Annotated in this window: 44 protein-coding genes; 2 read left to right on the top strand and 42 right to left on the bottom strand. The window is 48.3% G+C overall.

Translation table 11 applies throughout. The annotated features are described in order from the left end of the window. Nucleotides 1–67 precede the first annotated feature (67 nt). The 4 genes from WH45_RS21330 to uvrB all read right to left on the bottom strand — a co-directional run bounded on the left by WH45_RS21330 (nt 68) and on the right by uvrB (nt 8,487). Nucleotides 68–1,999: a copper amine oxidase N-terminal domain-containing protein gene (locus WH45_RS21330; RefSeq protein WP_046216443.1), complete on the bottom strand. Its 1,932-nt coding sequence runs from the start codon at nt 1,997–1,999 to the stop codon at nt 68–70. Nucleotides 2,000–2,053: 54 nt separating this feature from the next. Beyond that, the gene (locus WH45_RS21325; protein ID WP_235338445.1) at nt 2,054–3,211 is read right to left on the bottom strand and encodes a S1C family serine protease; all 1,158 of its coding nucleotides are present in this window, start codon (nt 3,209–3,211) and stop codon (nt 2,054–2,056) included. Between the two features lie 191 nt (nt 3,212–3,402). After that, nucleotides 3,403–6,264, bottom strand: coding sequence for an excinuclease ABC subunit UvrA (uvrA, locus tag WH45_RS21320; protein ID WP_046216442.1), 2,862 nt, complete (start codon nt 6,262–6,264; stop codon nt 3,403–3,405). Nucleotides 6,265–6,486: 222 nt separating this feature from the next. Next, complete coding sequence (uvrB, locus tag WH45_RS21315; protein WP_046216441.1) at nt 6,487–8,487, bottom strand: excinuclease ABC subunit UvrB; 2,001 nt, start codon at nt 8,485–8,487, stop codon at nt 6,487–6,489. Nucleotides 8,488–8,858: 371 nt separating this feature from the next. Here uvrB and WH45_RS21310 point away from each other — a divergent pair, with 371 nt between their 5' ends. After that, on the top strand, nt 8,859–9,644 hold the full coding sequence (locus WH45_RS21310; RefSeq protein ID WP_046216440.1) for a flagellar motor protein: 786 nt from the start codon (nt 8,859–8,861) through the stop codon (nt 9,642–9,644). Between the two features lie 2 nt (nt 9,645–9,646). After that, nucleotides 9,647–10,453: a flagellar motor protein MotB gene (locus WH45_RS21305; RefSeq protein ID WP_046216439.1), complete on the top strand. Its 807-nt coding sequence runs from the start codon at nt 9,647–9,649 to the stop codon at nt 10,451–10,453. 175 nt (nt 10,454–10,628) lie between these two features. Here WH45_RS21305 and WH45_RS21300 read toward each other — a convergent pair whose 3' ends face one another. The 38 genes from WH45_RS21300 to WH45_RS23280 form a co-directional block, all read right to left on the bottom strand. After that, nucleotides 10,629–12,071: a PDZ domain-containing protein gene (locus tag WH45_RS21300; RefSeq protein WP_052723901.1), complete on the bottom strand. Its 1,443-nt coding sequence runs from the start codon at nt 12,069–12,071 to the stop codon at nt 10,629–10,631. A gap of 166 nt (nt 12,072–12,237) precedes the next feature. After that, the gene (locus WH45_RS21295; protein ID WP_046216438.1) at nt 12,238–13,698 is read right to left on the bottom strand and encodes a S41 family peptidase; all 1,461 of its coding nucleotides are present in this window, start codon (nt 13,696–13,698) and stop codon (nt 12,238–12,240) included. 40 nt (nt 13,699–13,738) lie between these two features. Continuing rightward, a complete protein-coding gene (locus tag WH45_RS21290) occupies nt 13,739–15,034 on the bottom strand; it encodes a murein hydrolase activator EnvC family protein (protein ID WP_046216437.1) in 1,296 nt (431 codons plus the stop codon). A gap of 137 nt (nt 15,035–15,171) precedes the next feature. Beyond that, nucleotides 15,172–16,092, bottom strand: a complete 921-nt coding sequence (gene ftsX / locus WH45_RS21285) for a permease-like cell division protein FtsX (protein WP_046216436.1) — start codon at nt 16,090–16,092, stop codon at nt 15,172–15,174. After that, the gene (ftsE, locus tag WH45_RS21280; protein ID WP_017815490.1) at nt 16,082–16,768 is read right to left on the bottom strand and encodes a cell division ATP-binding protein FtsE; all 687 of its coding nucleotides are present in this window, start codon (nt 16,766–16,768) and stop codon (nt 16,082–16,084) included. The genes ftsX and ftsE overlap by 11 nt, the downstream gene beginning before the upstream one ends. Before the next feature lie 244 nt (nt 16,769–17,012). Further along, the gene (locus tag WH45_RS21275) at nt 17,013–18,557 is read right to left on the bottom strand and encodes an MDR family MFS transporter (RefSeq protein ID WP_046216435.1); all 1,545 of its coding nucleotides are present in this window, start codon (nt 18,555–18,557) and stop codon (nt 17,013–17,015) included. Nucleotides 18,558–18,829: 272 nt separating this feature from the next. After that, complete coding sequence (locus WH45_RS21270) at nt 18,830–20,320, bottom strand: UxaA family hydrolase (RefSeq protein WP_046216434.1); 1,491 nt, start codon at nt 20,318–20,320, stop codon at nt 18,830–18,832. Nucleotides 20,321–20,356: 36 nt separating this feature from the next. Beyond that, nucleotides 20,357–21,829, bottom strand: a complete 1,473-nt coding sequence (locus tag WH45_RS21265) for a tagaturonate reductase (protein WP_046216433.1) — start codon at nt 21,827–21,829, stop codon at nt 20,357–20,359. A gap of 307 nt (nt 21,830–22,136) precedes the next feature. After that, nucleotides 22,137–23,138 (bottom strand): LacI family DNA-binding transcriptional regulator, encoded by a 1,002-nt coding sequence (locus WH45_RS21260; RefSeq protein ID WP_046216432.1) that lies wholly within the window; start codon nt 23,136–23,138, stop codon nt 22,137–22,139. A gap of 161 nt (nt 23,139–23,299) precedes the next feature. Then, nucleotides 23,300–24,715: an MFS transporter gene (locus WH45_RS21255; RefSeq protein WP_046216431.1), complete on the bottom strand. Its 1,416-nt coding sequence runs from the start codon at nt 24,713–24,715 to the stop codon at nt 23,300–23,302. Between the two features lie 201 nt (nt 24,716–24,916). After that, on the bottom strand, nt 24,917–26,344 hold the full coding sequence (gene uxaC, locus WH45_RS21250; RefSeq protein ID WP_046216430.1) for a glucuronate isomerase: 1,428 nt from the start codon (nt 26,342–26,344) through the stop codon (nt 24,917–24,919). Nucleotides 26,345–27,104: 760 nt separating this feature from the next. Continuing rightward, complete coding sequence (argH, locus tag WH45_RS21245) at nt 27,105–28,517, bottom strand: argininosuccinate lyase (protein WP_046216472.1); 1,413 nt, start codon at nt 28,515–28,517, stop codon at nt 27,105–27,107. Between the two features lie 8 nt (nt 28,518–28,525). Continuing rightward, nucleotides 28,526–29,782, bottom strand: a complete 1,257-nt coding sequence (locus WH45_RS21240; RefSeq protein ID WP_046216429.1) for an argininosuccinate synthase — start codon at nt 29,780–29,782, stop codon at nt 28,526–28,528. A gap of 146 nt (nt 29,783–29,928) precedes the next feature. Next, nucleotides 29,929–30,882 (bottom strand): ornithine carbamoyltransferase, encoded by a 954-nt coding sequence (gene argF, locus WH45_RS21235; RefSeq protein WP_046216471.1) that lies wholly within the window; start codon nt 30,880–30,882, stop codon nt 29,929–29,931. A 37-nt stretch (nt 30,883–30,919) separates the two neighbouring features. Continuing rightward, a complete protein-coding gene (locus tag WH45_RS21230; protein ID WP_046216428.1) occupies nt 30,920–32,161 on the bottom strand; it encodes an acetylornithine transaminase in 1,242 nt (413 codons plus the stop codon). 59 nt (nt 32,162–32,220) lie between these two features. Further along, the gene (gene argB, locus WH45_RS21225) at nt 32,221–33,024 is read right to left on the bottom strand and encodes an acetylglutamate kinase (protein WP_082097031.1); all 804 of its coding nucleotides are present in this window, start codon (nt 33,022–33,024) and stop codon (nt 32,221–32,223) included. 21 nt (nt 33,025–33,045) lie between these two features. Further along, nucleotides 33,046–34,272 carry a bifunctional glutamate N-acetyltransferase/amino-acid acetyltransferase ArgJ gene (gene argJ, locus WH45_RS21220; protein WP_046216426.1) on the bottom strand — a complete coding sequence of 409 codons (1,227 nt, stop codon included), beginning with the start codon at nt 34,270–34,272 and terminating at the stop codon, nt 33,046–33,048. 108 nt (nt 34,273–34,380) lie between these two features. Beyond that, nucleotides 34,381–35,433: an N-acetyl-gamma-glutamyl-phosphate reductase gene (gene argC, locus WH45_RS21215; protein ID WP_046216425.1), complete on the bottom strand. Its 1,053-nt coding sequence runs from the start codon at nt 35,431–35,433 to the stop codon at nt 34,381–34,383. Nucleotides 35,434–36,271: 838 nt separating this feature from the next. After that, entirely contained in the window at nt 36,272–37,171 is a 900-nt protein-coding gene (locus WH45_RS21210; protein WP_046216424.1) for a YitT family protein, read from the bottom strand. A 420-nt stretch (nt 37,172–37,591) separates the two neighbouring features. Next, nucleotides 37,592–38,708 (bottom strand): peptide chain release factor 2 gene (gene prfB / locus WH45_RS21205; protein WP_152663622.1). Its coding sequence is split into 2 segments (ribosomal slippage): nt 37,592–38,635 and nt 38,637–38,708, totalling 1,116 coding nucleotides; the frame shifts between segments, so codons are not numbered across the junction. 108 nt (nt 38,709–38,816) lie between these two features. Continuing rightward, the gene (gene secA / locus WH45_RS21200) at nt 38,817–41,270 is read right to left on the bottom strand and encodes a preprotein translocase subunit SecA (RefSeq protein WP_046216423.1); all 2,454 of its coding nucleotides are present in this window, start codon (nt 41,268–41,270) and stop codon (nt 38,817–38,819) included. Nucleotides 41,271–41,948: 678 nt separating this feature from the next. Further along, complete coding sequence (gene hpf / locus WH45_RS21195) at nt 41,949–42,521, bottom strand: ribosome hibernation-promoting factor, HPF/YfiA family (protein WP_046216422.1); 573 nt, start codon at nt 42,519–42,521, stop codon at nt 41,949–41,951. 454 nt (nt 42,522–42,975) lie between these two features. Beyond that, nucleotides 42,976–43,173, bottom strand: coding sequence for a cold shock domain-containing protein (locus tag WH45_RS21190; RefSeq protein ID WP_046216421.1), 198 nt, complete (start codon nt 43,171–43,173; stop codon nt 42,976–42,978). Nucleotides 43,174–43,386: 213 nt separating this feature from the next. Next, entirely contained in the window at nt 43,387–44,106 is a 720-nt protein-coding gene (locus WH45_RS21185) for a GNAT family N-acetyltransferase (protein ID WP_046216420.1), read from the bottom strand. Between the two features lie 44 nt (nt 44,107–44,150). Next, nucleotides 44,151–45,284: a dTDP-4-amino-4,6-dideoxygalactose transaminase gene (gene rffA, locus WH45_RS21180; RefSeq protein ID WP_046216419.1), complete on the bottom strand. Its 1,134-nt coding sequence runs from the start codon at nt 45,282–45,284 to the stop codon at nt 44,151–44,153. A gap of 70 nt (nt 45,285–45,354) precedes the next feature. After that, the gene (locus tag WH45_RS21175) at nt 45,355–46,929 is read right to left on the bottom strand and encodes a glycosyltransferase (RefSeq protein WP_046216418.1); all 1,575 of its coding nucleotides are present in this window, start codon (nt 46,927–46,929) and stop codon (nt 45,355–45,357) included. A 57-nt stretch (nt 46,930–46,986) separates the two neighbouring features. Then, nucleotides 46,987–48,132, bottom strand: a complete 1,146-nt coding sequence (locus WH45_RS21170; RefSeq protein WP_046216417.1) for a DegT/DnrJ/EryC1/StrS family aminotransferase — start codon at nt 48,130–48,132, stop codon at nt 46,987–46,989. Nucleotides 48,133–48,145: 13 nt separating this feature from the next. Continuing rightward, nucleotides 48,146–48,772 (bottom strand): acetyltransferase, encoded by a 627-nt coding sequence (locus WH45_RS21165; RefSeq protein WP_046216416.1) that lies wholly within the window; start codon nt 48,770–48,772, stop codon nt 48,146–48,148. A 16-nt stretch (nt 48,773–48,788) separates the two neighbouring features. After that, nucleotides 48,789–49,928, bottom strand: a complete 1,140-nt coding sequence (neuC, locus tag WH45_RS21160; protein ID WP_046216415.1) for a UDP-N-acetylglucosamine 2-epimerase — start codon at nt 49,926–49,928, stop codon at nt 48,789–48,791. Next, a complete protein-coding gene (gene neuB / locus WH45_RS21155) occupies nt 49,925–50,959 on the bottom strand; it encodes an N-acetylneuraminate synthase (protein ID WP_046216414.1) in 1,035 nt (344 codons plus the stop codon). The genes neuC and neuB overlap by 4 nt, the downstream gene beginning before the upstream one ends. Before the next feature lie 52 nt (nt 50,960–51,011). Further along, nucleotides 51,012–51,716: an acylneuraminate cytidylyltransferase family protein gene (locus WH45_RS21150; protein WP_046216413.1), complete on the bottom strand. Its 705-nt coding sequence runs from the start codon at nt 51,714–51,716 to the stop codon at nt 51,012–51,014. Beyond that, a complete protein-coding gene (locus tag WH45_RS21145; protein ID WP_046216412.1) occupies nt 51,713–52,735 on the bottom strand; it encodes a UDP-N-acetylglucosamine 4,6-dehydratase family protein in 1,023 nt (340 codons plus the stop codon). Before WH45_RS21145 ends, WH45_RS21150 begins: the two co-directional genes overlap by 4 nt. A 65-nt stretch (nt 52,736–52,800) precedes the next feature. Further along, complete coding sequence (locus WH45_RS21140) at nt 52,801–54,609, bottom strand: motility associated factor glycosyltransferase family protein (RefSeq protein WP_235338444.1); 1,809 nt, start codon at nt 54,607–54,609, stop codon at nt 52,801–52,803. Between the two features lie 148 nt (nt 54,610–54,757). Further along, complete coding sequence (locus tag WH45_RS21135; RefSeq protein WP_046216410.1) at nt 54,758–55,102, bottom strand: hypothetical protein; 345 nt, start codon at nt 55,100–55,102, stop codon at nt 54,758–54,760. Beyond that, the gene (fliS, locus tag WH45_RS21130) at nt 55,102–55,485 is read right to left on the bottom strand and encodes a flagellar export chaperone FliS (protein WP_046216409.1); all 384 of its coding nucleotides are present in this window, start codon (nt 55,483–55,485) and stop codon (nt 55,102–55,104) included. Before fliS ends, WH45_RS21135 begins: the two co-directional genes overlap by 1 nt. 21 nt (nt 55,486–55,506) lie before the next feature. Then, the gene (fliD, locus tag WH45_RS21125) at nt 55,507–56,982 is read right to left on the bottom strand and encodes a flagellar filament capping protein FliD (RefSeq protein WP_046216408.1); all 1,476 of its coding nucleotides are present in this window, start codon (nt 56,980–56,982) and stop codon (nt 55,507–55,509) included. 12 nt (nt 56,983–56,994) lie between these two features. Further along, nucleotides 56,995–57,372: a flagellar protein FlaG gene (locus WH45_RS21120; protein WP_046216407.1), complete on the bottom strand. Its 378-nt coding sequence runs from the start codon at nt 57,370–57,372 to the stop codon at nt 56,995–56,997. 179 nt (nt 57,373–57,551) lie between these two features. Then, on the bottom strand, nt 57,552–57,671 hold a 120-nt coding region (locus WH45_RS23280), incomplete at its 5' end, for a flagellin (protein WP_268748583.1).

The raw sequence follows: 57,671 nt of genomic DNA, 5'->3' as shown, positions 1-57,671 counted from the left end.
GCGGCAGTTCAGGTATTAGCTGAATCAGGTACGATGAACATTAATATTAGTGTTCAGTCGATTCGGCTTATTTGGTCAGCCATTGAAAAGAACTGAGTACTTTGGCGATTTCTGATTGGTGGAAAGGGGTATTGTTCGCTGTATTCAGTTCGCTGGACAGGATGTAGGTACGTTTGCCTTTGTTAAAGATGGTGTAGCTGGCCTGGTATGGTGTGGAAGCATCCGGGTAGGCTGCTGTAAAGGTATACGCAGGTTCTCCGGCAAATGTGGTTGCGGTGCCTTCGGACAGCTGGCCGCCTGCATTCACTCCTGTGCCCTGGAAGGTTGCTTTCCACTTCTCTACTGCCTTATCCAGGGAGCTGGCGTTGGCGATAGTGATGCGGAAAGTGCCGCCGCTGTGCTGGAAGGCTATGGGTGAAGACTCATAGTCGTTGCCGACGCTTATCCAGTAACGCGGTACCTGCAGACTGTAGCCGTATGTTTTGGATGCGCGGGTGACTGTTTTGCTGCGGTCTTCGGAATAGTAATCGACCGGCAGCTTGCCGAAATTGTCTTGCAACGTGTCAAAGTCCAGGGAAACGGTCGGCAGAATGGCTTCCAGATCGGAAGTCAATGTCGGCGAATCGGACATTCCGCCATATTCCATATAATAACGGTAATCGTCACGCTGGAACAAAATCTGGTATTCGGTATACCAAATATCTCCGTCATACGTATACTGTACCTGATTGACTACTGCCGTCTGCTCGCCGATCTGGCGCTCGGTCGTGCTCACATGGCGATAATGATCCGGTGTAAAGTTGTCGCTGAACCAGGTCTGGATCTGCTTGGCCCAATCCTGGACAGTCGCACCTGCCGGAGCACTGTAGGCATAGATTCCGGTATAACTACCGTCCGCTGTTCCCGCTTCCAGTGTATCACTGCTAACCGACCAATTGGATGGCAGGGATGCCGAGATGCCGTACTCTTCATTGGCCAGCATATTATCGCTTACTACCGGCTCTTCACCGGACTCGGTCGATGTGATGTCCTCTACCGTTTTATTGCCATTGTCGAATGACATACGGAATGAATCCAGCAGATCGGCTGCTCCATCGAAGTCCTTGTAGCTGTAAGCTTCGGAATCGGCATACATTACGTAATATAGATTGCCATTGCCGGAATACAGTCTGTTCTCGGAAAGATAACCTTCTTCGGAACGGCTGATTACTCTGGCATAATCTCCGGCTGGACTGCTCATGACCTGCTGATCCAGCACCGTTTCTCCCAATTCCTCGTTATAACCAACCAGGTAATCCAGCAGATCTTCAGCATCGGAATGACCATAGACCGAAGAATTGACCGTATCCGATTCTACCGATACCTGCAGCAGATACGTACTTTCCCGATTCATAAAGTTGGCTGTGCTGCTGCTCGAACCTCCCATATAAACCAGATCTTCCGGATAGTTGATCGTCCATTGATACTGGCTGCTGCCTACCAGATTTTTATCTGCATGTTCGTTTGCGCTGCCACTCTCGCCCGTCTGTGCCGCCGATGCCGGCAGCGTAATGATAATCTGGCCGGATACGACTTTCATTTTACCGCCAATGCCCTGAACGAGTGAACGCAGAGGAACCATCAGCGTATTGGATTTCATCACCGGAGCGGCATCCAGCGTTACTTTTTTGCCATTAATGGTCGCGGCTTTACTGCCGATTTTCATGGAAATAATATGCTTGCCCGAGGTAAGCTGGACGGTATTGTTTTCATGAAGCTGTACATCGGCATGGAATGCACGGGAAAACAACCCAAGCTGCACCATAGTGGTACCGCCATCTTCATAAGGTTTGATGATCGTCTCTTTTTCACCATTGATGGTTGCGGCTGTGCTGTCCTTTTTGATTTTGAGTTCCAGCAGTTCAGCAGCAGCCGCTGTATGTACTCCGGCATATGCCGTAGTGATGGTAATAATGGAGGCCAGCAGGCCGGTGGCGGCAATACGCACCCATTTGTTCATTCCGTTTCCTCATTTCTATAGTCAAAGTAGATGGCCTATCCGGCGGATCGCATATTACTGTTCAGGAGACGTTTCTTCGTCTGCCTGGCTGCTGTCGAGCAGATCTTCAGGTTGCGCCTGGACCAGCTTCAGCGTACGGCTTACAATATCTCCTCCGGATTGCATCATTAATTTGACAGTTTGACCGGGAGTATAGGCTTTGAGCAGCTCATTGAGTTCGACGGTCGTATGCACTCTTTTGCCGTTGATGCTGTAGAGTACATCGCCTTCTTTGATGCCTGCTTTTTTGGCAGAGGCGGAGGTGACTTCGGTGACTTTCATCGCATCATTGGTCGGCATGCCGATCAGTGCATCTTCGCTCTCCTGCAGCTGTACACCAATCGAAGCGCGTCTGACTTCGCCATAGGTATACAACTGGTCAATAATATATTCCACTGTATCGGCCGGAATGGTAAAGCCCAAATTGTCTACACCGAGCGCTTCATATTTCATCGTATTGATGCCGATGACCTTGCCATCCATATTAACCAGCGGACCGCCGCTGTTGCCGGGGTTAATCGCTGCATCGGTCTGGAGCAGGCTGTACGAAGCATCCACCGCGCGGTTCACCCCGCTGATAATGCCGGATGTCGCCGAATTGCGAAGCGAGAGAGACAGCGGTGTACCGATCGCGATCACCTGCTCACCCACTTCGGGCTTCTGGTTGCCGGAGACGAATGAAGCAGCTTTTAGTCCGGTGGCATTAATCTTGATCAGTGCCAGATCGCTCACCGTATCGCTGTAGACTTCCTTCACCAGATACGTCTTGCTCTGTCCGTTCGCTTCGGACGTAATGACTTTGGCGCCTTCCTGCATGCTGTCGATAACATGGGCATTAGTCACAATCCAGCCATTGGATGCAATGATGACGCCCGAGCCAAAGGCGATTCCTTCCTTGTCCTGACCGTAGCCGTCGTCATCGCTACTGGTCTCTTCGGCCATGGCTTCCGGTGTCGGTACACCTACGATGCCAACGACGGACGGTGATACTTTGGCAATGATTTTGCTGTATCCGGGATGGGTTGAAGAAGCGCCCAGCTGGGGCGCCTGGTATGTATAATGTGAAGACAGCTCCGCTGCGGACGCCATGGCCGCATAGGGGGTAGACACGGTGAGAACCGAAGCCAGTAGTACAAATGCAGGTATTTTCGTGGAAATTATTTTCAAATTCATCCAGCCTTTCTATAGTTGCTTACGTGTCCACCATCAAACTGGTAATTCCAGTAAAATGAGTCTAATTTCAGATTACCATAATCTCTTGTTCAGGCACAATTACCTATAAGCCTATCTTTATGTATAAATAAGCAGGCTGTTGAATAGAAAAAATGCTTGTTTTCTTTCAACAGCCTGCCATAGGTGAAGGGTTAGACCTGGCTGCTTTCCAGTTCACGGCTGCGTGCCGTATCCCGTTCCAGTACAGGTTTGAGGTAGTGTCCGGTATAGGACTCCTTGACCTTGGTAATGTCTTCCGGAGTACCGGAAGCGAGGATCGTACCGCCACCGCTGCCGCCTTCCGGTCCGAGATCGATCAGATAATCGGCCGTTTTGATCACGTCCAGATTGTGTTCGATAACCAGTACGGATTCACCGGAATCGACCAGGCGATGCAGCACCACCAGCAGACGGTCAATATCATCCACATGCAGACCGGTTGTCGGCTCATCCAGAATATAGATCGTCTTGCCGGTACTGCGGCGATGCAGCTCGGAAGCCAGCTTCACACGCTGTGCTTCACCGCCGGACAGTGTAGTGGCCGGCTGGCCCAGCTTCACATAACCGAGACCTACGTCCAGCAGGGTCTGCATTTTGCGCTGAATACGCGGAATGTTCTGGAAAAAGTCTACCGCATCTTCCACCGTCATATTCAGTACATCCGCGATATTGCGATTTTTGTATTTCACTTCCAGCGTCTCGCGGTTATAGCGTTGGCCTTTGCATACTTCACACGGAACGTATACATCAGGCAGGAAGTGCATCTCAATCTTGATAATACCGTCGCCGCGGCAGGCTTCACAGCGACCGCCCTTGATGTTGAAGCTAAAGCGGCCTTTCTTGTAACCGCGTACCTTGGCTTCATTCGTCTGAGCGAACAGATCGCGGATATCATCGAATACACCGGTATAGGTCGCCGGGTTGGAGCGAGGCGTACGACCGATCGGGGACTGGTCAATATCGATGACTTTCTCGACATGCTCCAGACCGCGTATTTCCCGGTACTGTCCCGGAATCACACGCGCACGATTCAGGTCACGCGCCAGCGTTTTGTACAGAATCTCGTTGACCAGCGTGGATTTACCGGAACCGGATACGCCGGTTACTGCGGTGAATACACCGATCGGTATTTTGACGTTAATGTTCTTGAGGTTGTTCTCCTTGGCTCCGCGAATCTCCAGCCAGCGGTTATCCGGCTTGCGGCGCTCCAGCGGTACAGGAACGAATTTGCGGCCGCTCAGGTACTGTCCGGTCAGTGAGTTGGGATCATTCATAATCTCTTCCGGTGTGCCCTGGGCGATTACCTGACCGCCATGAATCCCTGCACCCGGTCCGATATCGATAATATGGTCGGCTGCCATCATCGTATCCTCATCATGCTCGACAACGATCAGCGTGTTGCCCAGATTACGCATATGCTCCAGCGTCTTGATCAGTCGGTCATTATCCCGCTGATGCAGACCGATACTCGGCTCATCCAGAATATAGAGAACCCCGGTCAGGCTGGAACCGATCTGGGTGGCCAGACGAATCCGCTGTGCTTCACCGCCGGACAGAGTACCGGCTGCACGTGACATGGTCAGATACTCCAGACCGACATTGACGAGGAAGCCCAGTCGGCTGCAGATCTCCTTGAGGATCAGACGCGCGATGCTTTGTTCCTTTTCACTCAGATGAATATGCTCGAAAAATTCCTTGGCATCACCGATCGGCATGTCGGTAACGTCAGCGATATTCTGCTTGTCCACCGTTACTGCGAGGATTTCCTTTTTGAGACGTTTGCCTTTACATACCGGACAAGGCTTGGCACTCATAAAGCCTTCGATATATTCGCGCATGCTCTCGGAGGACGTATCTTTGTAACGGCGCTCCAGGTTGGGAATGATGCCTTCGAACACAACCTGTGCTTCCTTCACACGGCCAAAGTCGCTTTCGTAGCGGAAGCGAATCTTGTGTCCATCAGAGCCATTCAGAATCAGATTCACCTGCTGCTCGGTCAATTCGGATACCGGTACATCCGTCGGAATCTTATAATGTTCGCAGACCGATTTCAGGAACTGTGGATAATAGTTGGATAATCCGCCGCTCCATGCCTGGAAAGCTCCTTCTTCAATCGTTTTGCTGCGATCAGGCAGCAGCAGATCCTGGTCAACGACCATGCGGATACCGAGCCCGTCACATTCTGTACACGCACCGAACGGACTATTGAACGAGAACATACGTGGGGACAGTTCTTCAATACTGAACCCGCAGATCGGGCAGGCAAAGTTAGAACTGAAACGCAGTTCCTCCTGGTCGAGAATGTCCACCAGCAGCTGGCCGCCGGACATTTTGAGCGCCATTTCGATCGAATCGGCCAGACGTACAGCGACATCTTCCTTGACGACAATCCGGTCAACAACGACTTCAATCGTATGCTTTTTATTTTTCTCCAGCTGGATATCTTCGGACAGATCACGCAGCTCTCCGTTTACACGTACACGCACAAAGCCCTGTTTGGAGATTTCCGAAAAAATACTTTTATGTTCACCCTTGCGACCGGATACGACCGGTGCCAGGATCTGCAGACGGGTACGCTCCGGATATTCCATAATCCGGTCCACCATCTGCTCTACCGTCTGGGAAGTAATCTCGACGCCATGGTTCGGACAATGTGGATGTCCTACACGCGCGAACAGCAGACGCAGATAGTCATAGATCTCAGTGACTGTACCTACCGTGGAACGCGGGTTGCGGCTGGTCGTCTTCTGGTCAATCGAGATCGCCGGAGACAATCCTTCGATCGAGTCCACATCCGGTTTATCCATCTGTCCGAGGAACTGACGTGCATAGGCGGACAGGGATTCCACATAACGGCGCTGCCCTTCTGCATAAATGGTATCAAAAGCCAGCGATGACTTGCCCGATCCGCTCAGTCCGGTCAATACGACAAAACGGTCACGCGGGATGCTGATATCAATATTTTTCAGGTTATGCGCTCGTGCGCCCTTGATTTCAATATATTTATTCGACAAATAATCCAACCCCCAAATCCGGTGCTTCCGGAATAATCACCACGCGGCCCATCATTTCATAGTGTAGCTGTGAAATGTCAGGGCTGTGCGTATAAACGGCCAAACTATGATAAAGGTTGCCGGGGATTCCGGTTCTGTATCCGGAGTCACCCAACAACCTTGGATTGTGCATAATGTTCATTCGGTATAATAACATTGGTCCATCGTCAGCGAGAACAGGGATTAACTGATCTCTGCCCGCAGTTCCAGTACCGCATCGCGCAGCTCGGCCGCACGTTCGAACTGAAGCTCCTTGGCGGCAGACTTCATCTCGGTCTCCAGACGCTGGATCAGTGCCATACGATCGCGCTTGGACATTTTGGCTTTGCCCACTTCTGCCATATAGTCCGCTTTGCCTTCGGCCACTTTGGTTGCCTCGATGACATCGCGTATTTTTTTGCGGATCGTCTGTGGGGTAATACCATGTTCTTCATTATAGGCAATCTGGATGGTACGGCGGCGTTCGGTCTCCCGCATCGCACTGGCCATCGAATCGGTCACTTTGTCACCATACATAATAACCCGGCCTTCGGAGTTACGCGCTGCCCGGCCTATCGTCTGGATCAGCGAACGTTCGGAACGCAGGAAGCCTTCCTTGTCGGCATCCAGAATGGTAACAAGTGAGACTTCCGGCAGATCCAGTCCTTCCCGCAGCAGGTTGATCCCGACAAGTACATGGAATGTCCCTAGCCTCAGATCTCTCAAAATCGCCATCCGCTCCAGCGTCTTGATATCGGAGTGCATGTACCTGACCTTAATGCCTACTTCCTTGAGATAATCGGTCAGATCCTCGGACATTTTCTTGGTCAGTGTAGTCACCAGCACCCGTTCATCCCGTTCGATACGCAGATGAATCTCGTTGATCAGATCATCGATCTGTCCTTTGGTCGGACGAACTTCGATAATCGGATCAAGCAGTCCGGTAGGACGAATAATCTGCTGGGCCATCGTGTCGCAGTGTTCCATCTCATACGGTCCTGGAGTAGCGGATACGAAAATGATCTGATTGATCTTGTCTTCGAACTCTTCAAATTTCAATGGACGGTTGTCCAGTGCGGATGGCAGGCGGAATCCATGATCCACCAGCACATTTTTGCGCGCCTGGTCACCATTGTACATCGCCCGGATCTGCGGCAGGGTCACATGGGACTCATCGACCACAATCAGCATATCATCCGGGAAATAATCGAGCAGTGTAAATGGTGTATCTCCGCGTTCACGGAAAGTAAGCGGTCCGGAATAGTTCTCGATCCCGGAGCAGAAGCCGACTTCCTTCATCATCTCGATATCGTAGCGTGTACGCTGTTCCAGACGCTGTGCTTCCAGCAGCTTGCCCTGTTCCTTGAGCACGGCGAGGCGGTCTTCCAGCTCACGTTCGATATTTTTGATGGCGACTTTCATCGTCTCTTCCTTGGTGACAAAGTGAGAGGCGGGGAAGATCGCGATATGTTCGCGTTCACCGACCAACTCGCCGGTCAATACATCGATCTCGGTAATCCGCTCGATCTCATCACCGAATAGTTCAACCCGTACGGCATGTTCACTTTTGGAAGCCGGGAAAATCTCTATGACATCCCCGCGTACACGGAATGTACCACGAACGAAGTTGATATCATTGCGCTGATACTGAATATCTACCAGACGGGATAAAATCTCGTTGCGTGACTTTTCCATGCCTACCCGCAGAGACAGCAGCATGCCACCATATTCCTGCGGTGAACCGAGACCGTAGATACAGGATACGCTGGCTACGATGATGACATCACGACGTTCAAACAGCGAACTGGTCGCCGAGTGACGCAGCTTGTCGATCTCTTCATTAATACTGGAGTCTTTCTCAATATACGTGTCGGAAGACGGAATATACGCTTCCGGCTGATAGTAATCATAATAGCTGACAAAATAATCGACCGAGTTATTCGGGAAAAACTCCTTGAACTCGCTCGCCAGCTGGGCTGCCAACGTCTTGTTATGTGCAATAACCAGTGTAGGACGCTGCAGTTTGGAAATGGTCTGTGCAATGGTAAATGTCTTACCTGTACCGGTCGCGCCCAGCAGTGTCTGGAACTTCTTGCCCTGCTGTACTCCCTGTACGAGCTCTTCAATCGCGGCAGGCTGGTCACCCTGCGGCGTGAATTCCGACTCAATCTCGAATTTTTTGGAGCTGACAACAATATCGTTCATTGCCCTGCATCACCCTATCGTCTAAAATATATATTACGCTTGCCCGATAATAACAAAAGAGACCGTTCATCAGAGTGCCGGACACATAATACTATACCCAGCGTTGGCTGTAATGGCACATCCTGAATAGACGAATCTCATTATTGGTTAATACTTATATAACATAAATTAACAACATAAAAGTCCTGAATAGGAATGTTTGTTCCCTTCTATTATACTCTCCAGCTTTCACTTATGCAATTGAAACACGTCTGTAAACGACAACTTTTTCAGACGTTTTTTTCATATTGAAACATTGTCTGTTCTTTTCCGGAGAGCCGGCAAGCATAAATATACAATTACTTCCCAGACGCAGAACAGGAGATGGATAAATGGATTTAACAACGATTATCGGTATTATTGCAGGGATCGCTGCATTGATTGGGGGGTTTTTATGGGAAGGCGGCGACGCTGGAGGATTGCTTCAGGGAGCTGCAGCTTTGATCGTATTTGGGGGAACGGCTGCTGCCGTCGCCATCAGTTTTCCGGCATCACGTCTGAAAAAGTTGCCGCAGGCCATACGGACGGTACTCGTTCCTGTTCGTTCGGATAATGAGCAGCTCATCGAAGATGTCGTCAATATGTCCATGCATGCTCGGCGTGCCGGTGTACTCGCACTGGAGCCGCAGGCCGTATCGCATGAAAATGCCTTTCTGCGGGAAGGTTTGCAGCAGGTTGTCGATGGCACCGACCGGGATGTAATCCGGCAGATTCTGGAGCTGGAAATGGCCAAGGTCGAGCAGGAATATGAACAGCATGCCAAAATCTTTGATTCTGCCGGCGGTTATGCGCCAACGATGGGGATTATCGGTACGGTTATGGGCCTGATCCAGGTTCTTGGCAGTCTCAGTGAACCAACCGGCCTGGGCAGCTCGATTGCGGTTGCCTTTACAGCTACTCTGTACGGGGTTGCCAGTGCCAACCTGATCTTCCTGCCGCTCGCTTCCAAAATCCGGGCACGCAGTGAACTGGAGACGCAGACGATGGAGATGCTGCTCGAAGGCATTCTTTCCATCCAGAACGGCGAGAATCCTCAATTGGTGCGCCGCAAGCTGGAGACGTTCCTGACGGATACGGATGGTTATTCCGATAATGAACCACGAATGAGGGAGGAATAACGATGCGACGTTATTCTCGCCGCAACAAAAATACCGGTCATGACCACAAGGACCGCTGGTTAATCACCTATGCCGATCTGATCACGCTGCTGCTAATCTTTTTTATCGTGATGTATTCGGTCAGCCAGATTGACTCAAGCAAATACAAAGTGCTGACCGAGTCGCTGCAGCTCACTTTCCAGAGTGCCAACTCGGTGCTGGATGGTGGCAAGGGAGTGACCGGGACAGCCGGCCAGAATGTGAATAATGGCGGTTCCGATTCCGAGCAGAACCAGGCGGGAGAGCAGGGCGGCGAACAAGGCCAGGAACAGCTGACCAGCCGCGAAGAAGCCTTTCGCAAGCAGGAGCAGGAACTGGCGAATCTGATGCAGGTCATTGAAAATTATGTACAGACCAACAATTTGCAAAATCAGGTGTCGGTTGTGGACAAGCCGCAGGGCATCTCCATTACCCTGAGCGACCAGTTCCTGTTCGATGAAGGCCAGGCTGATCTCAAAGCCCGTTCACTCGGTACACTTGCCCGGCTTGCCAGCCTGTTCCAGTCGATCAATACGACGATCAGCATTGAAGGCCATACGGATAATCTGCCGATCGTCTACGCTTCCCGGTATCAGGATAACTGGGAATTGTCAGGCGCACGAGCGCTGTCGGTACTTCGCTATTTTATCGATACGAAGAAGCTGAATCAGGCCAACTTCCAGTATGCCGGTTACGGGGCGACCCGACCTGCCGCCGATAATTCCACCGCAGCCGGACGACAGAAAAACCGTCGCGTTGAAATTATCGTGCTGCGCCAGCTGCAGGAGTAGCCAGCCGGCCTGATCGGATAATGTAAACTGTATATCCATATCAAAAAGCACACGAACAGCGGGATCTCCCGGCTTGTCCGTGTGCTTTTTTTGCTGTTCATATTAATTTTTCTATTCGTATGAGCAACGATATTATCCTGCCCTGCAAGAATGGATGCTGCTGGACGGCTTTCCCTTATTTCTTGCTGCCTGCCCGGCGGCTTCGCTTGGGCAGGATGCCATTGGCTTCAGAAGCTGAAGCAGAGTCTGCTGCTGCTGAAGTATCCGTGTCTGTTTCTGCCGGAGCTGTTTCTTTGACTGAACCGGATGGCAATCCGGTCGCTTCGATCTGCATATTCCGGGAGGATTCACCCGTACCGCCTGACAAGCGGCGCGTCCGCGGACGACCCAGCAGGTGAAATGCCGACAGCTGCTGGATATCCGGTGAGACCGGCGCCTGATCATCCGGAGCAAAAATCATGCCCAGCTGATGATGATCCCCGGCATAGATCGCCCGCTGCAGGAATTTGCTTTCCCCGTGAATATTGAGTATTTCCAGTTTGCAAAAGGCCGGGTTCATCCGCAGCGCTTCATGCAGGGACTGTGGATGATGTACCGGTACTCCATTAACCTTGTATACCGTCTCGGCCGCCCGTATACCCAGTTCATCTGCCGGACTGCCCGGAATCACATCCAGTACCCGCAGGCCGCGTAGCGTCTCGGTATAGAGTGGGATGCTCTCCAGCTCTTCCCGTCTGCTGAGGTAGACGATCACCTCACGCCAGATAACAGCGATCCAGATCGCCGGGACAGCCAGCGGTGCCCACCAGAGCGCGACAGCAGCCAGTACCAGCAGCACTAGACTACTCAGCAGCAGCCGTCTGGAGACGATACGTGCTTTGTCCACCGGCAGGCGGCTCTGTGTCAGAATGCTGCATCCGATCATTACCGGCAGGGCGGTAATCGCTGCTCCGCCGCTCCAGAATTCGCCGCTATGCAGAGGACTCCACGGCAGCATGAATCCTCCTGCCGCCGGCATGAGCAGCCAGAGCGGTACCGGCCAGAAAGCCTCCATCGCATAAGCGCCTACCGGCTTGCCTCGCTTGCCTTCAATGACTACCGGGGAAGACAATCCCGGTCCCTGCATACGAAACAGTATCGCTTCTGCCACCTGCAGCAGCACGCCAATCACCAGCAATCCCGGCAGATCGGCATGACGGATCGCTTGTACCGCTTCACCTAACCATCCAGCCGGCTGCCATGACGGAGCGAGCAGCAGGGCTACATGAAGAATAACGAGCACAGCGAGTGCATCCATCAGATGTGCCAGCCGCAGACGAATCAGCGACAGCAGCACAATGATAATGCCCAGGCACCAGATCAATTCTTTTTCAATATGTATACCAATTCCCAGCATTATGGCTGACAGGATAACTCCAATGATCAGACCGGTAATCACAGTCCGGATGACCCTGCCAGCATATACATGCACCCGTATATTAAACAGCTTGCGTTCCAGTAGTCCCTGCCGCCTGTAATGCAGCAGCAGTCCGATCAGAAATATATAGTAAAACGGCTGCGAAAGCAGCTGTCCTATGGCTCCACCAGTGATACGGAGTGCTTCTCCCAACACTGCCATCACGCTTCACACTCCTTTGCTTTCCATACGCGCTAACCCGCTGTCCAACATTCTTTATTGTACATAAAAAAAGAAGGCTGTGACAGCCTTCTTTTTACAATCCATCGTTCATCCTCAGATGTCCTTCCGGTCGTTTATGCTGCTATAGCATTATACTCCAGAAGCTTCACTTTGTTGCGCTCAGCTTTTGCTTGACGCCAGCAATGGCTTTATTCAGTTGTACATCATATTGGGGGTCCTGGATATGCTTGATCAGTTCGGCTTCCAGTGCAGCGGCGGTCTTGGCATCAATCGTGCCGGTTCCGGTCAGCTTGTGATCCTGCTGGAATGATCGAACAGCCGCTTCCGTCTCACGGTCAAAGTAGCCGTCTTTGCGATCCACGGTATAATCCAGTCCGGCGAGCATAATCTGTGCACTTTTCACATCATTGTTGTTCATGTCATATTTCAGGGTTTTGTCCTTGTTGATCGGTGTAACGGTATAATAATCCGGTGGCGCCACTTCCACGTCGGGCTTGATTCCTTTTTTGTGAATCCAGTCGCCGTTCGGTGTCAGCCACTTGGCAATCGTGATCTTGATCAGGCTGCCATCGTTGAACAGATTATCCATGCTGGTCTGTACGGTTCCTTTGCCATAAGTGGTCTCTCCGTAGAGGGTCGCGCCGGCAGATTGCTTCAGTGCACCGGCCAGAATCTCCGACGCGCTGGCGCTGCCGCCATTGGTTACTACGGCAATCGGATAATTCACACCCTGACCGTTCGAATCGGTGACCTGACGCTGACCATTTTTGTCCTCGACCTGTACAAGCGTTTTGCCTTTGGGTACAAATTGCTCGGCCATCTCTTCGACAACAGACAGTACGCCGCCCGGATTATTACGGACGTCGATCACAAGTCCCTTCATTCCCTTGGCATCCAGCTTTTGCAGCTCTTCTTCAAACCGCTGTGCCGTATTCAGCGAGAACTGGGTAATCTCAATTACGCCGATCTTGTCATCGGTCATACGCGCGTATACGGTCTCCATTGCGATATCATCACGTACGATATCAAATGTCATCGTCTCGCTGCTGCCTGCACGTTTGACTTCCAGCTTGGCGGTTGAACCCTTTTCCCCGCGGATTTTGGCGACTGCTGCATTGAGATCCTTGCCCGACAGACTCTCGCCATTGACCGAGACAATCACATCTTTGGCACGCAGTCCGGCTTGTTCTGCAGGTGAACCCTTGATCGGGGATACGATCACTACATTGCCGTTATCCTCGGATACCTCGGCACCGATACCGGTAAAGGAACCGGCGATCGATTCGGAGAATTGTCCGGCTGTATCGGTATCCATATAACTGGAATACGGATCACCGAGCGCTTCCAGCATGCCGTTAATCGCTCCATCGACCAATTTATTCTCATCTACGTTCTGGTAGTAATTATTTTCAATCAGACTGGCGACAGTACTCAGCTTGCTTTGTTCCTGGTCGGTGAGTCCACCGCCGCTCAGCGCACCGATTACGCCCTGCCCCATTGAAGCTCTTTGCACAAAAGACGGTAGATTGACTACAGCCAGCGTCAGTACGCTGCTGAGCACCATCATGGCAATAACGAGCAGTGCCACCGTGCGTTTTCTCATCATGTATTACCGCCTCTCTCCATTAAAAAGCTGTTCCGCCGGCTTACAGATAGCCCAGCGGATCAACGGCTGTTCCATTTACACGTACTTCAAAGTGACAGTGTGGTCCGGTAGAGTTACCTGTGGAACCCACTTCGGCAATCTTCTGGCCTTTGCTGACACTCTGACCTTGGGATACCATGACGCCACCATTACGGATATGACCGTACAGCGTCTGGATTCCATTACCATGATCGATAATAACCGCATTACCATAGCCGCTCATCGCTCCGGCTATAACAACCGTACCACCGTCCGAGGCTACGATAGGTGTACCCTGAGGTGCTGCAAAGTCTACACCAGCATGCAGTTTGTAGATTCCGGTAACCGGATTGGTACGATAACCGAACGGAGAAGACAGACGGGCACCGATGACCGGCACGCCCAGTATACCATTGCCGCTGGCCTGGTAACCGCCACCACCACCGCTGCTGCTGCCACCGCCGGAAGAAGATCCGCCACTGGATGCTGCGGCTGCGGCACGAGCTGCTGCTTCGGCTGCCGCACGGGCTGCTTCAGCTGCTGCACGCTCCTGTGCTTCGGCAGCTGTTTTCTCACGATACAGGGCTGCCCGCTTGTCGGCCAGATCCCAAAGTGCCTGCTCCTGCTCTGCCGTTGCTTCCTCGGCATTTACGATTTGCAGATCGTATTTGGCAATCAAACGCTGTTTTTCGTTTTCTTTGGCATCCAGTTCACCTTTGCGTGATGCTTTTTCGGCATATAGACTCTTCGCATAGGCATACTGTGCTTTTAATTTATTTTGAGTCACAATGACAAATTGTTTGTCCTTCTCATGTTGGGCCAGAATATCCTGATCCTGATCCACAATCATGCGCAGCGAATCTGCACGATCCACAAAATCGGAGAAGCTGGTGGAAGACATCAGTACATCCAGATAGGATACCATACCATCGGTGTACATCATTCTTACTCGCGTATCAATCATGCCTTCACGTGCCTTGATACGTTCTTTGGCTTCGGCCAGATCTTTTTTGGACTGGCGAAGACCTGATTCGGTCTTCGTGATGTTATTGGACACGCGCGCAATCTGGCTGTTCACTTCATTGATTGCATGCAGGACGGCGCTCAGGTCTTTTTGTGCGCTCTTCTTGAGTGCAGCCGATTTTTGCTTTTGCGCCTGGGCTTTTTTCTGCTGCTGCTCTGCCTTCTGGGCCTTTTGCTCAACAGCGTTCAGCTCTTTTTGGATTTCACTTGAAGATTTGGCGGCATGTCCGTGTCCAGGTTGTACCACTGCAGCGGCCAGCAACATGATGGCCATGACTGATGCGACTTTTTTCAATTGTTTTCCCATCCTTTTAACATTTATAGGTTGTTGAAATAGTCGGTTCCGGCATTCAGCAATTACGTCAACTCTATTATCGGCAGCCTGCTTGGATACCTTGATAGTTTTCATAAAAATCATGGTAAATTATAGCATTACACTTTCAGGAAGCGGCGAATCGATACCGTACTTCCCCATACTCCGATCACAATGCCCAGTACAAGCAGCAATCCGCCGAGCCACGGCCAGATCTGCTGCAGTGGAATAAGTGTCACCATGGAGGCCAGACTGAGTGAAGTCATCGAAGCGACCACCAGCTGATGATAACCGACAAATAAAATAATAATCGTCACGACCGAGCCAATTCCGCCCAGCAGTGCACCTTCTATAAAGAAAGGCCAGCGGATAAACTGATTGGTCGCACCGACAAGCTTCATAATGCTGATCTCCCGGCGGCGTGCCAGGATCGTCACGCGAATCGTATTGGCAATCAGGAACATCGCCATCAGTGCCAGCGCGGCCACCAGAATCAGTCCGATGTTGCGGATCAGTGCTGTCACCTTGAACAGGGTCTGCACCGTCTCACCGCCGTAGCGCACTTTGAGAATCGGCTTCTCCACATGTTCCGTATTGAGCGCTTCGATCTTTTGGGCGACAAATGGAACGGTTGTCGCTTCAATCACCTGCACCCTGAAAGCATCGGGCAGCGGGTTGTTCTCTTTGGCATAGCCTTCGAGGAAGCTCTCGCCACCCTCACCGAGGTTCTCGCGCAGCTCATCCAGCCCTTTATCCTTGGGAATATACCGGATATTGCTGACTTCCGGCATTTCGCTGATCTGCTGCTGCAGCTCTTCACGCAGATCCTGATTTACGTTCAGTTCCAGAAATACATTCACTTCGACCTGGCTGTCCGCCTGGTCGGCGAGATTATTAACATTAAATACGAGCAAAATAAATACGCCTAGAATAAACAGAGACACAATAATCGAGGTAATGGATGCAATCGACATCCACCCGTTGCGGAATACGCTTCTAAAACCTTCCCGCATGTGCCGCAAGAAGGTGCTAAAATTCATAACCGTACTCCCCTCTGATCTGGTCTCTGACAATCATACCGTTCTCAATGGCCAGTACGCGTCGGCGCATGGAATTGACGATATCCCTGTTATGTGTAGCCATAATGATCGTGGTCCCCCGGAAATTAATTTCGTCCAGCAGCTGCATGATGCCGTAGGATGTCTCCGGATCAAGGTTCCCTGTCGGCTCATCCGCAATAATCACGGAAGGATTATTGACGATGGCTCTGGCAATGGCGATCCGCTGCTGCTCTCCACCGGACAAATGGTCCGGATAACGATTGGCTTTGCTTTGCAGACCGACCAGATCGAGTACTTCCATCACCCGCTTCTTGATCTGCCGTCTCGGCGCTTCGATAACTTCCATGGCAAAAGCGACATTTTCGTAGGCGGTCAACTTCGGCAGCAGACGGAAATCCTGGAAAATGACGCCGATATTCCGGCGCAGCAGCGGAATCTTGCGCTGCTTGAGCTTGCTCAGATTAAATCCATTGACAGAAATCTGTCCTTTGGTCGGTTGCTCTTCCCGGTACATTAATTTCATAAAGGTCGATTTGCCCGCTCCGGAAGGTCCGACCACGTATACAAACTCATTACGGTCAATTTTTACGGAAACGCCTTGCAGGGCATGCGCACCGTTAGGGTACGTTTTCCATACGTCTTGCATCTCTATCAATTCATCACTTCCTAAGCACAGGTTCAATTATGACAGCAATATTCCATTCCGGCAGAACCGGGAAACATGATAATCATAAGGTTTTGACAAATTTTATGAACAATTCAACAATCTCTATTGTAACAAATTCGTTACCTCTTGAGTACTATAATAACCCGAAAATATGGACATAATCAAAAAAAGCCCGATTTCATTTTGGAAATGAAACCGAGCTTTTCGCCGTCACTCCATGCTGCGGCTGCAATCAGCGTCCTGCAGTGTTCTGTTCCCCCCGGGAAGATACCGCGCGGGCATTTCCCATAAATGATACAGCGATCAGTGCGCAGACTGCCGGAATGATCGCCCAGCCGAATGTGCCGGCGACCGATCCGGTCAGCGCCTGGCGGATCACTTCCAGCACTGCTGCCGGAATATGGGATTGCATCTCTTCAGACAGCAGGGCTCTCGGATCTATGGCAGACAGATCCATACCGCCAGGCTGCGCTTGTCCGCTGCCCAGCTGACCCTCCATTTCCCCGGTGAGCAAGCTCCGCTGAACAAGGCCGAATATCGTCACACCGACAGACATTCCAAGCGAACGTACAAAGGAAAGCGTCGAATTGGCTGCTCCCCGCTGGCGGAAATCAAATTCCTGAATCCCGCTGATCCCCAGCACGGAAAAGGAAAATCCGATCCCAAAGCCGGTAATTGCCAGATCGGTGACCAGCAGCCAGGTTGGCGTATCGGACGTCAGTCTGCTCAGCAGGAACATGCCTACGGTGAACACAACCGCCGAGAAGATCATAATCCGCCGAAACGTCATTTTGTTCACCAGTATTCCGCCCATCATCGCCGCAATCACCGATCCGATCGTCATTGGCATCAGGGTCAGTCCCGAATTGACCGCGGTTCCGCCGGTTACTCCCTGTACATAAATAGGGATATACAGCGTCACGGTAATAAAGGCCGCTCCATAAAAGAAGGAGGCTGCGACGCTGCCGGCAAACAGCTGCTTGCGGAACATCGGGAACGAGATAATCGGCTCTGCCGCCCGCCGCTCTGCAAATATAAATGCCACTGCCAGAACGGCAAAGCAGCACAGCAGACCGATAATGATGCCCGAGTCCCATGCATAGGTGCCGCCGCCCAGTTCCAGCGCGAACATCAGTGACACTACGGCACCGACGAGCAGCCCTGCGCCGGCCCAGTCGATTTTCTGACGGGAACGTTCCAGCGATTCCCGGTAAAAGATGAGGATCAGCAGCAGCGATATAATGCCCAGCGGCACATTGATATAGAATACCCAACGCCAGCTGAAATACTCGGTAATATAAGCACCAAGCAGCGGCCCGACCAAGCCGGACATACCGAATACCGCACCGAGCAGACCGGTCATCCTGCCCCGCTTTTCCGGAGGAAACGTATCAAATACGATTGTAAAGGCAATCGGCACCAGTGCGCCGCCGCCAATCCCCTGAATCGCCCGATAAATACTCAGTTCCACAATCGAATGCGCTGTACCGCACAGGATCGAACCGATCATAAACATAATCAGACCGAAAATAAAAAAACGCCTGCGGCCGTACATATCGGACAATTTCCCGAATATCGGTGTCCCCGCCAGTGAAGCGACCAGATATGCTGATGTCACCCAGACAAACTGGTCAAACCCGCCCAGATCACCGACGATTGTCGCGATGGCTGTCGCTACAATCGTATTATCGATCGAAGCCATAAATATACCGAGCAGCAGAGCGGCCACTATCCAGCCGGTACCAGCCTTTTTGCTATTAGCGGCTATTTCAGCCATTTCTGCTCACTCCCTGTTTTGAATTGCATAGGTTTTGTCAGGATACCAGACATTATTAACACATTCTCACTAGAATGACTCATCGGTCATTACTTTCCCCAGTATATCATATTATGTAGAGCTATACATACCTGAATCACATTTTCAGAATACCAAAAGCTCCCGATTCATCTACCGAATCAGGAGCTTTATAATTATTATTTCAATCTTTGGTATTCTGCCTTGTTATACTATTTTATCCGAGAGTACAGACTGGAAGCTGGAGCATGTTCCTACAGCGTTACACCATTTTTGAAAATAGCGATCTCGCGGAAGTTGTTCTTCTCATTGTTCACCCAGCGACCGCTGGCGACTTCAATAATATAATCGATAAAATCGGTCAGCGCATCTTCCATCGTCGTCTCTTCCACCAGCACGCCTGCATTGTAGTCGATCCAGTGCGGTTTGTTGGCATGGAGCGGCGAATTGGTGGATACCTTCATCGTAGGTACAAAGGAACCGAACGGTGTGCCCCGACCTGTCGTGAAAATAACCAGCTGGCAGCCGGCTGCACCCAGCGCCGAGGAAGCGACCAGATCATTGCCCGGTGCACTCAGCAGGTTCAATCCTTTGGTATGCAGACGCTCTCCATACTGCAGCACATCCTGTACGGTGGATACACCGGACTTTTGCGTACAGCCGAGCGACTTGTCTTCCAGGGTTGTAATACCGCCTGCCTTGTTGCCTGGTGAAGGGTTCTCGTAGACCGGCTGCTTGTAATCGAGAAAATACTGCTTGAAATCATTGATCAGATGGACGATTTTGCCAAACACTTCCTCGTTCGCAGCCCGTTCCATCAGAATCTTTTCGGCGCCGAACATCTCGGGCACTTCGGTCAGCACCGTCGTACCACCCTGGGCGGCCATATAATCGGATAGCTTGCCGAGCAGCGGATTGGCGGTAATGCCGGATAATCCGTCCGAGCCGCCGCATTTGAGACCGATCCGCAGTTCGGACAGCGGAATCTCTTCCCGCTGATCCAGACGGGCGCTCTGGTAAATGTCTCGCAGCAGCTCTACACCGGCTTCCACTTCATCCGAGACGGACTGGGAGACCAGGAACTTGATCCGGGAATCATCGTAATCACCGATTGCCTGTTTGAAATCTTCCATTATATTGTTCTCACAGCCCAATCCCAGTACCAGCACCCCGCCTGCATTCGGATGCCGAACCGCATCCGCCAGAATCGTCTGGGTATGCAGATGATCATCGCCCAGCTGGGAACAGCCATAGCTGTGCTTGAGCACCAGTGCATTTTCAAAAGGAGCCAGGTCGTTGATTTCCGCCTGGAACTGCTTGAGGATCATCTCGGCAATACCGTTGACGCAGCCTACCGTCGGGACGATCCACAGTTCGTTGCGGATACCCACTTCCCCATTGGCACGGCGATAACCCTGAAATGTCCGGTTCTCCAGCGTGTACGGCAGCGGGAAAGTGCGCGGTTCATAGCGGTAATCCTCTACGCCCGTCAGATTGGTTCGTGTATTATGGGTATGCACATGACTGCCCGCCGGGATGGGCTGAAGTGCATGGCCGATCGGGTAGCCGTACTTGATCACATGATGGTCCGGTTCGATTGGCTCGATCGCAATCTTGTGTCCTCTGGCTACATCTTCCTGCAGTACAATCTGACGGCTGCCTGCCTGAATACTCTCTCCCTGCCGATAATCGCGCAGGGCAACGACTACGTTATCCTGTTCATGAATCTGTATCATCTCCAGCACGGTCACTGCCTCCTGTTCATTATGAATATCAATCATCTAGTGGGACAGCAGTGTCCCGGCCGCAGTCAGCTCATGCAGCGCCTGACGCATACCGGAAGTGCGGATATTCAGCAGATATTGCGCTGTCCGCTCGGTCAATCCGGCAATTTCGTTCAGATTCATTCCCCAGAATTGTTCCTGACTCAATACATCATCCACCAGCTGCTCCATTCCCAGAGCGGTATCTTCATACCGTGTCCATACCTGTTCAAAATAACCCAGCACCTCTGCATCATCTGCCAGCGCAATCCGTTCCCCATCCCGCTCACCACGATAAAAGGCGATCAGGGCAGCCAGCGAGAACGTGAGCCGCTGCGGCAGCTGTCCTTGCTCTGCTGCATAGGCGCTCAGCGTCGGCAGATCACGTGTTTTGAATTTGGATATCGAGTTGAGCGCGATGCTCATTACATAATGTTCCACATACGGATTGCGGAACCGTTCCATTACAGCGGCAGCAAAAGATTGCAGTTCTTCCTCCGGCAGATCCAGCGTCGGTATAATCTCCTCCTGGATCAGCTCCCGGATAAAGGTACCGACCACTTCATCATTGACCGCCTGGCCGACCGTCTCCAGTCCATACAGATAGGCTACCGGTGTAAGCGCCGTATGGGCGCCGTTCAGAATCCGCACTTTGCGTGTCCGGTATGGGCTGAGATCGTCGACAATCTTGACCTGCAAGCCTGCCTCTTCTGCCGGGAATTCCCGGGCTATCCAGTCCGGTCCTTCGATGACCCACAAGTGAAATGGTTCACCTACTACCACAAACTGATCTTCATAACCAAGCTCGGCTGTAATCTCCGGCATGCGCTGCTGCGGATAACCTGGCACGATCCGATCGACCAGACTACAGCAGAACGTATTGGCCTGGTCCAGCCAATCGATGAATTCGCGCTCCAGTCCCCACAGCTTGCTGTACTGCAGTACGATATCCTGGAGTACCGCACCATTGCGGTCGATCAGCTCGCACGGGATAATGATGAACCCTTTGGATACATCGCCCTGGAAATGAAGATACCGGCGATATAGCAAGGCGGTCAGTTTGCCCGGATAACTGCTCTGCGGCCGGTCATCCAACCGATCGTCCGGATTGAAAGTAATCCCCGCTTCGGTCGTATTGGAAATAATAAAGCGCAGTTCCGGCTGCTCTACCAGCTGTTCATAGGCTTCGTAGCGGGCATACGGATCGATGCCCCGAGTTACACATTCCATCACATGATGCTCCCGCAGCGGCTGTCCGTTTTGCATACCTTCCAGATAGACAGTATACAGTCCATCCTGTTCATTCAGTCGCTCCGCCATACCGGTCGGCAGCGGCTGTACCACAACTACGCCGGTATCAAATCCAGCCTTGTGGTTCATCTCGTCAATCTGCCAGTCGGCAAAGGCACGCAAAAAGTTCCCTTCTCCAAACTGCAGTACACGTTCCGTATATTCCGTCGCCTGATAATGCGTCCGGTTCAATCGATCCATAGATATCGCCTCCTGTGAATTCAACAATCCAGTACGTTATAGGTCTATTCTAAATTCATGCACACGTTAACAAAATGAGTTAAATCACATTAATTCGTTAAATTATATGCAGCCCTATACAAAAACAGAACGATAAATGGGCTGGCTTCATACTATCCGTTAATGGCTGCCATGGATCGGATGCTGCAGACTCTCTGACTGGCTGCGGTGAGTCCGATGCTGCAGGCCATCTGACTGGCTGCAGCATCTTCACTGTATTGTCTGTCACTATGACGGTTTTCCCCCATATAGCCAGCAGTACCCGCATTCAGCCGCGGCGGACAGCGGACTGCCGCTCGACCAGTTCGGTCTCCAGGAAAATCAGTTCCTCCCGGTTGGCATCCTCTTCGATCCGTTCCATAATCTTCTCGGCTCCGTGCGCGCTGATCTCCTCAACAGGCCGCTTCACGGTCGTCAGCGCCGGATTGGTATACCGGGAAAAGTTAATATCATCAAATCCAATCACCGATACATCCTCCGGCACTTTCCGGCCGAGTGCATAGGCCGCATTGATCGCCCCGATCGCCATATCGTCATTGGAGCAAAAGACAGCGGTTGGCGGTGTCTCCAGCTGCAGCAGCTGACGCATCGCCTGATGCCCGCTCTCGGTCGTATAATCCCCGGCGACCCGGTAGCTGTCCGGTACGGTAATACCGTGCTGCTCCATCGCCTGCAGGAAACCGGCCCGGCGCTGCTCGGTCGACTTGAATCCTTTGAGTCCTTCGATAATCGCAATCCGCTCATGCTTATGGGCAGCCAGATAGCATCCCGCATCATACGAACCTTCCCGGTCATTGGAGACAATATTGACGAAGCCGCCGCCAGGGATCAGCCGATTCAATACGACCAGCGGAATATTTTGCTCCAGTACATGCTGGATAAAGGCATTATCATCATCGCTCTGGCTCATCAGGATAATCCCGTCAAACCGTTTGCGATGAATGGAACCGAAATCCTCGTATTCATCAATCCCGCGGACGAACAGATTATAGCCCACATCAATTACCGAGTTCACTCCGCGAATCGTATCTGCGAAAAAGCTGCTGCTCGTCCCCATTGAAATGCTCGTAAAGAACAGTCCGATCGTATGCGAACGCTGAAGCACGAGACTTTTGGCGTTGTAGTTGGGAATATAGTTTACTTCCCGCGCAATCTCCATAATTTTACGCTTGGTCACTTCCTTGATCAGCGGGCTGTTATTGAGTGCACGTGATACTGTTGTATGAGAGACATTGGCGAGTCTGGCAATGTCCTTGATCGTAGCCGCCATATGCATAACCTTCCTTTTCCGTAACTTGAGTATCCGCCCTGTACATGCGCTCCTGAAGCGCTGCAGTTCCGACAGATCAGACGTATCGTCTGCTTTCCCCTAAGAATACCATAACTATGCATATTGACCATAACCAGAACTTTCCGGACATGCTGTGCCTTTTATCGCTGCATCCCGTATTCGGTATTACTGCTGTTGCGTATGCGCAGCTCGGCGACGATCTCCTCATGCTTGCTGTCTGTCAGCTTGTACATAAATCCAATAATAACCATGGCAATCGCCAGCGCAATTGCCGGATACAGACAGAGCAGACCTTTGATCCCGAGCAGTGTGCCTGTACTCTGGGCAACGTTTGGAATATAACCGACCAGTCCAAGACCAATCCCGGATAATGTACCTGCCAGTGACTGGGCCAGTTTGCGTGAGAAGTTAAACAGCGAATACGTAATACCGTCTTTGCGCTCGCCGGACTCCCATTCTCCATAATCGATAATGTCCGATACAAAGGCCCATGTAATTCCGTTAGGAATACTGATCCCGATAAACGCGATACTTGCCAGAATTGTGAAAAGTACCACATTTGATGGCGCCAAAAAGTTGATCGTATCTGCGACGACACTGACACCGAGTCCGATCAGCGCCGTATTGCGCTTGCCGAATTTTTTGACCAGCTTGGGCAGGAACAATACCCCGATAAAGGAAGAACCAATAATAATAAAGTTCATATACGCCATCAGTTCCACATTACCAAGATTGTACTGGGCAAAATACACCAGCATCGCCGACTTGATATTGTAGGCGGAAATGGTGAACACCGTCATCAGCACAAGTACCAGCAGCGGTTTGTTGCTGATAAAGGTCTTGATGATCAGCCACGGCGTTAATTTCTCCTTGGGCGGCGCCTGATTCACTACCCGCTCCCGAGTTCCTTTGTAACAGAAGAAGAAAGCGATTACGCCAATCAGCGACATAATGCCCATTACGACCGGATACCCCACCTTCGGATTGGCAAAATGAACAATAATCGGCATTACGATAACGCTTGTCACAAACAACGCACCGAGCGAACCTGCCTGCCGGAACGAAGACAGCGATGCCCTCTCGACCGTATCCTGTGTAATCGCTGCTCCGAGCGAACCGTACGGAATATTAACAAAGGAATACCCGATGCCCCAGATCATATACGAAGCATACGCATAGATCAGCTTGCCGGAGGTCGACAGATTCGGCGAGATAAAGGTCAGTATCGTCAGAATGGCCAGCGCGATGCTGCCCATAATGAGATAAGGTCTGAATTTGCCGCGCGGTCCGATATTTTTGCGGTAATCAATGCTGGAACCGACAATCGGATCGCAAAAGGCCGCAAACAGCTTGCTCGCCGCAAAGATTCCGCCGGCTGCAATCGCCGGTATTCCTGCTACATCGGTAAAGAATTTCAACAGATACAACTGGCCCAGGTCGAACATGAATCCGTTTCCAAAGTCACCCATGCCGTACGATATTTTTTCTTTCAAACTGATCTTGGCAGTAACTGCCGGCTCCTCAATCGATACAGGCTTTAATGCTGTAGCTCCCATCTGTAACACTTCCTTCGATCTTTATAATGGTTTTATTAGTGAAATAATTCACAATGTAAGTATAAATGAACCGCTTGAACAATAAACTGGTTCTGAACCGGATGACAAGCTGCCTTTATAGATAACAGACAGCATGCGTCCTGTTCCTGTATTATTCAAGCGGTCATGTGATACCTTTAATACCTTTGGTCAACTATCTTCTCAGACGCGGCTTGATACAACAGCCGGGAAATTAAAATACTGCTGCGCATTGTTGTAGCAGATGCCCTGAACGAGGCTTTGCAGCAGCTGTGGATCATTCGGCGCTTCGCCGCTCTCTACCCAGGTGCCCAGCAGATCGCAGAGCAACCGGCGGAAATATTCATGCCGGGTATACGACAGGAAGCTGCGGGAATCGGTCAGCATGCCGACGAACCGGGACAGCACGCCCAGATTGCCGAGGATTCGCATCTGTTCGCGAATGCCGTCACGGTGATCGTTGTACCACCACGAAGTACCGAACTGGATTTTACCGGGAATGCCGCCGCCCTGGAAGCTGCCCGCAGCGCTTGCCAGTACATGATAATCGTTCGGATTCAGAGAATACAGAATGGTCTTCGGCAGGCCGCCTGCATTCTCCATTGCATCCATCAGGGAGACGAGCGGCTGGGCGATCACACCGTCATTGATGGAGTCGTAGCCGGTATCTGGTCCCAGCTTGCCAAATGCGACAGAGTTGTTGTTGCGCAGCGCGTGGATATGCAGCTGCATCGCCCAGCCGAGTTCGGCATACAGGCTGCTCAGGAAGACGAGTGTACAGGTTTTGTGTTTGGCTTCATCTTCCGGGCTGACCTGACCCTGCTCCAGCAGTCTGGCAAAAATCTCGGCCGCTTCCTCGCGGGTCGTATCCGCATACATCACTTTGTCGATTGCATGGTCGGAGACGCGTCCGCCTGCTTCATGGAAGAAGCGTACCCGTTTCTCCAGTGCAGCAAGGAACTCATCATAGGTACGCACCTCGGAACCATTCACTTCGCTTAATTGCTGCAGCCATGGCTTGAAGGTCGCACGGTTCACTTCCAGCGCCTTGTCCGGGCGGAAGCTTGGCAGTACCGCTGTCTCGAAGCCGCTGATTTCGCGAATCCGGGCATGATATTCCAGGGAATCGACAGGATCATCGGTTGTACAGACGACGGTTACTTTGGATTTGGTGATCAGATCACGAGCGCCGAATCCCGGGCCCTGCAGCTGCTTGTTCACTTTTTCCCAGATCATCGGAGCAGACTGCTCATTCAGCAACTCATGCACGTCAAAGAAACGCTGCAGTTCCAGATGGGTCCAGTGATAGAGCGGATTGCCGATCAGCTGCGGAACGGTGCGCGCCCAGGCGAGGAATTTGTCATAGTCTTCGGCATCGCCGGTAATGTAGCGTTCCTCGACTCCATTCGCCCGCATCACCCGCCATTTGTAATGATCCCCGTACAGCCAGGCTTCGGTAATATTTTTGAATGTTTTATTTTCGTAGATCTCCTGCGGACTCAGATGACAGTGATAATCGATAATCGGCATATCTTTGGCGGTATCATGATACAGGCGGATCGCTGTCTCACTGTTTAACAGAAAATTATCATCCAGAAACTTCTTGGTCATCTTCTTCATTCCCTTCATAAATAATGCTGCTATGTTACTGAATTATCGTCATGCGACCAAATTGTTAACGTTAACATTTCTAGTCTCATTGTAGCGCTTTCTGTAGAATACGCAATACCATTTATAGATTTTTCTTGTTACAGTTTTTTGAAAAGGAACAGGCTGTTACTGTAACAGATATCACAGATAAAATGTGTAGGTATCGCTCTCGCTTTCCGGCTATTTCAGATTATGCCCGAATTTCATGCTTACATGACTCTTTCTTTTCATTACATTTAGGCGGTTATTAACGGATACTGCTCTTTTGATATGTAAAATAATAAAAATGATGCGTTAATGGCACTGTACGTTTCTCTCCAGACCTTTCTCTAATTACTCCAAAACGTATCTTTCTCACTAGTTGACGTACTTTTTGCATCAAATAAAGTCTGTAACAAGCCCGAATCTGATTTTATAGCAGCCATTTGCCATACAAATTTCTTGAAATTCGAAATGTTAATATGACTTTTGATATAGGCAGCCCTGCTATTCCTTACCACCCTCCTTCAAAAATTCAGACCAAAAGCAGCATTCCCAATGAGAATGCTGCCTGGTTGCAGTGAGTATGCTGCTTGTACACGGTCATGCATTGCATCTGATATCAGACTACTGCATACGGAAATGCTGCTGCATAAAATGCAGGCTTTTTAATCGTTACAACCCGCTTGTTTAACGTCCCATGTTCACTGCGACGTCTATTCGAACATTAACTGTTTTCTCCTTAGTGCGGCTGTGCATAGCCTTCCAGCCACTGTACCGTATGACCCAGCTTCTGTTCGGCGCGTTCAATCGCTGCCGCCACCTGTACCGTCGCTGTACCACCGTATACATTACGGGCATTGACGACCGTCTCCGGCTGCAGCACCTGATAAATGCTGTCATCGAACAGCGGGGAGAATTCCTGGAACTCCTCCAGCGTCAGATCGAGCAGATATTTACCTTCCTGGATACAGTATAGCACCGTTTTGCCAATCACTTCATGAGCCTGACGGAATGGCAGACCTTTGCCAACGAGGAAGTCCGCAATATCCGTTGCATTGGAAAAGTCCTTGTTGACCGCTTCACGCATCCGGCCGGTATTGACCTTCATCGTGGCGATCATCGGTGCGAACAACTGCAGGGCTCCTTCCAGTGTGGCTACCGTATCGAACATGCCTTCTTTGTCTTCCTGCATATCCTTGTTATAGGCAAGCGGCAGCGATTTGAGCACGGTCAGCAGACCGATCAGATTACCGTACACACGGCCCGTTTTGCCACGTACCAGCTCGGCGACATCGGGATTTTTCTTCTGCGGCATAATGCTGCTGCCGGTACAGAATGCATCATCCAGCTCGACAAAGTTGAACTCGGTACTGCTCCAAAGCACCAGCTCCTCGCTCAGACGGGACAGATGCGTCATGATCAACGATGCACCGGACAGGAATTCCACGATAAAGTCGCGATCACTGACCGCATCCAGACTGTTCTCATAGACCGCATCGAATCCGAGCTGCTCCGCTACAAAATGGCGATCGATCGGAAATGTTGTGCCTGCCAGAGCACCTGCTCCGAGCGGCAGGACGTTGATGCGCTTGTAGCTGTCCTTGAGACGGTCAATATCCCGCTCGAACATGGACACATAAGCCATCAGATGATGCGGGAATAGAATCGGCTGGGCACGCTGCAGATGCGTATAGCCCGGCACGATCGTCTCCATATTGCTTTTCGCCTGCGTGATCAGTGATTCCTGCAGCGCATGCAGCAGGCCGACCAGCTCCACGACCCGTTTGCGCAGGTACAGATGCATATCGGTCGCCACCTGATCGTTACGGCTGCGGCCGGTGTGCAGCTTGCCGCCGACAGCACCCACTTCCTCGATCAGATGCTTTTCAATATTCATATGGATATCTTCATCCGAGACGGAGAAGTTTACTTCGCCCGCCTGAATTTTAGCCAGTACCTTGTTCAAACCTGCCTTGATCGTCTCTACATCTTCCGTAGGCACGATGCCGCATTTGCCCAGCATGGTCACATGAGCGAGGCTGCCCTGGATATCTTCTTCTGCGAGTGCTTTATCGAAATGGATGGAAGCTGTATATTCTTCCACCAGATGGTTGGTTTGCTTGGTAAAACGTCCGCCCCATAGTTTGCTCATACTGCCGGTCACACTCCCTGCTTCGCTTGAGTTGCTGCCTGCTGCTGTACCCCTGCGCCCACTCTGAGACGAAGTGCATTCAGCTGGATAAAGCCTGCTGCATCGCCCTGGTCGTATGCGTTGGTCGGATCAGCTTCCATAGTCGCGATATCCGGGTTGTACAGGCTGACCGGGCTGCTGAGACCTGCCGCGATAATATTGCCTTTGTACAGTTTTACTTTTACTGTACCGGTCACATTTTTTTGGCTTTCCGTAACGAGGGCCTGAAGTGCCAGGCGCTCCGGTGCAAACCAGAAGCCGTTGTACACCAGATTCGCATAACGGGTGATCAGGGAATCGCGCAGGCTCATGACTTCGCGGTCCATCGTCAGGGACTCCATTTTGCGGTGAGCAGTGAACAGGATCGTTCCGCCCGGTGTCTCGTATACGCCGCGGCTCTTCATGCCGACAAAGCGATTTTCCACCATATCGACGCGGCCGATGCCGTGCTTGCCGCCCAGCTCATTGAGCTTTTCCATAACTTCCAGCGGAGTCATGGACTGGCCGTTCAGTGCGATACAGTTGCCTTTTTCAAATTGCAGTTCCAGCATTTCCGGCTGATCCGGTGCATCTTCCGGCGATACGCTCAGTATGAACATATCCTTGTTGCTCGCTGCACTGGCGTCAAAGTCCGGATCTTCCAGCACGCCGCTCTCATAGCTGATATGCAGCAGGTTGCGGTCGGTGGAGTACGGCTTTGCTGCCGAAGCCGTCACCGGGATACCATGCGCTTCGGCATAGGCGATCATCTCGGCACGTCCCGGGAAGTCCGCACGGAACTGCTCCAGACGCCATGGTGCGATAACCTGAATCTCCGGTGCCAGTGCAGCCGCGTTCAGTTCAAAGCGCACCTGGTCGTTCCCTTTGCCTGTAGCGCCGTGAGCGATAGCGATCGCTCCCTCGGCACGGGCGATCTCCACCATACGCTTGGCGATCAGCGGACGGGCGATACTCGTTCCGAGCAGGTATTGTCCTTCATACAATGCGCCTGCCTGGAACATCGGATAAATGAAATCTTCGGCAAATTCGGCACGCAGATCATCAATGTATACTTTGGATGCACCGGTAGCCAGTGCTTTTTCTTCCAGTCCGTCGAGTTCGTCTGCCTGTCCGATATCTGCTGTAAAAGCGATAATTTCGGCATCATAGGTTTCTTTGAGCCATTTCAGAATGATGGATGTATCCAGACCGCCGGAATAGGCGAGTACAATTTTATCTTTAGCCATGAGTAGGTTCCTCCAGTTACTGATTTACTTGGTTGGGTGCAGCTGACGATTATTGTGTATGGGTCATGCTCGCTATGATCATGTTGGCGTAAGTATGATTGGAAATGGATGCTGTTTATCGCATTCATCGCTGAATAACGGGATTTCTAACCGATCAGTGCGGTCATGATTGCTTTCTGGGCATGCAGGCGGTTCTCGGCTTCATCGAAAATGACGCTGTTCGGTCCGTCGATAACACCGGCGCTGACTTCCTCGCCGCGGTGGGCGGGCAGGCAGTGCAGGAAGATATAATCCGGCTTGGCATGACTCACCAGTGCTTCATTGACCTGATAGTCGGCAAAAGCCTGCTCGCGGATCTTCTGCTCTTCCTCGAAGCCCATGCTGGCCCATACGTCGGTGTAGATGGCATCAGCATTTCGTACAGCTTCGATCGGATCACGTACGATCTTGATCGTAGCGCCGCTCTCGGCAGCGAGCAGTTCGCACTGCTTGATGACGGCCGGGTCCGGCTCGTAGCCTTCCGGACTGGCGACATAGACGTCCAGACCGACCCGTGCCCCGCCAATCATCAGAGAGTGCGCCATATTGTTGCCATCGCCGATATAGGCTAATTTGAGGCCTTTGAGCTGGCCTTTTTGTTCCACGATGGTCTGGAAGTCAGCCAGCACCTGACATGGATGTCCCAGATCGCTCAAGCCATTAATGACCGGGATATCGGCATATTTCGCCAGCTCGGTGACATTCTCATGGCCAAATGTACGGATCATGATTCCATCGAGATAGCGGGACATGACACGCGCCGTATCGGCAATCGTCTCGCCGCGGCCCATCTGGATATCGTTTTTGCTGAGGAACAGTGCATGTCCGCCCAGCTGATACGTTCCTACTTCAAAGGAAACCCGTGTACGGGTCGATGACTTTTCAAAAATCAATCCGACGGTCTTGCCTTCCAGCGGACGATAGATTTCCCCTGCTTTCTGCTTGCGCTTCAGCTCAATCGCCAAATCGATCAGAAAGTTAATCTCGTCCGCCGTATAGTCACTCAGTTCGATAAAATCTTTGCCTTTAAAATGACTGAGTTCCAGCTTGTTCTGCACCATATCTTCCATGTCCCCATTCCCCCTTGATTGCTGCGGTTTAGCTTCCGCTTGGTCCTGATGCGCTAACGACAGGCGCATATTCCTGAATCACTTCATTCAATATCTGAATCGCCTGGTCGATCTCCTGCTCTGTAATGAGCAGATTTGGCAGCAGACGAATCACATTCGGTCCTGCATTGACGAACAGCAGTCCTTTTTCCTGTCCCGCCATGATCAGTTCATTGACCGGCGATACACATTCGATTCCGATCATCAGACCTTTACCGCGGATCTCTTTGACAAAGGAATGACCGGCCAGCTTGTCATGCAGCTGCTGCATCAGATAGTCTCCCATTTTGGCTGCATGCTCCACTACATTCTGCTCCTGCATCGTCTCCAGCGTGGCTATTACCGCAGCCGTCGCCAGCGGTGTCCCGCCAAAGGTGGAACCGTGACTGCCAGCGGTAAAAGCGTCCTTGAGATATGCCTTGCCGACCATCGCACCTACCGGGAAGCCGCTCGCCAGCCCTTTGGCCAGGGTGAAGATATCCGGCTCAATCCCGTAATGTTCAAAGGACATCAGCTTGCCTGTACGCCCCATCCCCGTCTGAATCTCATCGATGATGAGCAGCAGTCCATGCTGCTTGCACAGCTCGGCAACAGCCTGCACATATTCCGTGTTAGCCGGATATACGCCGCCTTCCGCCTGGATCATCTCCAGCATGACAGCCGCCGTATGCGGTCCAATCGCCGACTGAAGTGCCTCCAGATCGTTCAGCGGCACCGTTACGAAGCCTGCGGGCAGCGGATGAAATCCTTCTTTGACCTTGTCCTGTCCGGTCGCTGTCAGTGTCGCCAGCGTCCGTCCATGGAATGACTGGGTAAAGGTAATGATTTCGTAGCGTTCTTCCCCTTTGACCTTTTGCTGATATTTGCGTGCCAGCTTGATCGCCGCTTCATTGGCCTCGGCACCGCTGTTGCAGAAAAATACAGCAGCGCCGGAAGTCATCGATGTCAGCAGCTGCGCTGCTTTTTCCTGATTCGGAATCTGGAACAGATTGGACGTATGCCACAGTTCATCCAGCTGCTGCTTTAGCTTGTCGGCCACCGCTGTTGGAGCATGGCCCAGATTGGTCACTGCCAGACCACACATGAAGTCCAGATACTTTTTACCGTTCACATCCCACAGATAGCTCCCTTTTCCTTTTGCAAAAGCGAGCGGGTATCGCGCGTACGTCGGAAATAATGCACTTTCTTCGCTTGACTGTGATTGCTGCTGATTACTCGTCGGATTAGCCATACGGGGCACACTCCTCTAATGTGTAGTCAAATGTATGTGAATCACTTATGGACGATCGATCATTTACGAATAATGCGGGTACCTACCGGATCGCCTTTCAGTACACGGCTCAAGATCTGCGGCTCACTGCCATCGACAATGATGACTTCCTGTACCTCTCCCTGAATGCAGGCAATGGCTGCCTTGACCTTGGGAATCATGCCGCCGTAGATTTCACCGGTGGATATCATCTCGTCAATCTCTTGTATGGTGACCTGGGGCAGTACTTTTTTGTCGCCGTCCACCGTGCGCATAATTCCCGGCACATCGGTGACGACGATCATTCGTGGTACACCCAGATGCGAAGCAACAGCACCGGCTGCGGTATCGGCGTTAATGTTATATCGCTGACCTGTTGCATCCGCGCCGACTGGGGCAATGACCGGGATATAACCCAGATCGACAATCGCCCGGATAATGGAGGCTTCCACATAAGTCACATCACCGACCAGACCCACCTCTGCCGAGTTACTCACCGGACGCGCCTGGATCAGTCCGCCATCCACACCGGAGATGCCGATGGCTCTGGCCTGGCTGCCCTGAATACGGCGTACGATCTGCTTGTTGATGCTGCCGGACAATACCATTTCCACTACATCCAGCACCTGCTCTGTCGTCTTGCGCAGGCCGCCGACAAATTCCGTCTCAATTCCCAACCGGGTCAGATTATCTGAAATGGCCGGGCCGCCGCCATGTACAATGACCGGCGTCGTACCCGACTCCTGAATATGCTTCAAATCTTCAAAAAAAGATGCCGGCAGTGCTGCCAGTGTACTTCCACCGCACTTCATGACAAAGGTACGGTCTGCTGCAGTTCCAGTCATGATCATATCCTCCTGTTTCCATTAAGTACGGTAGGCAGCGTTAATACGAACATAGTCATACGTCAGATCACAGCCCCATGCCAGAGCCTGACCTTCTCCATAATGCAGATCCACCACGATCTGTACCGTATCGCCCTGAAGATACTGCAGCGCCTTTTCTTCGTCAAATGGCACCGGTCTGGAATCGGTCAATACCACAATGTCTCCGAGCCGGATATCCACCGTATTCACATTTAGCGGTTCACCGGCACGTCCGACAGCTGCGATGACCCGTCCCCAGTTGGCATCGGCTCCGAACATGGCGGACTTCACGAGGCTGGAGCCTATGACGGTTTTGGCAATGGCACGGGCAGACAGATCATTCAATGCTCCATTAACAATAACTTCAACCAGCTTGGTGGCTCCTTCGCCATCTTTGGCAATCGACTTGGCCAGATATTCACATACCTGACGGAAACCCGCTGCAAATGCCTCCCAATCCGGATGTTCCGGCGTCAGCTCCTCGTGTCCGGCGAGGCCGCTGGCCATCGCTACCAGCATGTCATTGGTGCTCGTATCGCCATCCACGGTAATCATGTTAAAGGTCTGATCGGTCGTCGTCCGCAGCAGCTGCTGAAGATTCTCCGCCGAAATGACCGCATCTGTCGTCATAAATGCCAGCATCGTCGCCATATTCGGGTGGATCATGCCTGACCCTTTGGCGGCTCCGGCAATATGTACCTGTCGGCCGTTCACCTGTACTGCCACACCAATTTCCTTTTTCACCAGATCCGTTGTCAGAATCGCCTGGCAAAATTGTTCCGCATGTTCCGGCTCTCCGCCGATAGCTGCCGGCAGCCGGGTAATGCCGGAAGTGACACAGTCCATCTTGAGCAGTTCCCCAATGACTCCGGTGGAAGCTACTGCCACATCCTCTTCAGCGATTCCCAGCTGTCTCGCCGTCTCCGCACGCATGGTATAGGCATCCTGCTCGCCCTGCTGCCCGGTACAGGCATTGGCGTTACCGCTGTTTACGACAACAGCCCGTAGAGTTCCGTTCGACAGACTCTGCCGGGTCACCTGAAGCGGTGCCGCCTGAAAAAGATTTGTTGTATATACAGCAGCCGCAGCTGCCGGTACCTCGCATACAATAACACCAAGATCATTACACTCTGTTTTTTTCAGTCCGCAATGCAGACCTCCAGCCTGAAATCCTTGCGGAGTCACGATAGTTCCGTTTGGAATCTGCTCAAACCAAGATTCTGACATGATAGTTCCTCCTACTTTTCCGTCGGCAATGTATATTCTGTATAGGTATGCGTACATTTATATGCAATTTGACACTGTGCCATTCAACAATTCGTCCGAATAAAATAATTAAGGGTATACAGGCAGCATATTCAGCCCGGTGTTCTCCGCCCAGCCCATCATCCGGTTCATATTCTGGATAGCCTGACCGGCGGCTCCTTTGACCAGGTTGTCGATTACCGAGATAATTGTCATCCGGCCTGTACGTTCGTCCAATGCAAACCCGATATCACAGTAGTTGGAACCGGCCACTTCCTTGGTGGAAGGCCACTGTCCCTGCTTGCGGATACGTACAAATGGACGATCCCGATAATATTCACGATACAGCTCAATCCATTCTTCCTCCGAATGACCGCCTACCGCTGTTCCATACATCGTACTCATAATTCCCCGTGTCATCGGTACGAGATGAGTAGTAAAGGTGACAGTTACCGGCTGACCGGCGGCTTCGCCAAGCACCTGCTCAATCTCGGGAATGTGCTGATGTTTATTGACTTTATAAGCCTTGAAGTTCTCGTTCATCTCCGCATAATGCGAAGACAGGCTTGTACCGCGACCTGCACCGGATACTCCGGATTTGGCATCAATAATGATGCTGTCTGCCGCCAGCCAGCCCGCTTCCACACCAGGCAGCAGGCCCAGCAGTGTCGCTGTCGGGTAACAGCCCGGGTTGGAGATCAGGCGTTTGCCGTTTACATCATTGCCTTTCCATTCACATAGTCCATAGACCGCTTCTTCGAGATAAGAGGCTTCCGGTGCATCATGCTTGTACCACTGTTCATAGGTTGCGCTGTCCTTGATCCGGTAATCCCCGGACAGGTCAATGACCCGCAGACCGGCTTCGACATACTGGGGAACCAGCTTGCTGCTTACTCCCGATGGTGTCGCCAGAAAAACAATATCCGCTTTTTGCGCCGTCTCGGCCGCATCCACTCCATCCAGCTCCATGTCCATCACACCGCTCAGATGGGGAAATTGGTCTGACATCGGCTTACCGCTGCTTGAAGCCGAGATGACCGAAGTAATCTCCACCTCCGGATGATGCTGCAAAAAACGAATCAGTTCCACCCCGCCATAGCCGGTGGAACCTACGATAGCTACTCTTGTTTTAACTGGACTCAAGCTCAATTCCTCCTGTTCGGCACATTCTTGGCCTTTGCATTTCCGAATATAAGATGTGTATTATTATACATCCGATGTAATATAAATACAACCTTCATTACGAATGACTGCGCGCAGCAGGCAAAGTGCCATGATTACTAATAACCCTATCATCCCAGCTTTATTCTTTTATCCTCAATATTGGGTGTTTTGTCCTTATTTGGTTTAAATTGCTCGTTTGTATTTTCCTCATTTAGTAGCTACTTTAGTAAAAATATAAGCACATATTCATATAGAAACGCTATATTTGCAGATGTATCAACTTTCGTTTCCTTCTATAAATAGATAGTGAATAAATGCATAGCGCTGCTATTCATCTGTATTGATTTGCTACTTCGTATGTATTTGTTGACTCGTATGTATTTGCTGATTTGTATCTATTTCTTCATTCTGGTCTGTCCCTTTATACTTATCTATGTTTTCATCTATAGCTTTATCCTATGTATTCAGGCAGGCATGTAGGTAGGTGTTGGTATAAATGTGTACGTACGGAAGCATTATTATATATGCAGCTATATGCATTTGCTCAATAGCCCGTTTTTATTCCCTTTCATTTTCCTTATATGCATGTTTTTTTCTATTCACCTCTATACTTACTCTCATCAAAGCACCAAAAAGCGCGCCGCCCGGTAATTCCCCTACCAGGCAGCGCGCTTTTATTTTCGTTTATACTTCTTATTTTATTTTTCACTTTCATTCTTGCTCTTTACTCTTTGCGCTTCGTGCTTCGCTCTTTACTTTTTCATTCTCTATTCTTATCTTTTATTTTCTCCCTTTACTTTCAAGCACATCTCCATCCTTATCCGGGCAGCTTGAATCCTTTACCCAATACTTCATGCGCATTACTGATAATAACAAAAGCGTCCGGATCTACCGCGCGGACGATCGTTTTCAGCCGGCTTGCTTCATTTTGCCCGACCACGACCATGAATACCGTTCGTTCGTCTCCGGTATAGCCGCCTTCCGCATTCAGTTTGGTCAGTCCGCGATCCAGATCATTCAGAATCGCCAGCCGCATCGGCTCGACTTCCTCTGAGATAATATAGGCCACTTTCGAGTTGCTGAATCCCAGTTCAACGGCATCGATCATTTTGCTCGTTACAAACAGACCGATCAGTGCATAAAGCGCCTGCTCGGGCTTGAGCAGCAGACCCGCCAGCAGAATGACCGTACCATCCGTCAGAATTACACAGAATGACATGCTAAATCCGGTCAGCTTGTGTATAATCTGCGCCAGTATCGCCATCCCGCCTGTCGATCCCCGGCCGCGAAAGACGATGCCAAGACCCAGGCCTACGCCGATACCACCGTACAGTGCACCCAGCAGCGGATTGGTGGTAGGTGCAGGCAGATCACGCGTCAAATAAATAAACATCGGCAGTACAATCGTACCCAGCAGTGACCGTATGCTCGCCTGGTGTCCCAGCAGCAGATACCCCGCTACAAACAGCGGAATATTAAATACCCACTGCGTATACGCCGGCTCAATCCCCATAATCTCCGAAGCAATAATCGATATGCCCGCTACTCCGCCGGAAGCGATATGATTGGGCAGCAAAAACAAATTAAACGCCAGCGCCATAATACAGGCCCCGATCACGATCAGAGCGGCATCCCAGCTGTTGCGCAGCGGCCCGGTCAGCGGAATAATCGGCGGTTTCCTCCTGCGTGAATTGGTCTGAGAAGATGTTGTCATCATATTATTTGTTCACCTGTACCCTATCAAATTTGCATCAGTTGCCGAACAACCCTTACAGATCATAGTACTCATCCAGAATACATATTTCTGTCGCGTTTTTATTGTATTGCATATTGTTTATTTCTGAAAGAACATGCGGCAAATAGGTGATACTTTAATCCGGGACCGGGCCACCGCATCTGTGTAAATGAACAAAGATCTATCCTTCATATACCCAAAATCCCAATATGTCCAAAAAGCTCAATGTACCCAAAAATCCAATACATCAAGAAGCCAATACATCAAGAAGCCAATACATCAAGAAGCCAATACATCAAGAAGCCAATACATCAAAAAAAGACCTTCATCCATAAGGAATGAAGGTCTCTATGTTCAGCACAATCATGCTCGTACTATTGAAATAGGATTGCATGGATATTGTTACTGATCCACTTCCACTTTCAGCTGGCTGCGCAGATATCCATCGATAAATGGATCCAGGTCCCCGTCCATTACCGCTCCAATATTACCTGTCTCCACCTGAGTACGATGGTCTTTGACCATGCTGTACGGATGGAATACATAGGAGCGAATCTGGCTGCCCCAGGCAATCTCGGACTGCTCACCGCGGATTTCATCCAGCTGTTTGCGTTCTTCCTCGATTTTGCGTTCATACAATTTGGAACGCAGCATCGTCATCGCACGCTCACGGTTTTTGATCTGGGAACGCTCGGTCTGACAGCTCACGACAACGCCGGACGGCAAATGCGTAATCCGGACAGCCGAGTCAGTCGTATTGATATGCTGACCACCCGCGCCGCTGGCACGATACGTATCCACTTTGAGATCTTCCGTACGGATCTCAATCTCGGTATCATTGGTAATCTCGGGTACCACGTCACAGGATACAAAAGACGTATGACGACGGCCTGAAGAGTCGAATGGAGAAATACGTACCAGACGATGTACTCCTTTTTCCGCTTTCAGGTAGCCGTAGGCATTATAGCCTTTGATCAGCAGGGTAACACTCTTGATCCCCGCTTCTTCGCCTGGCAGATAATCCATTACTTCCACCTTGAAGCCGCTCTTCTCTGCCCAGCGTGTATACATACGCAGCAGCATGGAGCCCCAATCCTGGGATTCCGTACCACCCGCACCCGGATGAAGTTCCAGAATCGCATTCAGCTTGTCATACGGCTCATTGAGCAGCAGCTGCAGTTCGAACTCTTCCAGCTTTTTGACCAGTGTCTGTACGCCGGAAGTCACTTCCTGTGCCAGTTCTTCATCATTTTCCTCATCGGCCAGTTCAGCCATCAGGCTGACATCGTCGTATTCCTGCTGCAGCTTGTTGTACTGGTCTACCGATCCTTTGACCGCATTCATCTCTGCAATGACCTCTTGAGCCGATTCATTGTCATCCCAGAAATCCGGAGCCGACATTTTCACCTCAAAGTTCTCGATCATTTCATTTTTGAGATCTAAGTCAAAGAGACCCCCTAAGGTTGGATAATTTCTGAGCCATTTCACGCAGGTCATGCTTTACATTCGGTTCGATCATGAACATTCACCTCTTCGTTAGTATACGATTCCTTTATCCGAGAAAAGACACCCACAACCATGGTGAGTGTCTCCCGGTATCTTTTACTGCCTGGTTCGATAACCTGAATTATTTGCGTCTGCGACGACGTTCTTCACGGGAAGGACGTTTCTCTGCCGCTTCGGAGCTGTTGGTGCTGACTTTGCTTGTATCCACAACAGCCTGACGTTCCTGTTGAGTCTGGATTTGGGCTCTCATCACATAGCCGGCAACTTCTTCCTGGATGTCTGCCACCATCTGATTGAACATTTCAAATCCTTCAAACTGGTATTCACGCAGCGGATCGGTACCACCATATGCACGCAGGTGGATACCCTGACGCAGCTGTTCCATCGCATCGATATGGTCCATCCACTTACGGTCAACCGCACGCAGAACAACCACTTTCTCGAATTCGCGGATTGTTTCTTCCCCGATTTCCTTTTCACGCTGCAGATAACGCAGTTCCACACGCTCGAAGAGGTAGTTAACCATCTCTTCTTTTTCTTTCTCGTGCAGCTCGGATTCATCTACGGTATTCTCAATCAGGAAGTTATTGTTGACATAGTCAGCCACTTCCTGCAGTTCCCAGTTTTCCGGAATATCATCATTACAGTGAACTTCAACCACACGCTCGATACAAGGCTTGATCATCTGCAGAACAACCTCACGGATATTCGCCGATTCCAGCACTTCACGACGCTGTTTGTAGATGATTTCACGCTGCTTGTTCATCACATCATCATACTGCAGGACGATTTTACGCATATCAAAGTTACTGCCTTCGACGCGGCGCTGTGCAGATTCAACCGCACGCGTAATCATCCGGCTCTCGATCGGCTGGTCTTCTTCAAAGCCCAGCTTTTCCATCATATTCATGACATTATCTGCACCAAAGCGCTTCATCAGCTCATCGCCCAGAGACAGGTAGAACTGGGTCGAACCCGGGTCACCCTGACGACCGGCACGACCGCGCAGCTGGTTATCGATCCGGCGGGATTCGTGACGCTCTGTACCGATAATGTGCAGACCGCCCACTTCCGCGACACCTTCACCCAGGATGATATCCGTACCACGACCGGCCATGTTCGTAGCGATCGTTACCGTACCCGGCTGACCGGCACGGGAGATAATTTCCGCTTCTTCGGCATGGTATTTCGCATTCAGTACCTGGTGTTTGATGCCTTTACGTTTCAGCATTTCGGACAGCAGCTCCGAGTTCTCGATAGAGACTGTACCGACCAGTACCGGCTGGTTTTTCTCATGGCGACGTACGATCTCATCGACGACAGCGCGGAACTTGCTTTGTACGCTCTTATATACAACGTCCGGAGCATCCTGACGCTGATTCACGCGGTTTGTTGGCACCTGTAGTACTTCCAGACCATAGATTTTTTTGAATTCTTCTTCCTCGGTTTTCGCTGTACCGGTCATACCTGCCAGCTTTTTGTACATACGGAAGTAGTTCTGGAACGTGATCGTTGCCAGCGTCATGCTTTCGTTTTGTACATCGAGGTTTTCCTTGGCTTCGATCGCTTGGTGCAGACCATCGCTGTAACGGCGGCCAGCCATCAGACGTCCGGTAAATTCATCGACGATCAGAACTTCACCGTCGGCTACGACATAATCCACATCGCGGTGCATGATGGCATTCGCTTTGAGCGCCTGTACCACGTGGTGGTTAATCGTTACATTGCTATTATCATACAGGTTCTCCAGGCCAAAGAAGTTCTCGGCCTTTTCAACGCCTGCTTCAGTCAGAGCTACGGATTTCACTTTGATATCCACAGTGTAATCATCTTCAGCCTTGAGGCTTTTCACAAAACGGTCAGCTGCAAAATACAGTTCGGTGGATTTCTGCGCCTGACCGGAGATGATCAGCGGTGTACGGGCTTCATCGATCAGAATGGAATCGACTTCATCAATGATACAGAAGTGCAGCGGACGCTGTACCATCTGTTCTTTGTACAGCACCATATTGTCACGCAGATAGTCAAATCCAAATTCATTGTTCGTACCGTACGTAATATCGCACGCATAAGCAGCCTGTTTCTCCTCATGCTTCATACCGCTGAGGTTAACACCGACTTCCATGCCCAGATAGTTGTAGATACGACCCATTTGCAGACTGTCACGTTTGGCCAGATAATCATTGACCGTAACGACGTGAGCGCCTTTGCCTTCGAGTGCGTTCAGGTAGACCGGCAGCGTACCTACCAGCGTCTTACCTTCACCGGTTCTCATCTCGGCGATCTTGCCTTCGTGAAGAGCGATACCGCCGACCAGCTGTACGTCAAAATGACGCATGCCCAGCTGACGTTTCGAAGCTTCACGCACAGTGGCAAAAGCTTCGGGAAGCAGCTGTTCAAGCGTTTCACCTTTTTCCAGACGTTCGCGGAATTCTGCGGTTTTCCCCTGAAGTTCATCGTGGGAAAGTGCTTCAAATTCCTTTTCCATATTGTTGATGATGTCAACCGTCTTCATAATTCGTTTAACATCACGTTCATTTGTGTCACCAAATATTTTCTTAACGATACCTAGCATGGTTAACCCCTTTCGCGCTAAACAGAGATGGATTATTGAATAAATGGAAATTACACGACGCTTCCGGGGGATTATTCAATAACCTCAGTTGCAATAAATTGTACCAGTTTCAGGTAAATGCCGCAACAAATCGGCTATTTCCGGAGGCAAAATCATATAATGATGCAGCAATATATTTTGCTTCATGAGAATCGCTTTTATTGGAAATTGCGTTTCGAGTTTCGAACGCTGAATCATGGACCTACTGCAATGTGTACAAGTCCCGATTGGATCAGGCTCCACATACATACGATGTCCGGTATAACAATCAAGTTCAATAGGACACAAGATAAATATATCCCGTGCCTGGCTGTATCCATATGATATTCATTACCGTGAATAATACTGCGTATACTTATACGTATAAAAAGCAAAAATGTTTCATTATGTCGGTGATACGGATCAGATCGGCCATGAATGAATAGCTAGGCCGGGTCCGGTCGCTGGGTATGCAGGCTGCAAAGCAGTTTTGCAGGAGGCAGCAGCGTTTGGGACACTCTATATAGTATACTCCACTTTGGGCCGGATTGCACTTCTTTCACGGCGGTCAGGCTGTATTCCGTGCCAGCCCGCACCTGCATGATCTGGCCGCTAAAAAGCCCCGTCCGGTTGGACGAGGCTCCATTACATTTGCGTATATTATTCTTGTTCAATCAGGCCGTATTTGCCATCGTCGCGGCGGTATACCACATTGACCTGTTGGCTGTTAATATTCGAGAATACGAAGAACGTATGCCCGATCAGATTCATTTGCAGAATGGCTTCTTCAACGTCCATCGGCTTCAGGAGGAAGCGTTTGTTACGGACGATTTCGAACTCATCGCTTTCCACTTCCACGTCTGCATCCTCATCTACTGCCAGAGAAGCAGCCGTCGGATCTTCCACAAAGAACGATTTTAGATTCTCATCGTTTTGACGGAATTTGCGGTTCAGCTTGGTTTTATGCTTGCGGATCTGACGCTCCAGTTTGTCGACAACAGAGTCGATGGAAGCGTACATATCTTCACTGCGATCCTCAGCACGCAACAGCAGGCCGGGGAGAGGAATTGTAACCTCAACGGTAAAACGTCCGCGATTGGAACTCAGTGTAACCATACCGTCGGATACTGGAGGTGAATCGAAGTACCTTTCAAGTCTGTTAAGCTTTCTGTCCACATAATCTTTAATAGCATCTGTGACATCAAAGTGTTGACCTCGAATAGCAAAATTCATAGAGCATTCCTCCTTTAGGGAATTATAACATAGATGTTAGCGGCAAGTAAAAGGAGCGTTAAAGGAAAGAAGCTGTGATTGATAACAAATGGATGACCGACTGCTACAGCGTCTGTTCAAGCTCATTACAAGCCGGAATATTGTTGCGATGGCATGGATGACAGGGGTGCTTGGAAATAATGATTTGTCTCCACAGTAGTGCGTATATTGCGTATCATTGTGCAGTCGGTAAAGATGGTTCTGCTTTCTTCTTAACCTGTTTTGGCCCGATTGAATAGGCGGGAAAACGGGTATTGGCAAGCAACTTTTATTCCTGATTAGGGTATACGTATAAAAGGATAGCGACAAGGAATATATACAGAAAAAGGCCCCGGAATCTACCGGAGCCTTAGCTAATTGTTCAAATGTAACCATCAGAATTACCTATGTAAGGTCGGCATACGCCAGGGGATGATTATAATTTGATAACGTTAGCTGCTTGAGGTCCACGCGCGCCTTCGACGATGTCGAATTCTACGGATTGGCCTTCTTCAAGCGTCTTGAAACCTTCGGACTGGATTGCGGAAAAGTGTACAAATACGTCTCCGCCTTCTTCTGTCTCGATGAAGCCGTAACCTTTTTCTGCGTTAAACCATTTTACTTTACCTTGCATGCAATAACATTCCCTTCGTTATCAAATAAATAAGCTTCGCTTACATTTCTGAATATACCATCTCTGGTTGGAAAATGTCAATTGGAAAAGAAAAGGTTTTATTGTAATTTTATTACAATAAAACTTTGGAATTTTATATCGATTTATTATGTGTTTAGCATAAATATACTCACTATAATAATAAACAGCTTCATAAAATAATGAATCCATTTATTATTTTAAAATTTCTGAATTATTGACCAAATAGTACCACAATGAAATACTTTCCATTTGAAAACCGTTAGCTATATACAGATTTTGTGCGATGTTATTCTTTCCCTGTGTAGATACATTTAGAAGATGAACCTCTTTTTCCTGCAGTCTTTGCATCGCATCATTCAAAAGCGTGGTAGCGATTCCCATTTTTCTGAATGCGGGATGAGTACCTATTAATCCGATACTGGCTTTTTCTCGACCATTTTCCTTGACTGTAATAAATCCTGCTATGCGATTAGCCAGCTCATATACCAGACAATAACTATCTAATTGTCCTTTGATGGATCTTTCTATCCATGTTCTGTACAGTTCATTGGCTTGGGAATGTTTAAATACTTCTTCATATCCATAATACCTGCTGTCTTCAAAAAGGTTATCCATCATTGAATGCAAAGAAGTAAAATCTTTGATTTTTGCTTTGCGTACATATTCGCTTTTCATATATGTGCCTTTTAAGTCTGTTTTGAAGGTGATTTTGACATCCGCCAGTCGAAACCCGATTACTTCTAAATAATGAATATAATTTACATCATTTACCGGACATAAACTTTGGATAAGGGATGGATGATGGTTATTTATAAACTTTTCTATTTCCAAGCTGTTTGGGGCATAGGGCCATTCAAGCGATCCAACTGTTGTTCCGAAAAATGCAGAATCCCACTCCAATATTTTTAGCAAGTGATCACCTATTTCACCAGTAATTGTTTTTTTACGTTTCCTACTTAGGAAAAATAATTATAGATAACACTTATAATGTACTCCTGTTGTTCGTTCGTCATGTTATAAAACAAAGGCAGTCGAACAAGCCGCTCACTCTCTTTTGTTGTATAGCGATCCTCTCCAATAAAGCGACTGAACTTCTTGCCAGCCAGTGAAGTATGAAGAGGCACATAATGAAACACTGACATAATATTATGCTCTTTCATATAATTGATAAATTGGACTCGCTGTTCCAAGTTTTTCAGCTTTATATAAAACATATGCGCATTATGATCACATTCCGAAGGTACATGCGGCAATTGAATAAGCTCTTTATGAGCCAGTTTCAGCAGTTGGTGATAATAGGTATTCCATAACTCAATTCTGCGTTTTTTGATATTCTCCACGTTTTCTAGTTGAGAGTATAAAAATGCTGCATTGAGATCACTCAGTAAATAAGAGGATCCTTTATCCACCCATGAATACTTGTCAACCTGTCCCCTGAAAAAGCGGCTGCGGTCTGTTCCTTTTTCTCTAATGATCTCAGCATTCTGAATCAAGGAAGGATTGTTAACAAGCAAAGCGCCTCCTTCACCGCAATGAACATTCTTGGTCTCATGAAAACTAAAACATCCCAGCTGTCCAATGCTTCCAAGCGCTCTTCCCTTGTACGAGGCGGATATGCCTTGTGCTGCATCTTCAATAATCATAACTTTATAATGTAGAGCCAGTTCATTGATGCGATCCATCTCGCAGCTTACACCTGCATAATGTACTGGAACAATAACCCTTGTCCGTTCCGTCACAGCCTGTTCAATCTGTTCTTCATCCATATTCATGGTGTCTGGACGAATATCCACAAATTTTATAAATGCTCCCCGTAATACAAAGGCATTGGCAGTGGACACAAATGTATAGGAAGGCATAATGACTTCGTCGCCTTCCTGAATATCTGCCAGCAAAGCACCCATTTCCAGTGCATGTGTACATGAAGTGGTAAGCAACACTCTGGATGTTGCTGTATATGCCTCCAGCAATGCCGAGCATTTCTTTGTATATTCACCATCTCCGGATAGATGGCCTCTTTGAAAAGCGTCTTTAATATATTCATATTCCATTTCGGTATAGGCCGGGAAATTAAATGGGATATTATTCATTATGTGCTCCTAACATTCGGATTATTGGGTAATTAGTAACTTATACTCGCATGCCAATTCGATATTTGACTCAATAAAATTTTTCGTGATCCAGGACATTTTGAATAAGGGATGTAATTGTCCTTGTTGAATCAAATAGTATGTCAGCCCTGTCCTTCGCTTTTTTTTGCTGCTGCTGTCTAAATTCGAGATTAGACCAGTTTTTCAGAAACAATGTAAAATCGCTCATATCTTTACAAGTATTTTCTACAGCAGCTACCTGTGCAATATCACCATAATTTATGGTGAGGATGGGCAATCGATAATATAATGCCAGCGCCGCCGATGTTCCACCCCCTACACGAACAGGGTTGATAAATAGATCGCACAGTTCATAGATCTGATTCAGATCATCACGGAAGCCCAGCACTATCATTCTGCGATACAGATCCGGAAATTGTTCCTGTGTCTGCTGAGTATCATAATTTCCGACAATTAGCACCCGAAAATGCGGCTCAACATCCAACATTTCATCAAGCTGCCGCAAAAAATCATTATTGATCTCTTCATTCAAGCGATTACCGACGATAATCCCTACAATATCCGAAGAAGAAATATTTAAATCCGCACGAATTAGAGTTGAAGCAGTATGTTGTACCGGAGTTTCATAATATAACTCAGACGTTATGACATTGATGCGGGATTGTTTGGACACTTCCAATATCGGCTCATCTTCTGCAGTAAATGGTCGAAGCAGAGCAAGAAAATCAGACTCTGCAATCGGCAGATCAGCACTCAGAGGGACAGCCAGCACCGGAACAAAGTTGGAACATAGGTCGGCAGTTATATTGGAACCGCCTATCGAAATAATCAGCTCCGGCTTCTCGTCTCTGACCATTTGAATAATCCCACTGATTTCGTCCATCGATGGCATCGGCTCTCTAAATTGATAAAAAGGAATAGGCGTATCTTTGTACATAATACTTTCCAAATTATTGTAGTTACTAATGTAATTGGCATTGATAGAAGCATAAAAGGGGTAATTGTAGCGGCGCGGCAAATCCGCTGTATTAATCAAAACCACATTTTTATTCATATGTCTGATAATTGTATTACAGAAATTCAACGCTACTTGTGTGGGAGCATGCTGCAAGCTAAGCAGCTGATTGGTAATAATAAAAACAAGCTGGGAGTTACGTTCTTGTTTATCAATCTTCACTGTTTCATCTTTAATCATAACATTTAAAAATTCAAACAACTTTTGATACAAACGTCTGATTTCAATTTGAGTTGCCTGTGTATTTAATTCGGGAATCACAAAACTTTTATAAATCAGCTGCCAGTACAGATAAGAAAGTTGCTCCCATGTAAATTCGTGAGATTCCATATAAACGAGCATATTTTGAAAATACTTTGCTTCTGATGTTTCCTGCCACAAGAAAGTATTCAGATAGAACTCCATTACTGGATTATGAATTGTAGTTGTCCCCAAAAAATCGAGCAGAATTTCGTATTCAACCTCTTCGTTATTCTTCACATCTTTAATCTTCGTCTCAAAAAAATCTATTTTTCCTATTAAATCCAGTTCGCTTCCTTCCAACTTTTCTATAATAGAAGCCAGCTCTTTTTTTGCGCGGATACGATTTTGCAACGTATATATTTTCATTTCCCTCACTCTTTTCTTTTCCCCTGAGGTTGATAATATTGCCATAAAGAAGTGCTTTTAGCAAAGTACTTCTTTTAACTTTTCAATTACAAATGCCTGTGATTCCGCATTCATATTGGTATCCGATGGCAGACATATCCCATGCTCAAATAATTCACTGCTGACATCCTGCTCTTCGGTATGACGATAGTACTTGGCTTCTTTAAATAATGGCTGGAGATGGAGCGGTTTCCAGACCGGACGTGATTCAATATTAAATTGGTCCAAATGAACAATAATATCGGTCACTGATACGGATAGCATGGCCGGATGAATCAGCATAGCCGTAAGCCAGCGGGTCGCACGACCATAATCAGCCTCTGGCATAAAGCTTACTCCCTGTATTTCAGCCAGCTCATGTTGATACTGTTCAAAGATAGCCCGCTTCTGCTTAACCCGCTGATCCAGAATCTGAAGTTGACCTCTTCCAATACCAGCCAAAACATTGCTCAATCGGTAGTTGTAACCTACTTCACTATGCTGATAATATCGTGCCTGGTCACGGGCCTGGGTTGCATAAAATCTCGCTTTTTCCAGAGCAGCGATATTGTTGGATACCAGCATACCTCCGCCGGAAGTTGTAATAATCTTATTACCATTAAAAGAAAAAATCCCGAATTCGCCAATTGTACCACTCATCTGTTCTTCGTAAGTAGCACCCAGCGATTCAGCTGCATCTTCAACAATCGGAACATCATACTCATCACAAAGTGCCTTTAATTTAGTATAATTGGCGCTCTGTCCATACAGATTGACGATGATGACTGCTTTAGGTTTTTGACCACGTTGGACATAATCCTTTAATGCACGTTCCAGAGCCTGCGGAGACATATTCCAGCTCTCTGGCTCCGAGTCAATAAATACCGGTCTAGCTCCTTCATAAAGAATTGGATTTGCACTCGCTACAAAGGTTAATGACGAACAAAATACAATATCTTCTCTGCCAATCCCCAGCAGAATCAATGCCAAATGAATTGCTGCTGTACCTGAGCTTAATGCTACCGCACCTTGAGTCCCGGTATACTGTGCAATTTCCGTTTCAAACATATCAACATTTTTCCCGAGCGGAGCGATCCAATTTGTATCAAATGCTTCCGTAATATACTGTTGTTCCAGTCCGCTCATATGCGGAGAAGAGAGATAAATCCGGGAACGTTCAGACATTGCTGCTCACCCTTTACTCTAAATTTCTAATGATTTTTGCGGGACAGCCTACTGCCAGCACCTGATCAGGAATATCGTACACCACACAAGCAGAAGCGCCGATTATACTGTAGCATCCTACACTGACACCAGGGATTAGACTCGCTGCAATACCAATGTGACTGCCTTTATCAATAGTGACATTGCCAGCAGTATGTACGCCTGGCGACAAATGTACGTAATCGGCAATCCGATTATCATGATCCACAGTCGCAGCAGTATTAATAATGACATGCTTACCAATAACAGTATCTGTGTTTATTACCACACGTGGCATTAGCACACTTCCCTCTCCAATTACGGTGCCGGAACCAATAATTACATCTGGATGAATGGCTGTACCCCAGCGCACATTAAAACGACCTAGCTGTTCGGTAAGCATTCTACGCACACGGTTATCACCGATTGCTATCAGCCATAATGCTTCTGGATACCCGGCCAGAATCTGTGGCATCTTATTCATACCACCCAGTATGGGTATGCCCTGCCATTCACCGGTTTGATGATCATCCATTAATCCGATAATATGCCCGCCCTGTGCCCGAACAATATCAACGATCACTTTGGCATGCCCACCAGCTCCATAGAGAATATAATCCATCTGCTGCCTGCACCCCTTAATAAGTAATCACTTTCTGGATCAGCTTTTCTGATTTGTCATAGGTTTGTAAACAGCTCACTACACGGTCACTTGTACCCGGCTGTTCATATACATTCTTTTCGGAACGAACAAGCTCACGGAAAGGATTAGACAGAGCCTTCGATAAAGCCTGGCTTAGATCATCCGCCCTTGCTGCAATATCGATTACATTGGCGGAACGTTCCCTTGCTCCTTGACGGCTGCCGATATTAATGACAGGTATATGAAAGGATGCCGCTTCAATGATGCCTGACGATGAATTACCAGCCAATACTGCTGCCCCTTTTAACATGGTCAGATAATCCAGCTGCCCAAAGCTTGTGATCGGATGAAAATTGGAATGTACCAGCATCGGTTCATATACTTGCATAATCGTTTCTGTACCTGCATCTGCATTGGGCATTACACAGACGATATCTCTTCCAGTATTCAGCAGTACTTTCAGCATTCGTGCAAGTTCCAATTGATCAGCCTGTTCTGTCGTTACCGGATGATAGATGAATATAATGTATTCCTGGACCGCATCCAGTCCATATCTATGTTTTACTTCATTCAGCTCAGGCAGAACTGTATTTATCATTGTCTCAATTCTTGGTGCACCCACTACGTGAATACGCCAGTCATCTTCCCCCATACGCAGCAGACGCTGTCTGCTCCCCTCTGTTGCTACAAGATGAATATGAGCCAGCTTACTGATTGCATGACGGACTGATTCATCAATGGTACCCGATACTTCTCCACCATGCAGATGGAATAACGGTATGTTCATATGCGAAGCCGCAATTGCAGCAGCCAGCATTTCTCCGCGATCTCCCAGAATAAGTACTCGATCTGGCATAATCATTTCAAAAGCCTGCGTCATTCCCATCAAAGCAAGCCCTACAGATTTTGCCATATTTGCATGAGTAGATCCTTGCAGTAAACAATCCACCTGTGCAGCAATCGTAAATCCATCTTTCCGGATATGATCAATTGTATAGCCGTACTGTGGGGACAAATGCATCCCGGTCACCAGGAGATTCAGCTCCATATTTTCTGTTTGTTCAATCGCTTTGAGAATAGGGTAATAAATGCCATAATCCGCCCGGGTCCCTGTGATAACAAGTATTTTGATCATTGGATATCTTCCCAGGTCAGCATTTGGTCTTGTTTCAGATTTCTGGTCAATGTCTTGCCAATAAATTGACTATAAAATTTCGGTTCAATTCCCGTTCCTGGACGCTTTACCGATATATCGGCTTCGGTCAGTATGTCTCCAGCATGCTTATCTACTGTCAGCACCAAACTTTTACGCGCCACAGCTTTGGTGTTTTTTTCTGACGGCATGCAGCGTTTTACTCCGTCTCCAAGCGCTTGTTCAATACCGCGTACAGCTTTTACGAGTGCAGCAAACTGTTTTGGTTCCAGAGAAGCCTTATGATCAGGTCCAGGCAGATTGCGATCCAGTGTAAAATGCTTCTCGATCACACGTGCACCCAGTGCTACCGCTGCTACTGTCACTTCAATTCCTTCCGTATGGTCAGAGTATCCGATGATTTTTCCATAAGTGTACGCCATAGTACGAATAGCTCTCAAATTAACATCTTCCAACGGCGCTGGATAATCAGAAGTACAATGCAGCAGAATCACCGGACAGTTCTCAAGTGCTGTCAGTGGCTCACGAATTTCATCCAGTTCAGACATTCCAGTCGACAGCAGAACCGGCCGCCGATATTGATTAATTTTTTGCAGAAACGGGATGTTATTCATATCACCTGATCCGATTTTAAACGCATCAACTTTAATAGAGTCAAGAAATTCAGCGCTCTCATCATCAAATGGAGTGGACATGAAATCAATTGACTTCTCTGCACAATAATCTTTTAACGTTACAAAATCCTCAAAACGCAATTCCAGTTTTTTGAGCATGTCCAACTGGCTTTCCGTGGAGGCTGTATTTTTATTCTGGTAATCCGCTTTTTGCGCCTGTTGAGTGACCAGCTTTTCACTTTTAAAAGTCTGAAACTTAACAGCGTTGGCTCCGCATGCAACCGCCGCATCTATGCATTGCATAGCCCGCTCCAGAGAGCCATTATGATTTACACCTATCTCGGCAATAATATAGACTGGAGTACGTTCATCCGAAAAAAGGCTGCTTACTGACATCATTACACCTCCGTATTAGTAAACTAAAATACATCTCCCGAGTAGAATAATGAATTTAATTATTGTATTCGTCCCAGATCAACTGAGCAAACTTCAGATCCAGCTCATTATCAATATCAATCGAACGTTCCTTTGGCATAACATAACCGCAATTATGCTCGCCAACAATACGATACCGATCCATCAATAAGCTGCGATTCATAATATAAATGGCTCCGTTCAGTACATAAATATCCTGAAGTTCCTGTCTGCGCAAATGAGAAGATTCCTCTTTCAAATAAGGTTTTAACTGTTCATTCGTGAACGTCCGTAGCAAGTAAGGATGAGTATGAGAAGAAGTTACACTTTGCAGAGAATCTGCCTGATGATTCTGAAAAATGGAAAAAGCCTGTTCAATATCTTTTGTTGTACGAAGTGGTGAAGTCGGCTGCAGTAGCATAATATATTCAAAGGAGCGCTGCTGCTCCTGTTCATAATAATGCACCGCATGAATAAGTACATCGATACTTTTTGCTTCATCTGTAGCCAGTTCCGCCGGACGTATAAAAGGAACCGCAGCGCCTGCATGAAGGGATACTTCTGCAATTTTAGTACTATCTGTCGATACAACCACTTCTGCCACACATTCACTGTTTAGAGCAGCTTCGATTGTATGCTGAATCATCGGTTTGCCACCCAGCATTGCAACGTTCTTACCTGGCAGTCCTTTGGATCCGCCTCGTGCAGGAATGATAGCCAGACATCCTGCTTCTCGAATCATATTAGCATTCCTTTCTCAAATCCCAAGTTATTTCTTTCAATCAATTCACGGATTTCCGGCATAAATAACTGGGGAGCAGTATGGGACGAATATTCCTGATGCTTGGCTTTACTGAATCCTTCATATACCTGATTGACCGGATTAAATGGAGAGGGAATCAGATACATACTTTCACTTTCCAGCGCACGTTCTGATTCATCCAGCGTCATAAGCTCTTCATACAGTTTTTCTCCTGGACGGATACCGGATTCTATAACTTTACCCGCATACGGGCGTCGGGCTGCTTTTTCATAAGATTCAATCAGACACTGTGCCAGATCTGAGATTTTAAGAATCGGCATTTTAAGCACAAATACTTCTCCCCCCTGCGAATACTGAGCTGCATCAATAACCAGCTGGGCTGCTTGAGGAATGGACATCATAAAACGGGTCATCTCTTTGTGTGTGATGGTCAATGGCTGTCCCTTGGCAATCTGATCACGAAACAGTGGAATTACAGATCCACGCGAACCCATAACATTGCCGAAGCGTACACATGCAAATACAGTGCCACGACTTCCTTTATACAGGTTGGCTGCAGAAATCAGCTTCTCAGAAAGGAGCTTGGTCGCTCCCATCGTATTGGTAGGATTAACAACCTTATCCGTACTGATCGCTATAACTTTTTCAACATGGTTTTCAATCGCACTTTCAATAATATTTTGGACACCCATCACATTTGTTTTAACAGCTTCCATCGGATTGTACTCACAGGCAGGTACATGTTTGAGAGCAGCTGCATGGAAGATATAGTTCACATCCTCCATCGCATAATTCAACCGTTTCTGATCACGAATATCTCCAATCAGATAGCGAACATTATCGTATTCTTTTAATTCATGCTGCAAGGCAAACTGCTTGCTTTCATCCCTGCTGTAAATCCGTACAGCTTTCGGGCGGTGAGAGAGAATATTTCTAACAATTTCACTCCCGATAGATCCTGTACCTCCTGTAATAAGCACTACTTTATCCTTGAACATAGGCTACCTCCGTGGGACCGTATTTTACATAGCTATGAATCTGAGTAGGTTTATAAAAAATATACTTACCCGATCTCCATATTGGAATTCATAATATGATCAATACGGGAAATCGACTCGAGCACCATTTTTTCTATCGTTGGAATTATATTGGTCATATCCTTTAATAACTTGCCTAGATGTTCATGAATCAAATCGGCTTTTTTCGTTATAGTCTGCTCTGTTACAACACTTGGCAGCACCTGATCAAAGCGGGCCACCTCCAAAGGAATAATCGTCTCCAATACCGGTGCGAACCAAGGACGATTCGCAATGATCCCCCATAATCTTTCGACTTCCTCAATCGTTTTTTGCGCTTTAACCGGCTTGGTACGACTGAGTTCACGTACTTTGCCCAGCTGTTTTTCGACCAACTTTACTTCCATCTGGACCTGGGTAAGATCATACACATAATTTTCCATACGCTGCTTCAATTGTTCCGCACGCTCCATATTGACCTGATGGTTATTTTCTTTCAACCAATTGGAGATTACATTCGGATCTACCGACTCCTGTTTCAACTCTTCATAAAAAGTATCAATCGGCTGGAAAGGAGCCCCTTCAATCGCTGCGCCATGACGAGTTGTATTTACAAACTGGATTTCCGGTAAGGATGCAATCAGGCCTTCCAATGCGTCTTTCATAAACAGGAAGCTGTCTTCTGTCGCATTGTATCCGCCTTTTACATTGAGTACAGTTTGGGTTGCCCTTTGCACCTTTTGATCGGTGGTTTCACTTGCAAAGTGAGCAACTCCATCCGTATAAAACTGATTGTTAGGGAAAGATAAATCCTGCCCTGCCAGCAAAATACGCTTGGCACCCAAAATAGCTGCTACCTGTATCCCATTCCCTGCTACCGTCGCAGTTGGAATCATTAACACATCTTCTTGGTTTAGACCCAGAAAATATTGAGATAACTCATCATTCTTCATAATTCCATAAATTTTTTCATCTTTTTTTCGCTCCGAAATTTCATGATAGGATGAGCTCGTATATACTAGTGGAGCACTAAGTGTCTCGGGTGTAGAAAAGATTTTGTTATTGACCGGATGTCCATCCATAATTACTGCTACATGCGGTTTGATTCCGTGTTTGACAAGCGCTTGAATGCTGGAACCTACCGCAATGACCAGAGTATGCGGATGAAGCTTACGAACCCATTCAATATCTTCCTGCAAAGAAGGACCTGATGAGACTACAATGGCCGTTGTATCTTTACAGGTATACACCATTTCCTCAATAAAAGGAGATGTTAATCCTTCAGCCAGATGATACAAATAGTTGCGTGTCCAATCTTCACGGAAAAAATGTTCTGTATGCTTGTTGGAGTAAAAGCTGCTGCGATAATCATCGAATTGTTTCCGGATTTCTTCCAATTTTCCATCTTCACTCTCCAGATACTTACGCTGAGCAACAAACACCATTTCCTGCTGCATATAACTGCATACCATATGAAACAACATTTTCAGCTGTGAACTGCCCAGCGAGAAAAAGTATAAATTGGGATGCTGCAATAATGGACGCAGATCATATTCCTGTACTGCTTTATAAAACAATCGCTCGTCCGGCTCATAGATAAACAACCAACGATCCGGATACAATTCCAATAAGTCCGCTACACTAAGTCCCCTTTCGAATCCATATACAAACACAATCTTGCATTCTCCCATTAATCCTTCAACAGCTTTAAGCCAATTATGATCCCGTTCGAACGCTTCCTTAAAATCATGATTTGAATCTATAGAAGCATTCTGCCTTTTCATTTCCATCACCTTGTTGAAAGCATGAGGAAAACGTGCCTGCAGTATCTGTGTATTTGCCTGTAAATGTGACAAAAAAATACCACCATTCTATAAAGTATTTATTACATATTATATCGGTTTGCGCATTTATGAAATGAATACTCTTATTTCACAAAATAAATAACAAAACCTCATCCTTAATCCGGATGAGGTTCTCCAAAATACAGCTGAATTTTCATGTTTACTTGCGGTGATCAACGAACAGACTATCTCCGACATAAGCATGCTGGTAGGCATTTTGCTGTGTACGTACTGTCCCTTTGCGCTCCAGCCACTTGCCAGCCTCATCTTTGAGAAAAGTCATCCGCTGCAGAATAATTGGATCACTATCAAGCAGCGTTGCAATCTGAACACGATGTCCGTCTGTAATATCATTACGGTACCCTTCAAGCTTCTGTGTAAGAAGCTCACGCTTTGTCGCAAAGTCCTCGAACTGTTCCTCTGTCATTTCATGCAGTTGATGAAGAGCTTCTGTAGTCAGTTCATTCATCTGGTTCAGCAAAGATTGTATGATTTCAGCTGGCATTATACTTCACCAACAGCTATTTGCATTTTACTTGCTTCTACCCAGGCTTCTCTCAGTTCGGACAAATGCTCCAATACTTCACGTGCAGGTGCAGCATCTTTTTTCACATTAGCTTCAATCAGCAAGCGAAGACTGTAATCATAAATAGTAACCAGATCATTCGCAATTGGATAATCAAAGTTTAATGCAGAGACCAGTTCATGAACAATTGCCTGTGCTTTACAAAGATTGGTATTGGCTTTGCCATAATCACGTTCTTCAATACCTTCAATGCCTGCACGTACAAAGCGAATGGCTCCATCATACAGCATAATAAGCAATTTGGGTTTAGAGGCCGTTTGTGCTTGAGTTTGCTGGTATTTCTGATATGGTGATTTAATCAATTTATGTCCCTCCTTGGGTTATCACATGCCGGCCAGGCTTGATGATGTACTGTTATATTTATTAATAGCAGTTTCCATTGCAGTAAATTTCTTATAGTAATTGGTTTCCAATCGATTCAGACGGGCAGTCATATCACTAACACGACGGTCCAAACTATTCAGTTGTTCTCCGATCGTACTATTAGCGATAAAAGTGGATGTCAGATCAGAACTAACGCGTGACGTACCGGCAGTCTCTGCCATTCTTTGCAATGAAACATTACCGACTTTTTTAAGTTTAGCAATAATTCCATCCTGCTGGGTATAATTATTGGTCAGCTGGGTACTTGCATCCCGTGTACCAAAAAATTTGGATACCACATCCGGATCCTTATCAATTGCTGCACGCAATTTATCTGCATCCAGAATCAACTTGCCTTTGGTCTCATATCCTCCTGTTGTAATACCAAGATCAGACATTGTCATTGGCAGTGGATTTCCTTGAGCATCCTTGTTACCTACGTCTACTCCCTGAACCATTGCATTACGCATGCTGGAGACTGTTTCTTGCAGTATACTGTCATTTTTGAGCATCCCGCTTTTGGCTTTGTCTGTCCACAGTTTGGCTTCCTCATCACTCATTCCAGAACGCTGTTCAGTCGTCAGCGGCGCATATTTACTGTAACGTTCTTCACTCAGCTTATTGTTGTAGGTAGACAATACATCATTGTATGCATCCACAAAAGATTGCACGTTCGCTACCAGCGCGTCAACATCCTTGACGACCTCAATATGAGTAGAAGCACCACCTGCTTTTTTTAGAGAAATTTCCACACCATTTATAGAGAAATTATTCGACGTTTTTGTCATGGATAGACCATTAACCGTCAGCTCAGCATTAACGCCTGGATTAGAGGTGAGTTTAAATGCCGTACTTACATCGCTACTAACATTCATAGCCTGAGCACCTGTAGCTTTATTTGTTAAGGACAACCCAGATGCTTCATCATAGATCGCAGTCACACCTGTTTTGGTGTTATTATTAATTTTATTGATAAAGGAATCAATAGTTTCTCCAGCATCAATTGTAATGCTTGCTGCTCCAATCGTTACACTGCTTGGAGCAGTTCCACCAAAAAGCGTGGAAAGTGAAGTGCTGCTTGCTGTAGATGTCCAGCCACTGGAAGTAGCTGAAGATGCTGTAGCCAGCTTATTGACGGTAATATCCATTACACCGCCGCTTGCAGAGGAAGCAGCTTTGGCAGTTAATGCATCCGTGTTTCCAGTCACAGTAGCAGACTGCGCATTGATGGAAGCAGTACGACTAAGAGTATCCAATTTATTTTGTAAAAAGGATACCATTTTGGTACTGGATTCGCGGTAACTTTCGCGCTTCCATTGGAGCGTTTGCTGCTGCTGATTCATTTTATCAAGCGGTGCCTTTTCTGCCGTCATCAACTTTTTGACAATAGAATCAATATCCAGACCACTTGAGAATCCTGTAATTCTTGTTACCATGTGAATAGCCCCCTATACTTTCTTATCAACAATCAATCCAGTGACTTCCATAAGTTTGGCCACTGCATCCAGTACTTTTTCCGGTGGAGCTTCACGAATAATTTCCCCGGTTTCTTTATTTTTCACTTTAATCATGATGGCATGAGTTTCCTCATGAACAGACACTTCTAAAGATTTCTGAGGACCCTGAATGGCATTAATAGTTTTTTGCAATTCTTTGATAGCTTCTTCAGGATTTTTGGCAGGCAGTTGGTTAACCTGAAGCTGCGAAGCCAGTTCACTTACCAGATCAGGCTGTAGCGCCTCTGTATTATCCTTTTTGATGATTGGCACTGGCCCGGATAGCGGTACAAATCCGCCCGGTGTGCCAGAAGAGTTAATAGAACTCATTGGTTAGCCCCCTTTTATAAGGATTGGTTATGTGTAATTTATAATGGTTACGCGTATTCATCTGTTAGTATATATATCGGTCAGATCATGGCTTTCTTTAGACAAGAAATACAAAATAAGCAAAAAGACCCTGCTCAATGCAGGGTCTTTTACAAAATTCAACACAATTATACAAACTATTAACGAAGCAGGGACAGTACGCCTTGTGGCGAAGAGTTTGCTTGGGACAGCATGGATTGGGAAGCTTGTACCAGAATGTTGTTCTTGGACAATGCCACCATTTCTTTCGCCATGTCTGT

It is taken from the genome of Paenibacillus wulumuqiensis (genome assembly GCF_000971965.1).
GTDB lineage: Bacteria > Bacillota > Bacilli > Paenibacillales > Paenibacillaceae > Saccharibacillus > Saccharibacillus wulumuqiensis.
The sequence above is the reverse complement of the archived record's forward strand: the minus strand, read 5'-3'. Positions and strand labels throughout refer to the sequence as shown.

Excerpts from the sequence above, each read along its gene's own strand:
- WH45_RS21305 (WP_046216439.1), top strand. The coding sequence starts at position 9,647 with ATGCGACGTTATTCTCGCCGCAACAAAAATACCGGTCATGACCACAAG.
- WH45_RS21255 (WP_046216431.1), bottom strand. The coding sequence starts at position 24,715 with ATGGGAGCTACAGCATTAAAGCCTGTATCGATTGAGGAGCCGGCAGTT.
- argJ (WP_046216426.1), bottom strand. The coding sequence starts at position 34,272 with ATGTCAGAATCTTGGTTTGAGCAGATTCCAAACGGAACTATCGTGACT.
- argB (WP_082097031.1), bottom strand. The coding sequence starts at position 33,024 with ATGACTGGAACTGCAGCAGACCGTACCTTTGTCATGAAGTGCGGTGGA.
- neuC (WP_046216415.1), bottom strand. The coding sequence starts at position 49,928 with ATGATCAAAATACTTGTTATCACAGGGACCCGGGCGGATTATGGCATT.
- rffA (WP_046216419.1), bottom strand. The coding sequence starts at position 45,284 with ATGAATAATATCCCATTTAATTTCCCGGCCTATACCGAAATGGAATAT.
- argF (WP_046216471.1), bottom strand. The coding sequence starts at position 30,882 with ATGGTGCAGAACAAGCTGGAACTCAGTCATTTTAAAGGCAAAGATTTT.
- WH45_RS21265 (WP_046216433.1), bottom strand. The coding sequence starts at position 21,829 with ATGGATCGATTGAACCGGACGCATTATCAGGCGACGGAATATACGGAA.
- WH45_RS21260 (WP_046216432.1), bottom strand. The coding sequence starts at position 23,138 with ATGGCGGCTACGATCAAGGACATTGCCAGACTCGCCAATGTCTCTCAT.
- WH45_RS21230 (WP_046216428.1), bottom strand. The coding sequence starts at position 32,161 with ATGGCTAATCCGACGAGTAATCAGCAGCAATCACAGTCAAGCGAAGAA.
- WH45_RS21325 (WP_235338445.1), bottom strand. The coding sequence starts at position 3,211 with ATGAATTTGAAAATAATTTCCACGAAAATACCTGCATTTGTACTACTG.
- WH45_RS21150 (WP_046216413.1), bottom strand. The coding sequence starts at position 51,716 with ATGATTCGAGAAGCAGGATGTCTGGCTATCATTCCTGCACGAGGCGGA.
- WH45_RS21210 (WP_046216424.1), bottom strand. The coding sequence starts at position 37,171 with ATGATGACAACATCTTCTCAGACCAATTCACGCAGGAGGAAACCGCCG.
- uxaC (WP_046216430.1), bottom strand. The coding sequence starts at position 26,344 with ATGACCAAGAAGTTTCTGGATGATAATTTTCTGTTAAACAGTGAGACA.
- WH45_RS21165 (WP_046216416.1), bottom strand. The coding sequence starts at position 48,772 with ATGGATTATATTCTCTATGGAGCTGGTGGGCATGCCAAAGTGATCGTT.
- fliD (WP_046216408.1), bottom strand. The coding sequence starts at position 56,982 with ATGGTAACAAGAATTACAGGATTCTCAAGTGGTCTGGATATTGATTCT.
- WH45_RS21275 (WP_046216435.1), bottom strand. The coding sequence starts at position 18,557 with ATGGCTGAAATAGCCGCTAATAGCAAAAAGGCTGGTACCGGCTGGATA.
- WH45_RS21310 (WP_046216440.1), top strand. The coding sequence starts at position 8,859 with ATGGATTTAACAACGATTATCGGTATTATTGCAGGGATCGCTGCATTG.
- WH45_RS21330 (WP_046216443.1), bottom strand. The coding sequence starts at position 1,999 with ATGAACAAATGGGTGCGTATTGCCGCCACCGGCCTGCTGGCCTCCATT.
- secA (WP_046216423.1), bottom strand. The coding sequence starts at position 41,270 with ATGCTAGGTATCGTTAAGAAAATATTTGGTGACACAAATGAACGTGAT.
- WH45_RS21190 (WP_046216421.1), bottom strand. The coding sequence starts at position 43,173 with ATGCAAGGTAAAGTAAAATGGTTTAACGCAGAAAAAGGTTACGGCTTC.
- WH45_RS21145 (WP_046216412.1), bottom strand. The coding sequence starts at position 52,735 with ATGTTCAAGGATAAAGTAGTGCTTATTACAGGAGGTACAGGATCTATC.
- argH (WP_046216472.1), bottom strand. The coding sequence starts at position 28,517 with ATGAGCAAACTATGGGGCGGACGTTTTACCAAGCAAACCAACCATCTG.
- WH45_RS21300 (WP_052723901.1), bottom strand. The coding sequence starts at position 12,071 with ATGGCAGTGTTGGGAGAAGCACTCCGTATCACTGGTGGAGCCATAGGA.
- WH45_RS21120 (WP_046216407.1), bottom strand. The coding sequence starts at position 57,372 with ATGAGTTCTATTAACTCTTCTGGCACACCGGGCGGATTTGTACCGCTA.
- WH45_RS21240 (WP_046216429.1), bottom strand. The coding sequence starts at position 29,782 with ATGGCTAAAGATAAAATTGTACTCGCCTATTCCGGCGGTCTGGATACA.
- WH45_RS21175 (WP_046216418.1), bottom strand. The coding sequence starts at position 46,929 with ATGAAAATATATACGTTGCAAAATCGTATCCGCGCAAAAAAAGAGCTG.
- WH45_RS21170 (WP_046216417.1), bottom strand. The coding sequence starts at position 48,132 with ATGTCTGAACGTTCCCGGATTTATCTCTCTTCTCCGCATATGAGCGGA.
- neuB (WP_046216414.1), bottom strand. The coding sequence starts at position 50,959 with ATGATGTCAGTAAGCAGCCTTTTTTCGGATGAACGTACTCCAGTCTAT.
- ftsX (WP_046216436.1), bottom strand. The coding sequence starts at position 16,092 with ATGAATTTTAGCACCTTCTTGCGGCACATGCGGGAAGGTTTTAGAAGC.
- WH45_RS21135 (WP_046216410.1), bottom strand. The coding sequence starts at position 55,102 with ATGCCAGCTGAAATCATACAATCTTTGCTGAACCAGATGAATGAACTG.
- WH45_RS21295 (WP_046216438.1), bottom strand. The coding sequence starts at position 13,698 with ATGATGAGAAAACGCACGGTGGCACTGCTCGTTATTGCCATGATGGTG.
- hpf (WP_046216422.1), bottom strand. The coding sequence starts at position 42,521 with ATGAATTTTGCTATTCGAGGTCAACACTTTGATGTCACAGATGCTATT.
- uvrB (WP_046216441.1), bottom strand. The coding sequence starts at position 8,487 with ATGAACGATATTGTTGTCAGCTCCAAAAAATTCGAGATTGAGTCGGAA.